Annotated in this window: 22 protein-coding genes, 1 tRNA gene and 1 pseudogene (1 of these 24 only partly in view); 12 read left to right on the top strand and 12 right to left on the bottom strand. The window is 25.7% G+C overall.

Going from position 1 to position 57,671, the window contains the following annotated elements; all coding sequences use genetic code 11:
• Positions 1-102: the end of a UDP-2,3-diacylglucosamine diphosphatase gene (gene lpxH, locus GFV14_RS01320; protein WP_457914542.1), read on the top strand. Its footprint begins 621 nt before the window's first position; 102 of the gene's 723 nt are visible here — the last part of the coding sequence; its start codon lies off the left edge, out of view; its stop codon occupies positions 100-102.
• Between the two features lie 2,164 nt (positions 103-2,266).
• Here lpxH and GFV14_RS01315 read toward each other — a convergent pair.
• Positions 2,267-2,343, bottom strand: a tRNA-Arg gene (locus tag GFV14_RS01315).
• 185 nt (positions 2,344-2,528) lie between these two features.
• Here GFV14_RS01315 and folD point away from each other — a divergent pair.
• The 5 genes from folD to GFV14_RS01290 all read left to right on the top strand — a co-directional run bounded on the left by folD (position 2,529) and on the right by GFV14_RS01290 (position 9,675).
• Positions 2,529-3,395: a bifunctional methylenetetrahydrofolate dehydrogenase/methenyltetrahydrofolate cyclohydrolase FolD gene (gene folD / locus GFV14_RS01310; RefSeq protein WP_457914541.1), complete on the top strand. Its 867-nt coding sequence runs from the start codon at positions 2,529-2,531 to the stop codon at positions 3,393-3,395.
• A gap of 3,069 nt (positions 3,396-6,464) precedes the next feature.
• Entirely contained in the window at positions 6,465-7,109 is a 645-nt protein-coding gene (gene udk, locus GFV14_RS01305) for a uridine kinase (protein ID WP_457914540.1), read from the top strand.
• A gap of 58 nt (positions 7,110-7,167) precedes the next feature.
• On the top strand, positions 7,168-7,749 hold the full coding sequence (dcd, locus tag GFV14_RS01300; RefSeq protein WP_457914539.1) for a dCTP deaminase: 582 nt from the start codon (positions 7,168-7,170) through the stop codon (positions 7,747-7,749).
• A gap of 296 nt (positions 7,750-8,045) precedes the next feature.
• Complete coding sequence (locus GFV14_RS01295; RefSeq protein ID WP_457914538.1) at positions 8,046-8,198, top strand: hypothetical protein; 153 nt, start codon at positions 8,046-8,048, stop codon at positions 8,196-8,198.
• A 1,246-nt stretch (positions 8,199-9,444) separates the two neighbouring features.
• Positions 9,445-9,675 carry a hypothetical protein gene (locus GFV14_RS01290; RefSeq protein ID WP_457914537.1) on the top strand — a complete coding sequence of 77 codons (231 nt, stop codon included), beginning with the start codon at positions 9,445-9,447 and terminating at the stop codon, positions 9,673-9,675.
• A 243-nt stretch (positions 9,676-9,918) separates the two neighbouring features.
• On the opposite strand, the gene GFV14_RS01285 is transcribed toward GFV14_RS01290, so the two are convergent.
• On the bottom strand, positions 9,919-11,487 hold the full coding sequence (locus tag GFV14_RS01285) for a TerC family protein (protein WP_457914536.1): 1,569 nt from the start codon (positions 11,485-11,487) through the stop codon (positions 9,919-9,921).
• 246 nt (positions 11,488-11,733) lie between these two features.
• Between GFV14_RS01285 and gndA the strand changes: the two genes are divergently transcribed.
• From gndA to GFV14_RS01265, 4 genes are all read left to right on the top strand, one after another.
• Positions 11,734-13,140 (top strand): NADP-dependent phosphogluconate dehydrogenase, encoded by a 1,407-nt coding sequence (gndA, locus tag GFV14_RS01280; RefSeq protein ID WP_457914535.1) that lies wholly within the window; start codon positions 11,734-11,736, stop codon positions 13,138-13,140.
• A gap of 2,202 nt (positions 13,141-15,342) precedes the next feature.
• Entirely contained in the window at positions 15,343-16,266 is a 924-nt protein-coding gene (gene glyQ / locus GFV14_RS01275; protein WP_457914534.1) for a glycine--tRNA ligase subunit alpha, read from the top strand.
• Positions 16,263-18,335: a glycine--tRNA ligase subunit beta gene (glyS, locus tag GFV14_RS01270; RefSeq protein WP_457914667.1), complete on the top strand. Its 2,073-nt coding sequence runs from the start codon at positions 16,263-16,265 to the stop codon at positions 18,333-18,335. The genes glyQ and glyS overlap by 4 nt, the downstream gene beginning before the upstream one ends.
• Positions 18,336-22,817: 4,482 nt before the next feature.
• Positions 22,818-23,147, top strand: coding sequence for a TusE/DsrC/DsvC family sulfur relay protein (locus GFV14_RS01265; RefSeq protein WP_457914533.1), 330 nt, complete (start codon positions 22,818-22,820; stop codon positions 23,145-23,147).
• A gap of 7,030 nt (positions 23,148-30,177) precedes the next feature.
• Here the strand turns inward: GFV14_RS01265 and nlpD are convergent.
• The 10 genes and pseudogenes from nlpD to apt all read right to left on the bottom strand — a co-directional run bounded on the left by nlpD (position 30,178) and on the right by apt (position 51,268).
• The gene (gene nlpD, locus GFV14_RS01260) at positions 30,178-31,257 is read right to left on the bottom strand and encodes a murein hydrolase activator NlpD (RefSeq protein ID WP_457914532.1); all 1,080 of its coding nucleotides are present in this window, start codon (positions 31,255-31,257) and stop codon (positions 30,178-30,180) included.
• 4,056 nt (positions 31,258-35,313) lie between these two features.
• Entirely contained in the window at positions 35,314-35,814 is a 501-nt protein-coding gene (gene ispF, locus GFV14_RS01255) for a 2-C-methyl-D-erythritol 2,4-cyclodiphosphate synthase (protein WP_457914531.1), read from the bottom strand.
• Between the two features lie 11 nt (positions 35,815-35,825).
• Positions 35,826-36,548, bottom strand: coding sequence for a 2-C-methyl-D-erythritol 4-phosphate cytidylyltransferase (gene ispD / locus GFV14_RS01250; RefSeq protein WP_457914530.1), 723 nt, complete (start codon positions 36,546-36,548; stop codon positions 35,826-35,828).
• A gap of 209 nt (positions 36,549-36,757) precedes the next feature.
• On the bottom strand, positions 36,758-37,045 hold the full coding sequence (gene ftsB, locus GFV14_RS01245) for a cell division protein FtsB (RefSeq protein WP_457914529.1): 288 nt from the start codon (positions 37,043-37,045) through the stop codon (positions 36,758-36,760).
• A gap of 5,454 nt (positions 37,046-42,499) precedes the next feature.
• Positions 42,500-43,471: a ferrochelatase gene (gene hemH / locus GFV14_RS01240; protein ID WP_457914666.1), complete on the bottom strand. Its 972-nt coding sequence runs from the start codon at positions 43,469-43,471 to the stop codon at positions 42,500-42,502.
• Between the two features lie 118 nt (positions 43,472-43,589).
• Complete coding sequence (adk, locus tag GFV14_RS01235) at positions 43,590-44,243, bottom strand: adenylate kinase (protein ID WP_457914528.1); 654 nt, start codon at positions 44,241-44,243, stop codon at positions 43,590-43,592.
• A gap of 176 nt (positions 44,244-44,419) precedes the next feature.
• Positions 44,420-46,294, bottom strand: a complete 1,875-nt coding sequence (gene htpG, locus GFV14_RS01230; protein WP_457914527.1) for a molecular chaperone HtpG — start codon at positions 46,292-46,294, stop codon at positions 44,420-44,422.
• Positions 46,295-48,310: 2,016 nt separating this feature from the next.
• A complete protein-coding gene (locus tag GFV14_RS01225; RefSeq protein WP_457914526.1) occupies positions 48,311-48,640 on the bottom strand; it encodes a YbaB/EbfC family nucleoid-associated protein in 330 nt (109 codons plus the stop codon).
• A 54-nt stretch (positions 48,641-48,694) separates the two neighbouring features.
• Positions 48,695-50,622: pseudogene (dnaX, locus tag GFV14_RS01220) on the bottom strand (DNA polymerase III subunit gamma/tau).
• 94 nt (positions 50,623-50,716) lie between these two features.
• Positions 50,717-51,268: an adenine phosphoribosyltransferase gene (apt, locus tag GFV14_RS01215; protein ID WP_457914525.1), complete on the bottom strand. Its 552-nt coding sequence runs from the start codon at positions 51,266-51,268 to the stop codon at positions 50,717-50,719.
• A gap of 139 nt (positions 51,269-51,407) precedes the next feature.
• Here apt and priC point away from each other — a divergent pair, with 139 nt between their 5' ends.
• Both priC and zapA read left to right on the top strand, forming a co-directional pair.
• Complete coding sequence (gene priC, locus GFV14_RS01210) at positions 51,408-51,956, top strand: primosomal replication protein PriC (RefSeq protein ID WP_457914524.1); 549 nt, start codon at positions 51,408-51,410, stop codon at positions 51,954-51,956.
• Positions 51,957-57,308: 5,352 nt separating this feature from the next.
• On the top strand, positions 57,309-57,638 hold the full coding sequence (gene zapA / locus GFV14_RS01205; protein ID WP_457914523.1) for a cell division protein ZapA: 330 nt from the start codon (positions 57,309-57,311) through the stop codon (positions 57,636-57,638).
• Positions 57,639-57,671: the final 33 nt, after the last annotated feature.

Genomic DNA, 57,671 nt, shown 5'->3' with positions numbered 1-57,671 from the left:
AATCAACGTTATTACCGCGGTGTTTTAGGTGCATGGGATCGTGAAGGTTCTGCATTTATAATTAATGAACAAGGTATACAGCTCATTCTTTTCCCTTTCTAACCTTCATAAGTCCAAACAGTCAACTTAAAGGTTTTATCGTTGCTATTTTATTAACTGCTGAATATGTTCTATGTTCTTTATTTTATAATTATCTCAAGATCTGTTGTCTTTTATCTTTTATCTTTTATCTTTTATCTTTTCTATCTTATAGTCATATTGTATTAATGAGATAAAGTATAATACATAACACTCTAAACATCTTGTTAATCTGTGGCAATAACACTATTATCATGTATTCTCAAAGTGACTCACTAATTGCAGAAAATATAATAGATAGTATTCTTAATTTACCAAGTTTTGTTCACGTTAACAATCTTTTAGTAGACATACACTAGACAAACTATTTATGCTTCGGAGTAAGTTCAAGATAATAATTTAACATAATAATTTAAAGTACTATCAATATAACTAAATTGCTAGGAATATTAGCCAAACAACTGAATCTTATTTAGTGTTTTCTATAAGAAAACGAGATAAGATATATTAGATTAAAAATCTCTAGACAGATTTTCAAAATCTTATAATAATTTTCTAGTTTTTCTATATTCAAAAATTAATAATTTAAAATAATATTTAAATATAACATGCATGTATCTTCCCTCTCTTAATTAATATTCCTAGAATACAGTATATACTATCCAAAATTTTTTGGAAGTTATGTAATCTCTATCTACTAATAAATTCTTCAGAGATATAAATTATATGTTATACAAATCAGCCATTATTCAGCCATATTATTTATCAATAATATTGTGAATCTAATATTAGATTTTATAGCATAGATATGGAATGTTGGAATGTCTACCGCACGATATATTTTCATACCGGCAAACTGTTTGCTCTCATTATAATATTTGTAGGAAGTATATTTATCTGAATCAATATTTTCGCATTTATGATAATAAAACGAGTATTATTATACTGACTTCTTTTAATATGCATCTCTCGCTAATATTTTTAAAATTTTCTCTAAAAAGTATCGCGCTCTTTCTAATAATTTTTATTTTTAAATTTACAATAGTAATACAAAACACTAATTTCTAGAAAAATAATTACAAAGTATATTTTACTAAAAAACCAATTTAAGAATGTATAATAGTCTAAAAACTACTTCATGCACTTCAACTCTCCACAGCGTATACTTTAGCTTCTGAGTAATAATTATTTAATATATTAAAATCCCTCTTCACTGATGTCAATACTATTAAATTACATGATTACGATTAAATAAATCAAAATAATCATATTGAAAAATGTTTTATTCAATTCACGTTACCGAACGAAATATCTTTTCAAAACTAAATTAGATGCATGTAATACTCGCTTTATCTTACGACAAAACTTATTATCGTTATAGAGTTATTCTTTAAGAATTAACATTCTATTATCATTAAACTTAATATTTTTATAATTTTTATCTTGAAATTTTCAGAAATTTTTAAACAGTTTCAAACATTACCACGAAAAGAGAAAAATTCCACTACATGAAATAAAAACACAATACTTACAATCGTTCATTGCTAGTTTAATATTTTTAATATTACAATATATACAGTTAAATACACGATCATTATTTCTTCAATTTAGAATCTCTACACTATATCTGAAGATGAATTCTCTATTAACTATGATTATAAAAATATTTAACAGCGCTGTAGTTACAAACATCACGATTTTTATAAAAAAATATACGAGATATACCGATCATCTGGTATTCTTTTAAAGATTTTAATAAATTTTGTAATACAATGAAATAATAATGATTTGTATTGAGCCATTAGATTATTAATATGAATTCATGAAATTTAGCTTTTATGTTTGCTATAATGATGCAATATAGATAATAAAACTGGTGATTTTAAACTTTTAAAGTTTATCTATTAAATTTTCTATGATTAACATAAAAAATAAGCATAGATTATAAAATACATTGATAAATAAAAAAGTGACTCACCTAATTAATATGAAAAAATTGATTAACACTGTACAAAATATACATAAAATATTATCATTTTTCAATACTATAAAATTAAAAGTAAGATATTTTCTTGCTTCATCTAGTAATGTTTACAAGTTTTAAGATAAAAAAAAGAAAATAACTGTTAATAATATAACCTATTAGTTAAAATTTGTTTTTTATTTTATTATAAGTTATTAATTTTAATGGCGCGCCCTACAGGATTTGAACCTGTGACCTACGGCTTAGAAGGCCGTTGCTCTATCCAGCTAAGCTAAGGACGCATTATAAAATCCTAGATCTAATCAAATGGATAGAGGAAATTATACATTTGATAAATATTGAGTCAATATCTATTCTTTACTCAACTATTTATCTTCTAATTTATATAATAGATAGAACTGACATTAACAATTAGCTCTGACTAAATAGAAACATCATTAGATCTCATATATGGATTAAATTACAGATGTTAGCAAAAATAATCGATGGGAAAGCTATTGCGAAGATAATTCGTAATGAAGTTTACAAAAAGGTACAACAACGTCTTGAACGAGGTAAGCGCCCTCCCGGTCTCGCCGTTATTTTAATTGGTACAAACCCTGCATCTCAAATTTATATCAGTAGTAAACGTAGTGCATGTGAAGAAGTCGGTTTAATTTCGTACTCTTATGATTTACCTAACACAGCAAGCGAAACTCTACTGTTAGAAACTATCGATAATTTAAACCACAACGCTAAAATTGATGGTATTTTAGTACAACTACCATTACCTGCTAATATTGATACAATTAAAGTTATTGAACGCATTCATCCAGATAAAGATGTTGATGGTTTTCATCCCTATAACATAGGTCGTTTATGCCAACGTGCACCATACTTACGGCCTTGCACACCAAAAGGAATTGTCACGCTCCTCGAGCGATATAACATTAACACTTATGGTCTTAATGCTGTAATTATTGGTGCTTCAAATATTGTTGGTCGCCCAATGAGTTTGGAATTATTACTAATAGGCTGTACAATTACCGTTACTCACCGTTTCACAAAAACACTTGAAGAACATGTTCGTAATGCAGATTTGTTAGTTGTTGCAGTAGGTAAACCAAATTTTATTCCTGGTGAATGGATCAAACCAGGAGCTATTGTAATTGACGTGGGTATTAACCGCCTAAAAAATGGTCAAGTGACAGGTGATGTCAACTTTGATGATGCATCAAAACGTGCTTCTTGGATTACCCCTGTTCCCGGTGGAGTTGGGCCAATGACAGTAGCAACACTTATTCAAAATACTTTACAAGCATGTGAAGAATATCACGATTCTTCATATAATTAGAAATAATAATAATATTCAGAAATAATTAGAAAAATCGATATTCCAGAACAACGATTACCGATGTTTTAATGCAAGTGAATGACATAGTTAAAACTCAGATATTTTGCAAAATTTCTGTAAGAAAAATAATCTTACATAATCAAAAAAACCACTTAAAATCCAAGTATACATAATACAGATAAGTTAAATTAATATTAACTTATCTGTATTGCTTATGTATAGTTAAGTTATATCTCTACAAAAAATAATTAAAGTGGTTTCTATTTTTTAATAAAAATTATTGGAAAATCTATCATCTGTGATGAATAAAGATTATTCTTTATTAAATATTTTTCAAGATCATTATTCGTAATAAATTTTTATACGCAACGTATCTATTATTATTAAATTACAATAATGTTAATAATATATTTATTTTAGTTTATTGATCCAGCTTGGTAGTTGTTATTGTGAAAAACACTAGAAAATTTGAAAAAGAAGAAATAATCAAAATACACATAATCAAATCGCAATTAAATATTATTTTTTGAAGAGTAAATAATAAGATGCAGAATAATTTAGTTATCTTAAATTTTTTATCTTATCATTTTAAAATAAGCAAGTTTAGTGAATTGTTATATAAATAATTTAGTAAAGTTATCGTATCTATTACAAAAGTAAGTCTATATAGAATAATCTATGAAATATTATCTTAAAATACTTTAACACTTTAAATGCACGTCTTTAATGTTTTTTCACCTGTTATCACACTTAATTTTAGTTATATAATGATTTGTGTATTGCTTACTAATTTAGTATCTACTTTTCAATCTAGTGTTTAATCAATCTCTTGTACGCTATTGAATAAAAAATATATACGGTTAAGAGACAGGTTCATAGTATTATGATAACATTTCTATTTAAATACTATGTGTATTTAACAAATATCTTTGATAATTTTTGTAATCTGATTACAATTCTAAATATTATTTATCAGTATATTCTTTAAATCACTATTAGTAAATGATTTATCTCATTCCTCACTGAGACAATAATCATATACACTCTCTATGTTAAATTAACATATAGAAATATATTTTTTTTATTTTAGTAAGAAAAGAATAGGATTTTCATGATAAAACACATGAAAAATTTTTAGATACATGCATTATCAAAAAGCGCAAACTTTATTTTTTAAAAGAACTTAAAAATTCTATTAAAGTACATTATAAAAATATTTCTTTTTATTTAAATCAATATTTTACAAAATGATAACTTATAGTGTCATTTCAATATATAAATGTATACTAAAATAATTTTTTTCTAAGTAAAGTATTCAGTATCCTTTCTGCCTAATAGACAGAAAATAAATATTAAACAGATAAACAAAAAACATGTTTATACTCTCTCTCATAAAATGTTAATGTTAATTAATATTTTTCTAAAAACTAATATAAGTTTTAATAAAATAAAGTATGTAAATATATATTATAAAATAGCGTTTTATTACATTACATGATCTTAACAATTACACTGACGCGCATTAGATAGACATCATATAAGATATTTTACCTATATAAACTATTACTTACTAAGTATAATACATACATATCAAGAACAGATATTGAGACTACATGAAATAATCTATAATATCAATATATTAGTTATTTTTATATAACACTACAGGATAAACTGTAAGATATACTGAGATATCTAGTATCATACTATCATTTTTTACCTTTATATAGTATTTTATGGATTGTATCTTTGTTTTTAATGTTCTACACAAAAATAATTACAAATATGATCTTTTTCTAAATCACTACTCTAGTTTTAATCTCATCAAAAAAATTTTCATGTTTAGTATACTAATAGTAGATTTATTGATGACAGTTTCTCTCTCTAAATATTAAAATATTAATATAAGTTGCACTGACTTTTAATATTACCAGGCAGTATCTCTCAATAAAATAATTTTCAAAAAACTACAGCAATTTATAAAATATTTTATTATAGACACTTTTATATGTTCTTATAAACAATATGAATTCTAAAGTATTGTAATCTTTCTAAATTAATATACATCTTTGTAGACTGTTATTATTACGATAATATATATTAAACAATAACTTGTAAAAAAACTTTGGATAGTCTCCTGTCTCATTAATTATTAAATATTTTCAGAAATATAGATATTTAATCTACTATAATGAGGTATGATGTATCAATAACTAAAAATGTTCAATCAAGAAAGAAATGTAAACTTTTTTAACCTGCAATATTAGATTTAAATTTTATTGTTATTAGAATCTGATGATATATGTTAAAATTTTAGAAGATTTAATTTTTAAGATCATGAATAATTTTATTGTAAGTTTTATCTTTCTTAAAACAACACACAGAAACGCTCAATACAACTTTACAAAAAAATAAAAAAGAAAATTATTTTATTAATACTAAATTTTATTTTATATTACATAATATATATGTTTTTACTTTTATCTATCAAGTTACGCAAGCATGCTCTAAAATATCTGACTGATATTAATCAATTTAATTAACACAAAAACAACTGAGGAATATTAATGGAATGTAAAATATCTAACAAGCACACAACGAATAAACATTATGATTAGAGTGCATATCATCACATAATAATGCATTCTATATATCTTTAATAAAAATACTTCCATATTTTAATACACCTCACTGTTAAAAAAATGTTATGATTTTTAAATTACAGAAAAATCCTAATCAAGTATTTTAAAAGTGAGTAATTAAGTTATTTAAGATTTGCATTATTATATTTTATTATGATGCTACTTATTAATAATTTTAATAATTAATATTTTTTCTGATTTTTTTAAAACTAAAATCTTTTGCTATGAGATTTTATAATTACTCCCACCATAAAATTATGCTATATATTAGCATACTTTGATTTTTCATGTAGTTAAAATTTTTAACTGTAGTGATCAAGAGTGCTCTATAAGCTTCGTAATAAGCTTAAATTTTATTGCTAATATGCATTTTTAATTATTTAATATATATGCTTTTATATCAAGATTTATTTAACTAGGTGAAGTTTTTATGATTAACATAACGTGTAACTGTACCATTGTAGGTATATCAGGAGCTTCAGCATCTGGGAAAAGCCTTATCGCAAGCACTTTATATCAAGAATTAAAAGAAAAAGTTGGTGATCATAATATCGGTATCATACCAGAAGATTGTTATTACAAAGATCAAATAGATATTCCGATGACAGAGCGTTTAAAAGTTAATTACGACCACCCGAATTCCATGGACCATGGGCTACTTTACCAACATCTGAAAGCATTAAAAAACAAAGAACCTGTAGAAATTCCTCAGTATGACTACGTCACTCACACTCGAAAAAAAAAGACTATTCATGTTAATCCTAAAAAAGTCATTATTATTGAAGGTATTTTATTGTTAACAGATAAAAGACTTCGTGAAGCAATGGATTTTTCGATTTTTGTCGACACGCCACTTGATATTTGTTTGATACGAAGAATCAAACGTGATGTAAATGAAAGAGGTAGAACATTAGGCTCTGTTATCGAGCAATATGATGCCACTGTTCGTCCAATGTTTTTACAGTTTATTGAACCATCCAAGCAGTACGCTGATATTGTTGTTCCTCGTGGAGGGAAAAACCGTGTTGCTATTGACATTTTAAAAGCAAAAATCAGAGAATTTTGCCAAGAATAACGCTAATTTAAATTATATTTTATAGAAATAACAAATTTATAAAAAAAGAGAGATAAGTATGCGTCTTTGTGACCGCGATATTATTCAATGGCTGGACCGAGATAAGTTAGTGATTAATCCGCGGCCACCAGTTCAGCAAATTAATGGAGCCACAGTAGATCTGCGTTTAGGAAACGAATTTCGAGTGTTTCATGGACACACAGCTCCTTTTGTAGACTTAAGTGGCCAAAAAAATGAAATTAATGCAGCATTAAAGAAAATAATGAGTGATGCAATCATTCTCAATAAAGATGAATCTTTTTTTCTTCACCCAGGAGAATTAGCACTCGCAGTTACACTGGAGTCTATTACTTTACCTGATAATCTCGTGGGTTGGTTAGATGGTCGCTCATCATTAGCAAGATTAGGACTCATGGTTCATGTCACAGCACATCGCATTGATCCCGGTTGGTGCGGGAAACTCGTGTTAGAGTTTTATAATTCAGGTAAACTACCTTTAGCACTGCGACCAGGAATGGTAATTGGTGCGTTAAGTTTTGAGTTACTATCTGGTAGTGCAGATCGTCCATATAATAATCGACAAAATGCTAAATATCAAAATCAACAAGGAGCAGTAGGTAGCCTTATCAGCGAAGATTAAAAAATTAGTGAACGATAAGTATTACGTACGTTATCTGTAATAATACATTACTTGCAAAAGTAATAATCTCACAAATACAAAAAGAGGTATATTGTGAGCTGTAGTGTAGTTTATAATGTACATAATTAAAGAAGCGAAAAATGAAACGATTTCTGACAACACTAATCATTTTGCTAATTATAATCATAGCGGGATTCACAGCCTTAGTGATCCTGATCAATCCTAACAACTTTAAATAATATCTTGTAGAAACGGTAGAAATAAAGAGCGGTAATCATCTGGAATTTAAAGAGGAGATGCATTGGCACGTCTGGCCAATATTAAGTATAATCACTGGCTTTATCTCTATTACAGCTCCCGATGTTAATCAACCTGTTTTAAGTGCTAAAAATATACGACTTGACGTTAAATTTTTTCCACTATTTTCCTATCATTTATTTATTGAATAAGTTGTTTTAGATGATACAGTGATTCGGCATACACCAGAAAGTAAATTTAAAATGAATTATCATACATCGATTATGCCCACGGTAATCAATTCCATTCAGATGATATAAAAAATCAATGGTTATTAGATATAAATAAAATTGAAGTCTTAAATAGTTTAGTGATTTGGAAAACTAAATATTACACATACAATCTACGCAATATGAAACTTTCATTAAAAAAATAACAATCAAAACATTATAGTACAATTGAGTAGTCACTTAACCAAACATCAACAAGAGCTTAATTTTAATATACGAGCAGATATTAACCTTTCAAATCTATCACAACAGTTAGTAGGAAAATATCTCAGTGTGATTACACGCTAACAAGTGTTAATTTGCCTAAAAGTGGTATATCAAGCATGCTTAGCAGTAAGTTTATTTATACTAAGCAGATGAATTTACTAGAAACGGTAGTATACTACTTAATAAAATACTAGTTGTAAATGTTACATTATCCTTCAAAATACTTAATCTCAATAAATTTTTGTACGAATCTAAATTAACAAGAACAGTCATGACCGAAGAAGAATGTGTGCACTCTACACCTATTAAAGTAAAACTAGCAACTGTTGGCAAAAAAAGTTCAAAAATATAATTTATCTAATCTAAAATTATTGACAGAAAATATTCATTTAAATATCGATAATCTGATCTATCAAGATGTTTCCGTTAGAATATAAGTATTTTTGCTTAAAATCAACCTCCTTTATTAACAATTTCTCAATTCAAAAGAGAAGTTTTTGGTGGAAAATTCTCATTACCATTAACGATAAATTTTAGTGAGATTCCTGTTCAAGTAATAGCGAAACCTGATATTCAAAATATTAATCTGACACAATTATTAAATACTGATAATATGTCTGAAAAACTCAGTGGAATTTTGACAATGAGGGCTACTTCATCAGGTCCTGGTTATGATACAGCATGTATTAAAAAGTTTTTAGCAAGGTCCTACTAATTTTAAACTGAAAATATATATTTAGCAAGTTTAAATATTCCATTACTTATTTAATCTTATATTCCAGATGTTACTAATAAAATTAATTCTCCATTTAACACAGAAAACTATACTACAGTTCCATTATTAACTGTTAATGGATGGCTAAATAAAGGTATAATTAATATTAAATCTATTCAAGCAACTTCTGACCTGATTTTTGTTACAGGGCAAGGCTTATGTAATATTTGTACGAAAACGTTAAATATGAATTTATATCTGAAAGTAAAGACAGGATGGTCTAGTAAAGACTCAATTGTTTTTCACAAACTGCAAGCTATGACGATCTCTTTACATATTTATGGTAATTGGAATACTCTTAAATATCAATTAAATATTCAAAAAATTTTCTATAATGAATTAGAAATTCAAGCTCAAGAAATATTACGCAAGTTATTAAAAAAAAAGAAAATAATCAAAACTTATATACTTAACTAAATCTAATATAATTGTTTATTATTTAATAATAATTTGTGTATGTTTTATAGTGTTATTTCATAATTCAAAGTTTATTATTTTAATTAAAATATTATAGTTATGTAATTTGTTTAAAATTTTACAAAAAAAATCAAATTCATCTAAAAATTCTTTTTTATATTTTAATAAAATAATTTACTTAACACAAAATAAAAAATTTTCGAAAAAATACATACAAGCATTATATTACGATATTCATGGAACTTACTCTATTTCATATAAATTTTTTGGTGGAATAATGAGCACTTTACTAATGCGATGACTATTGACTTCCAATGGCTCGAAGATACAACCATTAACTTGGACTTGTTCACCAACTTCAGGAACACGTTGAAGGTGTTCCATTAAAAGACCTGCAATGGTTTCATACTCGCGTTTGTTATCAAGATCCATAGGGACAAATAAAATTAAATCTTCTAAGGGCATAAAACCATTAGCGACCCAAGTGCCATTATCTCTCTTATGAATATCGTGACGTGAATCATTTTCTTCTTCACTAACAGGTAAGTTACCTGCAATAGTTTCCATGACATCAGTTAATGTCACAATACCTTCGACAGAACCAAATTCATCAACAACAAAAGCAAAATGCGTATGTGCTTTTCGGAATTGCTCAAGTGCTTTTAAGAGTGACAGCCCTTCAGGAAAGATTAGCGGCTGTCTAATAAGTGTACGTAAATTTATTGGTATACCATTTAACTGTTGTTTAACTAATTCAAGAATGTGTACAACTCCAATAGGCTCATTACTGCTTTTTTCATCAATCACTACAAATCGTGAATGAGGATTTTTCTCCATCTTCTTTAATAAATTACTTGCTGATTGATTAATATCTAAATAGTCTATATCATGACGTGATGTCATAATACTTTCGACGTTACGTTGAGCCATTCCCAATACTCTAGCAATCATTTGTCTTTCTTGCGAATTAAAAACCGATTGATTATCAGCAATTAAGCTTGATGTGTGAACATCTAGTTCTGCACGTTCATGCTTGCCACTTAAAATACGCAAAACTACTTCTGCAGTACGTTCACGTAATGGCCGCGTTCCTTTAAGAAATTGACGACGATTGAATTGTGCAAACTGGTTTAAGACTTCAATGATAATTGAAAAGCCAATGGCTGCATATAAATAACCTTTTGGTATCGTGTAACCAAAACCTTCAGCAACTAAGCTAAATCCAATCATTAGCAAGAAGCTTAGACATAAAATAACAATAGTGGGGTGCTGATTCACAAAACTTGTCAGTGGTTTACTTCCCCATATCATAAGTAACATGGCAATAGTGACTGCAGCTACCATTAAGCCAATATGGTCAACCATTCCTAATGCAGTAATCACTGAATCAAGAGAAAATATTGCATCAAGAACTATAATTTGCGCAACAACTGCCCAAAAATTTGATGTATTTTGTTGAGTACTATTATCCTCATCACCCCCTTCTAGTCGTTCATTTAATTCTATTGTAGCTTTAAATAAAAGAAATATTCCCCCGATAAATATGATAAGATCTCGAATGCTAAATAGATGCTCAAATACAGTAATCAGTGGCTTGGTGAGGGTCATAAGCCAAGAAAGACTAAATAGCAATATTATTCGCATAAATAGAGCAAACATTAGACCAGTAACACGAGCTTTATCACGCAACTTTTTTGGAAGTTTATCTGCCAAAATAGCAATAAAGACAAGATTATCAATACCAAGAACAATTTCTAGAACAACAAGTGTAGCAAGCCCTGCCCACATCGAAGGATCAATGATCCATTCCATACAATTTATTTTACCTTCTGCTATGACAGTATATACTGCCTAGTCAATAATGTAGTTTATTTTTATAAATTTCAATAAGAATTCGCGAATGTGTATTAAAAGAATAATCTATGATTTATATTACGTTTGTACTATTGATTACAATAATGACTACCAAGGAATACACACCTGAGTTAACATGTAATTTTATTTAAATAACTTTCAGAAAATTAACAGCTGACTTTTCATAAATAGATAGGAGTTTTTATGTCAAAACAACAGATTGGTGTTATCGGTATGGCAGTTATGGGACGTAACCTTGCACTAAATATTGAAAGTCATGGTTATTCTGTTTTTATATACAACCGTTCACCAGAAAAAACAGATGCAGTAATTGCTGAACATCCAGGAAAAAAATTAATTCCTCACTATACAATCGAAACCTTAATAAACTCTTTAGAACAACCACGTTGTATCCTGTTAATGATTAAAGCAGGTGAAGCTACAGATAAAACAATAGCGACGTTAACTCCATATTTGAATAAAGGTGATATTATAATTGATGGTGGAAATGCGTTATATACAGATACTATCCGTCGTAATCATAAGCTTTCAGAGCAAGGTTTAAATTTTATTGGCGCAGGAATTTCTGGTGGAGAAGAAGGTGCATTAAAAGGACCGTCTATTATGCCTGGAGGGCAAAAAAAAGCTTATGAATTAGTAGCTCCAATGTTGAAAGAAATTGCTGCCAAAGCTAAAGGTGAGCCATGTGTGACGTATATTGGTACAGATGGTGCCGGTCATTATGTGAAAATGGTGCATAATGGTATCGAATACGGTGATATGCAATTAATTGCAGAAGCTTATTCATTATTAAAAAGTTCTCTTAATCTCAATAATGAAGAACTTTCTAACATTTTTTCTGATTGGAATAATGGCGAGCTGAATAGCTACTTAATTAAAATTACAGCAAACATTTTTAAGAAAAAAGATAATGAAAATAAATATCTTATTGATATGATTCTTGATAAAGCAGAAAATAAAGGAACGGGTAATTGGACTAGCCAAAGCGCTTTAAACTTAGGGATTCCTGTCACACTAATCACTGAATCTGTTTTTTCTCGTTATATCTCTTTTTTAAAAAATCAACGTATTGCTGCATCTAAAGTATTAACTGGTCCAATTTTAAAAATAGTTCAAGATAATAAAAAAGAGTTTATAGAAAAAATTCGTCGAGCACTTTACCTAAGCAAAATTATATCTTACGCACAAGGCTTTCAACAATTAAAAGCCGCTTCAGAGAAATATAAATGGGATCTTCAGTATAATAAGATTGCACAAATATTTCGAGAAGGTTGTATTATTCGTGCGCAATTTCTACAAAAAATTACTGATTCCTATAATGATAACACTAAGCTTGCTAACTTGCTACTAGCTCCATACTTTAAAAAAATTGCTGCTGAGTACCAACAAGCACTACGCGATATTATTTGCTATGCTATACAAAATGGTATTCCAACACCAACATTTTCTGCAGCGATTTCTTATTATGATAGTTATCGTACTGCAGTATTGCCTGCAAACTTGATTCAAGCACAGCGTGACTACTTTGGTGCTCACACCTATAAACGTATTGATAAAGAAGGAATCTTCCATACTGAATGGATAGAATAATATATTAAATCAATAAGTTATATTTTAGGAAGCTGATTATTTAGCTTCCTAATTGTATCTTATTAAGTTTAAATTCAAAATTATTCAATAATTATATCACAACCATTCTCAATAGATGTAAAGGAATACAAATATATTGCAATATTATGAAACACGCACTTCATTTTTATTAAAACATAGTAAGTGATAATCACCTCATTGATTATTATCTTTAGTGCTTTCTTGTCTTTAATTGCAGTGCATCGCATTATATTATATAGGACATATTATATACTCCACAAAACTAAGAATAAGTTCAAACCTTTTCTACCAATAAAAACTCTAACTCAAGTTACTATTTCATTGTTAAATTAATCAATACCTCAAGCGAAAGAAATTATGGAACATCATTAATTGATTAGTATATTGCATATTTCCTGCATCATAAACATACAATGTATATTGTACTAAAACACTAAAATAAGTCTTCGCATACTGCTATATTTTCATGTTTGAAATATTCTTGCTAATCTAATATAGGTTAAACACCCTAATAATTAAAAATGCACATTCAAAATATAAAATTAATCTCATTTTTCTATAAAAACAACATAAAATATAATATACACTCCTCCAGGAGGATACAATTTATATTAACTAACGACTCTTAGCTTAAATTTTACTCCTAAAAATTATTTTATATATCTTCAAAAAATCAATGTATTTTTTAAAATAATATATTATAATTATTTTTGAAAAAGATAAACTGTAATTTTTAACGCAATATGTTATTTTATTTGTAAAACCTTATATTTATTATCATGATTTTTTCATGTTCCATATCTGTATTCTTAACACTTTACCTTATGCATATTTAACAAAGTTCTTTAGCTCGTCTAATTAAACTTGATTACACCCTTCAACACTATTTTTTAAAAATCTTCTCCATCTAAATTGGATGGATGCTTGATAATCTTGTGCTATAGTTATTACATAATAATATAATATTTTGTCAAAAAAATTAATAAAAAATATATTCGTCTATCCCATTAGCAATAATTTATCAAAAATATACCTTATATATTATTTTTTAAAAAATATATTTTATATTCTAAAAAATAGTAGTGTAATATATTAAAATATTTATTAACTAATATTATTATAGTTTTATTTCTAATAAAATAAATTAAAATAATAATATTTTAATACAATTCTCAATTATTTTAATTAACTTATAATAAAATATAAAATATATACTTTGCAACAATGATTCTCTTGCTATAATTGTAAAAAAGTTAGTATATGATAATAATATGTTATTTATTTTATGTTTAATCTATGTAAACATGCAATCAAATAATAATATTCTTATGATAGTCATAAGTTTTCTCCATTACTTCTAATTTATTATCTAACAACGATTAATAAAATGTTAATTAATTATTTAAATCATTATATATAAAGCATAAAAATAATTATACTTATACACTTCAAATATTCATTTAGTTTTCCTAACCAACAATTTTAAAGTTTCACATTATATAAAATTGATACAACTTTTCTATTATTTAGAAAATTAATTAATCGTTCATTCAACTGTAAATTTAGACACAGACATTTTTGAAATTGTCATTATTTTAAAGTAATTTATACCTTAGTAATAATGAAATAAACTTTAGTCTCAGTCTCATCACATATCATACATTGACTTTTCATGAAAGCAGAGTTAATGCTTATTGTGTTAATTAAAGCTAGTTTTTTCTTAAATAGAATTAAATTATTATAGAGATCTTTGAATTAACTAATGCATCATCCTGTAAAATACATTATCTTACATAATTCAAGATGATTTAACAAATATTTTACCTGTTACAATTATAAGAAAAAATACATTTTTAAATATTGATAAATCAACTAAGGGTAAGTAGATCATAATGTAATTAGTGCTATCTTTAAATTTTAAACATACATCATATTTTAAATCGTTTTTTATTGACGTCTGTTCAAATATTTCACTTATAATTTTGTGTATACTCTCTGATATAAATTACACTATCTGCTTAAATATAATGTCAAATAATTATTTTAATAAATAGCAATAATTAAAATTTTTTTATTTATAGTATAGATTAATATAAATTGATAATACCTATCTTACAATTAAAGAGTATTATTAATATACTTTTATTACATTACATTTTATGTATCATATATAAATCTAACATGAAAAAAATTGATATTAAAACCTTCCAAGGTTTGATTTTAACACTACAGAATTATTGGGCGGACCAAGGTTGTACTATTGTTCAACCACTCGATATGGAAGTCGGTGCAGGAACAGCTCACTATATAACTCATTTACGTGCACTAGGGCCTGAACCTATCGCTGCAGCTTATCTTCAGCCTTGTCGTAGGCCTACTGATGGTCGTTATGGTGAAAATCCAAACCGTCTTCAACATTACTACCAATTTCAAGTCATTATTAAACCTTCACCGGAAAATATTCAAGAACTCTATTTAAAATCTTTGAAAGAATTAGAAATTAATCTCACTATTCATGATATCCGATTTGTTGAAGACAACTGGGAAAACCCAACATTAGGTGCTTCAGGCCTTGGTTGGGAAGTTTGGCTAAATGGTATGGAAGTAACTCAATTTACTTATTTCCAACAAATCGGTGGACTTGAATGTAAACCAGTCACCAGCGAAATTACATATGGACTGGAGCGCCTATCAATGTATATACAAAAAGTAGATAGTGTTTATGATCTTCTTTGGTGTAATAGTCTGTTTGGCCATATCACTTATGGTGATATTCACCTTCAAAATGAAATCGAACAATCTGCTTACAACTTTAAATATGCTAATATAAATTTTTTATTCAAGTGTTTTGACGAGTATGAAAGCGAATCGCGATATTTGTTGTCATTAGAAACACCACTACCGCTACCTGCATATGAACGTATACTAAAAGCAGGGCATATTTTTAATTTACTAGATGCTCGTAAGGCTATATCTATAACTGAACGTCAACGTTATATTTTACGTATCCGAACTCTAAGTAAAAAAGTTGCTGAAGTTTATTATGCTTCTCGTAAGGCACTCGGATTCCCTTTATGTTTCAAAAACTCAAGAAAGCTATTATGACTCAACAAACTTTCCTAGTAGAAATAGGTACAGAAGAGTTGCCACCAAAATCTCTTCGTATATTAACTCAATCATTTACTGAAAACTTTACCACTGAACTTGATAACGCAGATATTTCTCATGGTGAAATTAGCTGGTTTGCAACTCCTCGCCGTTTAGCTTTAAAAGTTGCTGATTTATCAACATTTCAGCCAGATCATGAAATTAAAAAACTCGGTCCTACTATTTTGGCAGCTTTTGGTCCTGATGGTCAACCAACAAAAGCAGCTGTAAGCTGGGCACGTAGTGTTGGTATTACTATTGATAAAGCCAAACATTTTAGAACTGATAAAGGTATATGCTTTCTGTGTCATCACGAAAAAATTAAAGGACGAGCTGTTAGTGAACTCCTACTTGAGATGGTAAGACGTTCACTAGTGAAGTTACCGATTCCTAAATTAATGCGATGGGGTGATAAAAATATTTACTTTGTACGACCTGTGCATACAATAATATTATTACTAGACAAAAATGTTATTGAAGGTACTGTTTTAGGGATGAAGAGTGGACGCACTATTCGTGGGCATCGCTTTATGGGTGAACCTGAATTCATACTTGAGAATGCCGATCAGTATCCTACTATTCTCTATAAGCGCGGGAAAGTAATTGCAAATTATGAAGAACGTAAAGCAATTATTAAAAAAGAAATAGAAAAATCGGCACTTTCTTTAGGTGGTAAAGCAGATATAACCAATACATTACTTGAAGAAGTGACTTCATTAGTTGAATGGCCAGTTGTTCTCAGTGCTAAATTTGAAAAAAAATTCTTAGCAGTGCCTGCTGAAGCACTAGTATATACTATGAAAAAAGATCAAAAATATTTTCCTGTTTATGATAAATCTAATAATTTAATGTCAGATTTCATCTTTGTAGCAAACACTGAGTCTTCAGATCCACAACAGATTATTACTGGTAATGAAAAAGTTATTCGTTCTCGTTTTTCCGATGCAGAATTCTTCTTTAAGACTGATTGTAAACAAAAATTAGAAGATAACTTACCACGTCTAGAAACTGTTCTATTCCAACAAAAATTAGGTACTCTACGTGATAAAACTGATCGTTTAGAAGCATTATCAGGCTGGTTTGCGAGTAAAATTGGAGCCAATGTCATCTATGCAAAACGTGCAGGTCTACTAGCAAAATGTGATTTAGTAAGCAATATGGTATTCGAATTTCCTGACACGCAAGGCGTGATGGGCATGTATTATGCTCGTCATGATAATGAATCAGAAGATGTTGCGTTAGCACTAAAAGAACAATATCAACCGCGTTTTTCTGGGGATGATTTGCCTTCAACAAAGGTTTCTGCTGCACTTGCTTTAGCTGAAAAAATGGATACTTTAGTAGGTATGTTTGGTATTGGACAGTATCCTACAGGAAATAAAGACCCATTTGCATTACGTCGTATCGCATTAGGTGTTTTGCGTATTATTATTCAGCATCACTATCAGCTTAATCTGATAGAAATAACAGAAGAAGCAGTACGTCTCTATGATTACAAGCTAACTAAGAAGAATATTGTAAATAATGTTGTTGACTTTATGTTAAGTCGTTTTCGTTCGTGGTATCAAGAAATAGGTTATAGTACAGACACTATTCAAGCAGTATTAGCATGTCGACCAACTTCGCCGACTGATTGTGATGCACGCATTAAGGCATTAACTCATTTTCGTACTTTGAAAAACGCAGAAGCATTATCTACTGCAAATAAGCGCGTTTCAAATATTTTGAAAAAATCACATGAAACATTGAAAAATAAAGTATTGGTGTCTGCTTTAAAAGTACCAGAAGAAATTATACTGGCTACACATCTCTTTACATTACAAGAAAAACTTCAGCCAATGTTTTCAGAAGGTAAATATCAAGATGCTTTAATTGAGCTCGCTTCGCTACATGAAGTACTTGATGCGTTTTTCATTAACATTATAGTTATGGATCAAAATCAAACAGTGCGCATTAATCGTTTAACTCTTCTTAATCAACTACGTGAATTATTCTTGAAAATTGCAGATCTCTCTTTATTGCAATAAATTAAAAGTACTAAACTATTTTTATTCAGTACAAAATACACTAATAAAAAATCAGTAAAAATGTATTTCTTGCTATTTTTTAGAAAAAATTGAATTAGTAACACAATTAATTTATAAGTACTTCATAGAAAGTATAAATAATTTTCCTACAATATTTTACATTAATTATACATATCTAGCAGCATCGTTCTTTACCATTACTCAAACATTCACATGTTATAATGTGATTTATTTTTATCGGAGTAATATTAAAGATTTTCTTACTAAGAATTGAATAATTTTTGATAAGCATTATAAATATTTTTAGGTTCAAGATATTCAAATATTATTTTTAATTAAATCTGACTATTAACTTTATTTAAGTTTTTTATTAGAGCTTACTATTAACAATAAGTATTGTATTAATTATTCACATGATACTTGAGACATTAATCGACAACCTCATGTTTAATTGTCTATATTTAAAAATTTATAATAAAGAGATATTAATTAAAAAGATATTCATGATATCAATTTTTATGTAAAGAGTTTATTTTTATCATGAACGTTTCCAACAAAATAGAATCTTGTTATTTTATAATATCAAATGATTTAGATCACTATTCACTTTTTATTTACTCTACAGCTTATTATTCATGATATTTTCAAAAAAAATAATTGTTAAAGTATTTAACTTTCAATCTTCAAGTATAAATAAACACCTAATTCAGAAAAATTTATCTAAATATATAAATAGCTTATACACTAACATAGCGTTATGAATAATTACTATTTATTTTAAATAAAATCAGCATAAAAACTTTGATCACTGTTTAGTAATACTTCACACTTTATCTTGAATAAAAGTTCATATAATTAATTGAGTAATAATTAAAATTTTATTGCATTAATTATTTTCAATCTTCTACATGTACATTCTCACTGTATAACTTAACATTATATATTGTCTAACATACATTCAATTACTTGTAAATACTAAACTGTATTTTTCTTATATCTATAAATCTTTAATCATTTTTAAACATAAATATCCTTTAAAATTTTTACTGTCTTGATACATATCAAAACATCATAAATCAAACATCAATAAATACAGTAAGAAAACAATCATATAATTATAAGAATACACATTGACTTTACTGAGGTGTAAATTTTAATTCAAGCTATAGTATTAATTATATTATAAATTATCATAAGATCTAGTAAAAATATTAATAATTTTAATACATACCTTTATGAAACACCAATAAAACAGATTAGTAATTTTTTATTTTGTTCAAAACTATATGTAAATTAGTTACTTCTGGCGCTAGCTAAAAAAAATGAACAAGATTACATTAAATCAAATAATACTCCTATTATTTACACAAAAATAGTACATTTTTTATGCAGTATAGCGATGTATTTACAATACAATTTCTAGAATCTATCGTTAGTCATTGACAATATTGCATCACTACAACTAAAAACTAGATACATGTGCTTAACAATAGATTTACTAAATTAAGCTTAATTTATCTTATATAATTCAGTTCTCAATAAAATGCATTTTAAGATACTGTTGAATTATCACTTTATTATCGTTGATTTTGAAAAGAACTATTTAATAATCTTACCTAACAAATTATACTATTATATTAATAAATCGTAAGTAAATAAGTTTTGATCAAATTGTATATTAAGCATAAGTACATTAATTTGACTTGAACCCCATTGCTTGGCGATCTTAAGATGCAAATAATCAAGAGAAATAAAATATTACTTTTAATGTAATTAAACAACCAAAAACTTAATATTAACTTTTAGCTCATCAGCTGAATTGTAATGCATATATTTATTGTATCGCGCTAAATAAATAAGTTTTAAGAAAACCTACGCTAAAACTAAATAATACAACACTCTTTATCTTTAACTTCAAGTTAATACTATCAAATATTTTAAACTCTTTTATAAAACTCTTTCATGCAATATCTAAAGATATATGTTAAATATACTTAAATATGACTGACTAATATGATTATGAATCATATTAATATATTATCAAACTGTAATATAATTTACAATAACCAATTGAAAATTAAGATTACAAGTTATCATCACATATAATATTATTTCAGTACTATGCAAGCATAAACTTCTCAGTAAAAACTGCACAATGCAAAAATAACTAGACATGATCATAAACAAGCCTAATTTGTCTAGAAGACTTTGATACTACAGTCACTGTAAATTACATAAGTATATTTATGCTTTTAGATCAAGTTCACTTAAAAACATAGAAATACTATATTGTACTGTAGTATATGAGCTAATGCACAATGAGAATTAAGAAGACAAAGTCAAATAACTTTAGAGTAAATCAAATACTATTTCTCCTAATATCTTTTATCGTCATGAATAAAACTACTGTAACATTTTAAATAATAAAATATTGTATAAAGTCAATTTTATGTATCAATATATTACGATTATCAACTTTTTAATGAATTCACAGATTACAATATTTTATGTTTATGACGTAAGAAAGGTGGTTATCAAATTCATGTTAAAAATTCATGAAATCTTAATAGGCTATACTAAAAAAAAGATGAAATACTCAGAAACATCCTTAATTATATTAAAAATGACACTATCTTAAGCATAAAACCCACATCTTAATAAAAACAATTGATAACAATTAAAATAATAAAACTTTTAGGTACAATTACATGAAGTCCATGATCGTTGCTGAAAATAAACCGTCAATATTTCTGACAAATACTTGAGTAAAGAGTTGAACCATTTTCTCAATCAAAATAACTTCACATAAGTTATTTATGATATTGACTCTCAGAACAGTATAAAAAATATTACTAAATTTAGTATAATCACTAAGAATAAAAAAATAAAATTTTAATAATGTTTATAAAATATATATTTAACAATAATATTAAAATTTTTTATTATGAACTGCCATAAAAAGAATATTCAAATTGACTATGTGCTTTTAATATTTATTCATCATACTTTCGAAAAAATACCGAATAATGTACGAAATAATCTGATGACATAGAATACAGATCAGATCTATTTTGGTAAGTTGTAACTAAAAATTACCTATATCTTTACTTTCGAAAATTCACTAACATCTCATAGAGATAAGTTTATGTTATAATCAGCACGATTTAAAAACATATCGAGTGTCTTATGAAAACATGATGATTTTATTTATTCTCTTAAAATTAAAACAATCTATAATAATAGCATCAGTTAATAACTATATTATACATGAAATTTTTGTTTTTTTTGGAAATTAACACTATCATTGATCTTCAAGATATGAATATATATCACGCATATTGTGCATTGCTATGATATCCTAACAACTCTGTATGCGAAATATATTTATTAGTGATATTTTAGAAATTCTAGAATCTATTATTATGTCACACTTTGAAAAAAGTATTCAAAAATAGTACTCACTTTATTAGCATAGGCGTGTAAAATATAATTTTTAAGATTTATAACAAGTACGACTCAGAATATCAGAATAAATTGCATTATCATTGATTCGAAAAGTATTAATGAATCACGAGAATTGCACTCGCAAAACAATGATTCCAGTCAATATATTCTAGAATCAAAAAAATATTACATTAAATATTTTTAGTGTTTCTTCTCTGAAATTACAATAAATAATAGACAAACTTATACATAAGAAAAGCATCTGAATAGCTTTAAAGTATATAGAATCACTAGCATGCTTAAATATAGAAAAAGATAGTAATTATATCAGTAAAAATATTTTAAATAGTATAAATCGTATGTGAGCTAAAATTACCGAGATAATGACACATAATACAATATATATTTTTAGTATTCACTTACAAGAATAGATGTCTTCTCAAGCTTGCATAACAATTATCTAGTACAGCATACTTTAAAAATATAAAAACTATTAGCAATAAAAAATAACCATTTTTAGTTTATCAATTAAATATTTAGTATCTTATTTCATATAAAACTATATAAACTTTATGCTATAAAAATCTCAAATAAAAAAATATAAACAAATATCATTACTAATATTACTATTACCTACTTGACAAATCTTCATGCAAAATTCACAATGATGAATCACTATAATGATAAGTGTTTATTCATTGTTTCAATAAAAGTGTTGTAATCTTGATAATATAAAATTTAAAATATTCTGTGTAGAGTAAAAATCGAAAATTTTTAAAAATATTTTATTAATAAAGAAATATTATACAGTTAAGCTATTTCAGATAAACAAAATACAGATTTACTGCTATCAAAGTAGATCTAATCTTAAGGTTACATAAACATTATAAGAAAGTATAAATATATATATAAAAAACGTATTCTGCAGTCACTTGACTCCTAATTGTAAGAAAGAGCACTATAAATATCTATCATAGATAGCTTCATTGATTGCCTAATTCTTTGTTAAATTTAAATTTTATTTTAGATGTAGTGACTATGTTATTTTTTAATGATAAAGAAATTAAGACTGATTCTCAAGGCTACCTCATCAATAGCCATCAATGGCACGAAGATCTTGTTCCCCTCCTTGCAAAGGAAGAAAATATTATTCTAACAAATGAACATCTAGAAATTATTTATTTTGTTCGTTCTTTTTATCAAACGTTCAATACATCACCTACTATTCGCATGCTTGTAAAAGGGGTTTTAGATCAGTTTGGAGATAACAAAGGAAATAGTCGATACTTATACCGGTTATTCCCTACAGGTCCTGCAAAACAAGCGGCAAAACTTGCTGGATTACCAAAACCAGTAAAATGTATTTAATATATTAAATAATAAATCAATAATAAACAAAAAATCTACTACGTGCTTTATTTATATATTATACTAATATAATTGTATCTTTAATAGCTTAGCATAATCACTAATAATACTAATTATTTATATAACTACCTATCAATGTAATCTGATTAAATTCTTTATAGAAAAATGTTTCTATTTAATAAGCTATTTATTAATATTCATTCAAAACATATTATTCCGTAGTGAGTTCTCAGAATTTATTCAATTTTTCTATATAAGAGCAAGAAATTAAGTGCTCAATTGACAAACTTGAGGTAGCCACTTAACTACTTTTCATGTTTTTGTATTTTAAAGTATGCATACTAGATAATCGCTATGTAAGTACGATAAAAAAATCTATTTTTGTTAATGCAGACTGAAAATATACATTTTATTATATTCTACTATCTCAATGATTGTAACTCGAATACGATCTATACCATTTAAAAATATTTTTATTTATAGAATTGCTATCCATATACTATATTATTAGTATCTTAATAATTGTTATATACTTTAAAGCTATTAAAGTACCTTTCTATATATAATCTTGTCCAATATTTATTGAAAGTACAGAAAAGATACACTTCAAATATTGATATAATATTTTTTTGATTCTAAAATATTTTGACCGGAATTATTGTTTTTCGAGTGAAATCCTCGTGATTCATTAATACTTTTTAAATCAATGATAATGCAATTTATTCTGATATTCTGAGTCGTACTTGTTATAAATCTTAAAAATTATATTTCATACGCCATACTAATAAAGTGAGCACTGTTTTTGAATACTTTATTTCAAAGTGTGACATAATAATAGATTGTAGAATTTCTAAAATATCACTAATAAATATATCTCGCGCACAGAATTGTTAGGATATCATAGCAATGCACAACATGCGTGATATACATTAACATCGCGAAGAACAGTGATGATCTGAATTTCTAAAAAACAAAACATTCATGTATAATATAGTTATTAACTGACATTATTTTTATATATTCTGATTTTAACAAAATAAATAAAAAATTATCATATTTTTATAAGACACTCAAGATAGTCTTCGCTCGTCGTAATTATAACGTAAACTTATTTCTATGACATATTAATGAATTCTTAAAAGTAATATTCATAAAATATGTCTAGTTATAACTGACTCAACTAAATCTCATTTACATGCTATATCGTTAGATCGTTCAGCATATTATTCAATAACCGAAGCGTGTGAATGGCTCTCATAATAATGTTATAGGCTTTGCTATTAATTTCATTTCTTAGTTTTAGTGTAATATATGTATTTAGTAAACTTGATCTATCTACTTAAAGCAGGCTAACAATAAAATACGGTTAATAGAAAAGCCTATAACATTATCATGAGAGCCATTCACACGCTTCGGTTATAAAAAAGACAATCGATAAATAACTAAACGAGATACTACAGTAGGTAGATTAAATATCATCACTTTGATATCTAAAAGATAGATAATTGTTTATAAATTTATAGCAAGAATGGTTTGCATAACATGATAATAGTAACTTACTGTATCAAGCGTATAGAACAATACATGATAAGTATTGTTATCTTATGAAATATTGTTATATCTTTTCCCTTCAAATAAAATCAGAGCCTACCTTAATATATTATTGCATTTTAATACTTTCAAATTCACTTAGCTAACTCCACAGGAAATACTTTTAATCAAAAAAATGAGCCGAATGGAAAATCTTTTTCCAAAAAAAAACTGTTGTGAAACACCGTGTTACTAACTACTTTTTAATATTAATTAAAAATAGCATGTTATAACTGCATAATATTTGAAAAGTTACATTATCTATAATTAAAAGATATAAATCCTGTCTATACTCTATACCACTAAATAACAATACTAAAAACGTTCGCTGATTTCATGAGTGTTCAAGAAATTCGTATATATAATTTACATTATAAAATAATTTATTAATATCTTATATTTCTTTACATGTATCGCACATGCGTTAAAATATTTTATTAAAATAAGTAATGCTGTTTATGTGAAATAAAATATTCATCTGCATGGCTAAGTTTGATTTTAGATAAATGAGAATGCATGAGTTCATTATATATAATCTTTTATGTCTACCTTCTTTTTTTTGAATATATAATATATTTCTTAGTATTATTTTATCTTGTTTCACACGGTTTTTATTTGTCACTTAACCTAAAACATTTAGTAATTTTTATTCATAATAATTAAACCTATTAATTAATTTTGTCTACAAAATTAATTGCTTTAAATAAGATTTATTTTTTATATCATAATATTACTTTGAAAAAAATCAGTTCTATTTCCTACTATGAATACCAATAATAGATAATTTTTATCTGAAAATTATATAAAACTAAAGGCTTGAATAAGTTCATTCTAAACACTTTATATTATTTATACATAAATAATACGAAACGTATTGATACCTATTATTATTTTAATGTCTAACGGAAGTATACTATTTTAAGATCTGTAGGGTATCAATATCATTAAGAAATAGTAAAATTTAAAGAAAACGATAAATCAAAGAAATAAATATTATAACGCTATAACTCAAAAATAACTGTAAAAATTTAATATACCTATAATACAAAAAATTTAATAATTAAAATATAATATTCAGAAGATACTTTATTTTATTATATAATTAATTTTATGAGTTTTTCTTAATTATACTAAATGCTCTTAATTATTAATTTATGCCTTTGTAAAACAAAAGAAATAATAAGTTAATGTTATATTAATATCATATCTTTCATATTTTTTGCTAAACTCTTTAGTAAAATTAATATAATTTAAACAATTTATAGAAACTTACAAATAATCACCTAACACTACAAATAAAAAATTTTATAAAATACGGAAACGTTTATATTCTTATATCAGGCACTATTGCTAATAAAGCATGATAAAATGAATAATAGAATATTTCACTCTCTATTGTATATCAAAAGTATAAATCTACATTTTGTCATTATAAACCTATCTTTCTAAATGCTTTTATTATAAATGAACAAAAAATAAGTACTATCAGTACACCTACAACACATTCGTCCCATTCAAATTACTTTGTCCTAAAACTTTTAAAAACATCTATTAAATCAAACACAGTCAAGATTTTACCGACGGATCTTTATAGAAATTTAAATTTTAAATAAAAATTCAGTTTTTAATGTGATACTAAAAGCTTCGTTAACTTTAGTTCAGAAAAAATAAAGCAAATATTATGATTAACAGATTTTCTACTACAAGATATACAAACAACATTTTCTATACTGCAACAACAAATATTCTTACATACTTTATTAAAATAAACAAATAACATAATACTCAATGAAAAAACTTATCGTCACTTACAGATAACTCAAAATTTATTTATTGAAATAAACAATACGCTCTTGTTAACTTTGAATCAATCGGTCAGTGCAATAATAAGTTATATATTCAGCATTAACTACGTAATTTCATTCGTTATCTGACCGCTCCCTTTCAAACACTAAAAACAATCACTGTATTACAAGAATGTAGATTTACATTACAATAATTATTAGACTCAACGCACAACTTAAATGAAATATTAACTTATCTAGATCATGCTCTACTAACCTATGAGAACATACTTATATATAGCGTAATATTACAATATTCTTTAATTCTTAATGAAATTAAAATTGAATATTGAAAAATTTATAAACACATATCATATTATTTTATAAAATAAAAAATTTATTTACACATCATACTATTAAAACTTTTCTGCTATGAAATCATAATAATGATTATTGTTTTAGACTATAATACTAAGATAAATAAATAACAAGTACTTGATGATAAAACAGAATACTGTCTCAATGAGACTAACAGTTACCCAAAAAAACACTGAGAATCAATACAATATCACATATAGTTATTTTTATTCAAATTAGTCCATGATCACAGTACTATAGTTTTAATTCATTATATAAATTAAAAAAATGCACATACTTTACACATAAAATTATTTTATAATAAATAATTGTTGAACTATTACCGTATTTAGCTAATTAAAAAACTAGTATAAAAATTTGAGCTGAGTTAGATGTATTCAACAATCTTACAAAACGCACTGGGATATTACGTCACACCTATACTCAAAATTAAAAGATTAGTCGTATATAATTAACACAAGACGTACTATTTTTAAGAAAATATAAAAATTCAACATTGATTTCTAATCCTTTGTAGTGTTACACGGCATAGATGACTAGTTATTGTTATTTAAAGATAATCAGAAAAATAAATATATACATTAAAGAACTTTATCTTAAGTTAACATGAGCTCTATTAAATACATTTATGTACGTTAATATCTCAAACAATTTAATGCAGGTTTTGTAATTTTTATTACAGAGATAACTGAAGTAATTAACATCTAACACAACGATACTAAATCTCAGTTAGTATTAAAAAATTAAATTAATCAAAGGGTAATATTAATTTATGATTATCTCTTACGTATTTGGCTTACGCTGAAAATATAATAAATTGTATTAAATCTATAATATTATTTTCTAGTCATGACTGTAAATTAACATGACGCTTAAAAAAGAAAAGTTAACATTTACAATAAATTAAATTTATAGATAATGTAACTAAAAAGTGCTTAGAAAGAGAAAGTAATGAACTTGCATCGTACTTTTCTAAGAGTTAATAATCCATAAAATCTTCTTAGAAAAGAAAATTTTACTTTACTAAAAATGTTAAATATAATGAATTTGAATACTTTAATTTCTTAATCAATACTAGATTGTTTATATTTTTCAAAAAGAAGAATTAGAATAAGTAATGCTATGAATTACGACTTATGATTAAGATCTATAAAATAATTTATATACTATATACATAATTAATAGAAATATTAAATAAAATAGTATATTAAAAAATTTTTTATTTACAATTGTAATCTTTAACGTAAATCTTACAAATCATACAATACTCTATTTAAATTCACACATATTCAATTGAAACAACAAAAATAACTACATTATTAATGTAATATTAATTGTAATTATACTTATTATAACAATTATTTTAAAATAAAATTTTTCAAATAAAGTATTGCTAACCAGATATCATTATCCATGACACTCATAACAGGTCTTGATATCTTTTTATAGTTATCCCGTATTCAGTAAAATCTTACTAAATAACCTAATATTAGTTAAACAAAAAATACTTTAAAAAAAGTCATATTAAAATATGTAATTTATTACATTAAACTTTTTTAAAAATAGATCTTAGCATGTAATATATAAAGTACAAATATATTATACTTTTGTATAATCACCATGAGCTAACTCATACTTTATGCATAAAAATTATTTTATACTATTTAATGATCTCAAAGTTTTTTACTAACATCTCTTTAGAAACTGTAATTATATGAAGTTAAACTTAAATGTTTACCATTAAATGTAAATTTTGTACTAACAATATTTTATTAGTATGAGAGTCGTTTTATAAATTATATTTATATTTTATACTTTACACATTGATAACTACAAATTAATATTGACATTTAAAACTATTTGTAATATCAACTCTAAAAATTTTCATTTTTGAACACTGTATCTATTAAAGATTACCAATATTCCTGACGATGATTTTCCAAAGTGAAAAGTGCAATATACAATACATTAACTTAGACCAATATTTATCAGCATGTTCATTTTACCAAATACTTTATTTTTAATACATAAAAAGTGCATAAACATACTTGAAATAAATATATTTCAATATATATCGATAAATAAAAATAAAAATGTAACATTTTAAAATATATTAAAATTAATTTTATTACTAAATCTTTTTTTATTTCAGTACAATATATGTAATATTTATATATAAAACATTATAAATAAAATTTCAGAGAAAATTATCAAAAAGAATTTACCGCCTAATTATTTAAAATCATTATATCTTTATTCATTTTTTATAAATATAGTGACATTAATTAAACCTGAGAGAATTTTTTTAAAAATTAACATTTTGTAATCGATATTAAATTATATTTGTCATAAAAAAACTTTAACAGCCATTATTTACAATGATGTTACATGAATTACAATACACTTATTTAAAATGAAATATCTTACACTTTTAATTAAAAATTTTAACATATTAAAATTATAATTCTCACAAGAAATTTATATCATATAAAATATCTTTTAATTTTCATTTATTTATATACATATGATTTCACCTTTTAGAATTTAAGATAATATTTAACAGATTTTCTTAAAAACTCAGTTTGATAACTAATATACAAGTCTGAATATAATATACTCGCTTGTGATTGAATTCAAACAATTATATTACTATATTTTATTAAACTAATAACTTTAATTACAATCTCTAAGAGAGATTATTTCTTATCAATCAATACTTCAAAAAAAAATTTCTAAATCAACTATAATAAATACATCAATAAATATGCGATAGTTGTTTGAGACAAACATTGAATGAATGTCTTCACTAAATTATATAACTATTCAGAAAATTTTCAGTATTAGATGTATAATCTAGATTATTCACTAAATACTTACGTAAGTTAATAATAAATATTAAAATTTGTGAAAATATACATATAGCAACAGATAGTATGAGTCTCGGTTATAATAGTAAATGCAATCATTAAAACATATTTACTGTAATACATTCATAGACTTATATTACTATATTACTTAATACTACCATGAAACAATTTTTCTGAATGACTAGGAGTGTATAGTGTACATTATACTAAAATAAATTTAAACAATATTCAGAATAAATTCATATCATTATTTAATTTAAAAATCTTACTCCCTTATTTAAACTAGAGTTCATTAAAAGTATTATATACCTTACTTTATCTAAAGTATTATATAATTCATAATTTTTAGCGAATCTTCACTTATTAGCGATACTGTTATTCTTGGCAATAAGTATAAAATATCAAAATATCCTACCCGTTATGTCGTTTCGGTAAGTACAGTAAGGGGTTCACTGATTTTCCTTTATAACGAATTTCAAAATGTAGCTTAATTAAACTTGAACCTGTTTTACCCATAGTGGCTATTTTTTGTCCACCATTAACCCTCTGTTGATCATGCACAAGTAAAGTATCATTATGTGCATACGCACTTAAATAATCATTATTATGTTTTATAATTACAAGATTTCCATATCCACGCAATGCATTTCCTGCATACACAACCTTTCCTGGAGCAGAAGCAAATATAGACTGGCCTCGTAAACCAGAAAGATCAAAACCTTTATTCCCACCTTGAGAATTAGAAAAACTTTCTATTATTTTTCCTTGAGCTGGCCAACACCATTTGATTGATGAGCTATTTTTTCTGTGTTGTACTTTATTAGAAATTGTAGAATCTATCTGCTTTCTTGTCATCTTAGCAGACTGCGTTATAGGGTTTTTATTATTTATTAAAATTTTAACTGAATTGTGCCCTATTAAATTTTGAGTATATTTATTAGTTTTTCGAAGATCAACTAAGCGCTGATTACTATTCAATGAATTTAATATCAATTCTTTTCTAGATATTTTATTTTTATTATCAATATGTAATATTTGCCCGACATGTAATCTATAAGGTTCAGAGAGCTTGTTATTAGATGCTAACTCACGGAAATTATTGCCAGTGATATAAGCAATATAGAATAAAGTATCACCATGTTTTACGGTGTAAGTGGTTCTATGATAACTTGCTTTAGGAATTCTATCATAATCACGGTGATAGATAATACGATTTCGCTTAGTTGAATCTATAGTTATCGAACTATGAATAGAGGATTTTGAGTTTGATAACGTACTAAGTGGAGAAGCCAATGGAACAGTCCTTGTGTTAGAAATAAGTGTTGCTCTTTTTTTAACTATATGTTGGTTTATAGGAATTCCTTGACTTTCATATACACTTGAAATTGTAGCTACTCTATAATATGGAGTCGAACAAGCAGACAAGAATGGATTATTAAATAAAAAGATCACCGCCCATCGAATTCTGATTATTAGGCTGATAATTTTCATACCTCTTCTTCCTCTAAAGACAGATTCAGGACATCATAAATACAGTCATATGAAATATAATCATTTAAAATTATGGCTTAATGGCAGTCTAACTGAATTTATATTAGTTTAGTAAATATCATGTTTAATCTTCGCTACTTTATAATTAACTGATCTAGAACTAAAAATAACAATATGAACTCTGTTTAAGCTGACCTTAATAAGCTAAAACAATGAATTTCATCACAATATTACTGTGTAACAAGAAACACTATATTATAATATTTTTAATATTGCGTTAATAACTAAAAGAAAAATTTTCATACTAAAAGCTAGAATTTTAATATAATCATTCAATCTATTTTAATGTTGTTTATATATCAATTTTATAATAAAATATAATTATCAATGCCAGAAATCACACAAGTAAGCTTGTGCTATTATCAGATAGACGCTTTTATTATTTTAATAATATTATAATAATATTATTAATAATAATCCAAGTAAGCTTCACATTAAATAAATTGTCAACAATTGTATTGACATTAATGCAACCAAGATAAGAGTAACATTAAACCAAATAATACAAACATGTTAGAATGAACATAAATGCTTTTTTTAAACATACAATTATTAAAATTAATTAATTTTTATAATGTCATTTAATTGATATAAATATTTTAGATCATCAAATTATTATTTTTATTTTACAAAATAAAATTCTGAAAACAGTTCTATTATCTAGTTAATGTTCTTATTATCTAGAATACAAGTTAATTTCAAGCTATTGTAAATCAATAGAGTACGTCTTAAGTCTTGAAATATGACATATGAAATATCTCTATACTTTATTTATAATGGATATTATACTATTTTATTATGATACTGACTTAAGATTAAAGAACATTTAATTATTATACACTCCATTTTAATATATAAAGTTATATTAAATACAAAATATACTTTATTATCTTAAATATTAAAATAACCGAGATAATACAATATAAAAATAAAGAGTATATACTCATTTTACTAATTTTTAGTTTATATTTATCAGTAAGAAGTGTAATATTCTAAACGCACTGTTTCCCACAGATTTTATAAATCTTCAAATTATAACTTATGTAAAATCTTTTTATATAATAAAAACAAATAAATCTTTAAGAGATTAAGACAGTGTGTTAACAAATCTTACAGATTTTACATTACACAATCTAGATAATTACTATTAGTATTATAATACATACTGCCTGAAAATTTTTTTGACTCATACAATTATAAATTACATAAGCACTCTTAATGTAGATTAGTGATTTTTATTTAAACTAAAAACTATCTTAGCATGTGTTGATTTTTTAAAATTTCTTATCTTGACTAACATTAAATAATTTTAACTATTAATATCTGCAACGATACATCTTTAATTTTAAGATTTTCCTTACTCGTATTATGGATTTTGACAAATCTTATCTATATTTTAAACACTTTACTTATTAAATTTCACAAAATTTATATTAACGTTTCAAACAACACAAACATGAATTTTAGAAACTATGTTATAGTGCCACTTTATAAAATTGAACTTGATTCCTAATAATTTTTATTTCCAATATTTAGCATAATATAATCACTCTCTAAGACAATTATTGGGTAACTACACATCCTATGTGTTATCTGTTTTTAGAAAATATACAATGGTGTAAAAACACTTAATATATATTTACTAGTTTCAGTGTATATCTTTCCCAAGAACATTCACTCATTATTAATTTATTAAAGTATTTTACACTAAAATCAGTGTCTATAAAATTTATATACTATCAAAATATCTAGCAGAATAATCTTTAAAAAATATTTTGAATAAACATTTATGCTTCAAATAACATAAAGAAAAATCTATTAATGAGTTTTACTAAATTTAAGTTAAATCTCCTAAAATAAATGATAAAAAATAAACTTTTTATAACATTGGAGTAATAATTACCTTTTTATCAGGTAATTAACTTTAGTACCTGTTCTTTATTTTTAATAGATGAAATAAATTTCTATTATCTTTCAATTTCTAACAGAATTGTTTAGAAACCTTGGTGGATAAAAGCTGTCAACTATAATAATGTTAAAAGATTTTGAGGCTACCGTTTTAAATAGCTATTACTATGAGGTGTTAAAACAATATGTAAATTAATTTCTTTTAAACGACGCTTTATCGACTACGAGAAACTTTTCACTCTTAAAACTGAAGCATGTGATAAACTTAATACGTTAACACTGCTATTTCATAATTAGATTTTGTCCAAATTGCAAAAATTTAATCTTGATATCTTATTAAAATGAGATTTCTCTTTTGCACAAAAATCTAAAACTAAGAAACAATTTACCCAAAACCTATAAATACAATAAATATTTGCATAAGCTTTATAAGAAAATTCTTTATCTAAAAAATATTCTCGCGGAACTTGCGATAGAGTATTTAACAAACACACATTTTACATTCTATATTAATGTAATTGCACTAAAATCTCTTTTATAAGCATAGTTATTATTTTAGTTTTCTATAAATTTTCTTAATTTTTCTTGAATTCATTTATGTATTTTATACTATATTAAAATAATTTAAAATCGTGTAAGTAAAAAATACATTGAATTTTTTTAAAAAAATCAATATCTAATCTTACATTACAGAGCTATTAATAAATTTAAGCTCATGCAACACTTTACTGTTAGAATTTTTAAAATAGTAAATTTTTAATACAAGATTTAAAATATTATAAAAGTCACCTTAATATTTTTATTGTCTTCATACTTCATCTAGTAGATTGACATTCAATATACTGCATTGCACACAATAAATTATTCTTTTTAGCACAACTAACATTTTATGATTTACCTTCTTACAGCATGAAACTATATATTTCATCTAGTGATGGTATCATAAAAAAATCAAAATACAATACTTCCAGAACCATAAAAAACTTCAAGTAAATTTCATCATTTCTAAAATTAAAACAGTACCAATATACTAAAACATAATAATATCCAGCCTTAAAAAGCTGCTATATTTATAAAATATAAATATATATTTTGTTTCTGCTCTATACTAATAATTTTTATTTTAAGAACTTACATGTTGAATGATCGATGTTATTTCAACATGTCTGTTGACTGAATTAAATTACATTTCGCTCAATAATTTATTACTAAAAATTTTTAGATTTTACAATAATAAAGTATTCCAAGGCTGAAGCTAGTGTAATATTTATTATAAAATTCTAGAGGAGTTATGATATGATAAATAAATAATTTTAAAAACTTTTACATTGTTAAGATTTTTAATTAGTATAACTTAATAAATGTATTAGTAATATTTAAGTTATGTTATAACACACAAAGTTGTACAGTCTTAATAACTGTTTGTTGTTAAAAATAAATAAGATTCTATTAACTTATTTGATTATAACAATACTACAAAATACCACTATGAATCATATGACTTATAATACACTCAGTTGTTATATGACTTCAAATAACATCTTGCACCATTCTGAAGTGAAATCTAGATTTATTAAGTTTTCGAACGTAAACTTCATGATTCTGCCTAACAGAATATTTATATTAAATTTTAATTTTTATCAGTGCAGTGTTAATTACTAATCAATTTCATATACTTTATACAGTTAATAAATCTATGAAGACATTATATATATTTCGGTATAAAACATATCGCTTTTTCATAGAAATCAATTTTTTACTTCGTGCATACATATGTTTTTTGATATAATTATTATTTTATGCTAAATAAGTTAGAATAACTTTAACATTAAATATTTCTTAATTAGTAATCTGCAAGAATGATTGTTTTATTATAGTACAATAATTCTTCAACCTAAATAATTTAAGAAAATCTCTATATCTAAAAAGTTTATTAACTACTTTAATAATAAAAACGTACTATACTTATCTTTTATACAAATCATTACACACCGCATTTACTATTAATTTTAAATTTTATATCTTTTATGATAAAATTTTCTAGAAGATTTTGTATTTTTATATAGAACTAATTCACTATTATACACATTATGTATCTTTATAACTTTCATGACTATTATCTTGAAGTAGAAAAACAACTGCCATGCAAGCTATGCCTTCTTTACGCCCAATAAAACCCAATTTCTCAGTTGTTGTTGCTTTTACATTAATAGCATCTACATAACATTTAAAATCTTCTGAAAGATTAACTCGAATTTTCGGAATATAAGATGATACTTTCGGCAATTGAGTTATAATCGTAATATCAAGATTACTAATACAATAACCTTTTCTACGCACGTGATAATATGCCTCTCTTAACAATAATCGACTATCAGCATCTTTATAGGCAGAATCCGTATCAGGAAATAACTTACCAATATCACCAAGGGCTGCAGCACCTAAAATAGCATCAGTCACTGCATGTAATACAACGTCACCATCAGAGTGAGAAAGTAATCCCATTTCATTAAAAATAGGCACCCCACCAATGATTAATAGTTTTTTTCCACCAAATTTATGTACATCAAAACCATGTCCAATCCTCATGATTTATTCCTTTATTTCATTCGAGAAAGATAAAATTCTGCCAGTGCTAAATCCTCTGGTAAAGTTACTTTTAAATTATCTAAACGAGCGGGAACTAATGTAGGTTGATAACCGCAAAACTCAAGCGCAGAGGCTTCATCTGTAATAATAGTTTTGTCTTTTAATGCATAAGTTAAACAATCCCACAACAACATTAAAGGAAAAAATTGCGGTGTTAATGCATACCATAAAGACTCACGTTGAACTGTGTAATCAATCACATTAGTTTTATATAATCTACGTTTGATCGTGTCTCTTACCGGAGCTGCAAGGATACCACCACAGCAATTTGTTGTTGCTAATTGAATCAGCTTATTTAAATCATCTTGATATAAGCAAGGACGTACCGCATCATGGACTAAGACCCATTTCTCTTCCATTCCTTTGTATTGAAATAAAAAATTTAAACCTGCTAGTACAGAATCCGCCCTTTCTCTTCCTCCATTGATCGTAACAATACGGAGATTTTTTGCAATATTCAGTTGAAAAAAAAAGTCATCTGTAGGACTTAACACAACAACAACCAACGCTACTTTAGGGTTTAATAGTAATGCCTCAATACTATACTCAATTATAGTTTTTCCTAAAATTTGCAAATACTGCTTTGGGCAATATGCATGCATACGACTGCCAACGCCTGCTGCAGCAACTATTGCTACAACTTGTTGATGAGTATTACTGCTTAAATGATTCATTATTTTGCATCTTGTATAAAGCTGAGTAAGTTAATAACTATATATTATCTATACTTGTAATTGCTTTGAATTGATATAAAATTAGTTATTTAAATTAAAAAGTGTATATGCACTTTTTTTGACTATGATATATGATATTAGATAAAGCTACTAATATTATTAAAAGTGTAATATCTTAAAATATATCTTATTAATGATAAATTAATAGATTATGTTTTCTTACTATTTCCTTTAACTATTCTATAAAAAGACTCGCCAGGTTTTACCATGCCCAACTCATTACGGATATGTTCTTCAATAGCCTCTTGACCATTATTTAAATCATTAATTTTAGAAAATAACTTCTCATTACGTACTTTTAAACGCGCATTAACAATTTCTTGTGCAGAAATATCATTATTTACACAAATATATTCATATATACCATTTTTACCTAACCATAAAGAGTATTGCATCCAAGCTAACACTCCGATTAATAGAATTGTTAATTTTCCCATTTTACCTCTGACATAAGTAGTGTGATTATCCCATCACTAAGGCAATAGATTACTTCTTGTAATAAAGATAGAAAATAAGTATAATTATAATTTCTATAGCATATGAATTTTATTTATACTTATACCGTATATTTCACTAAGTATCAGTATTCATTATTATATAATGAATTTTATTATTTACACTTAAAATAATTCAAATATTTATAATATATTAAATATATATAATTTATAAATATGTTTAAATACATAAAAACATCTGTTTTAATTTATTTGCGGATTTTAGAATATACTTTATATACTAATAATTAGAAAATAGATGATTGTAGTATTAAAATTTTCAAAATTATTTTGAAACATCTGCATTTATACTAAAAAATAATAAATATTGATATATAAAATAAAGATACATATTTAAAGTATTTTGACATTCTATTATATTCAATACCATTTTCAGGAAACTAAGAAAAATAATTATAGCTGGTATATTAAAACATAGAATGATTATCTCTCTTGATGGTAATGATTGAGTTAAACACTTCAATTTTAGTAGACACCATCCGAAAATACTTTTCTGCTATAACAACAATCTGAGAATAGTAACGACTTTTATGTATATAAATAATTTTATGCAGGCTATAATAATTTTACGTGTTACTGTGATATCTCTAAGATAAATAGATATTAATGCAATTATATAAGATAATAATAAATTCTCTACCACAATGTATTTTAAATTCTGACAATTATTTTATCAAAGTCATAATATTTTATAAGCGGTATCCATAACTTTTGTGCTGGAGACATTAATAGTTACAAAAAGTATGTGAACATTTTAGTTACTACTAACGCTAACTACTCATACTTTTTTGTAACATACAAAACTTTGTGTGTATCATTTTCTTTCTGATAATTTAAGATACTAATATATAGTATTTTTCTAGATCAATCTCTAACAAAAATCACCTACTAAAAACCAATTTTACAAATATACAATAAATAGTACATACAACATCTCATATCTATGTAATTCTTAGAAAGATTTGCATTTTAATCCAGTAAGTAATCACACTTTATTTTTCAAACGATTCATTAACTGGTAAAACTATTGTAAACTGTTTAATTTTGATAAGATATTATAGAAGTATTACATTTTAAAAATTTTAAATATTTTTTAAGCGATGTTCGTGTAAGTACATCCAATGCTAAATGTTTAAAATGTAAAGTGAATATTTTATTACTCATTCCCTTAAAATTTTTATACCATTTCACTAACCATGAATAAATTCAATATTAATCAATATACTTATTATGATTTAGAACATACTTAAATAATAAGTGGTTTTTATAAAAAATTCCATAATATAGATTATATATCATCATCAATTTGATTTTATTTGTAATTTTTTATTTCAATTATAAAAACTCTACAAGAAAATATCGGCTCATCAAAAGTTTGCAGTTATTCTGACTCACTACTCAACACAATTTAAATAAATACAATCCTACGATGATCGCAGGATAACAATGAACATTTATTTTTTTCCACACATTTTTTGTAAAATTTATTTTATCATTCTTATAACCTGTTATTATAAATGCTAATTTTATATAATAAAGTTTATCATATCAGATGATAATGTAGTTATTATATTCAAAATGAAAACTCAAGAAAAAAGTTATAATTGAATATAATATATTATACTTAATCTTGAGCCAAGAATCAAGATAACAAAATATTATTATTTGATTATAAGTAAATTTATAACTAAAAAAATTCACTATAAAATTATAAAAAAATACCTCCAATATTTCTAAAATGAGATATTCAGAACAACTATTTAGATCTAAAACTTTATATGGTTAAGATTATTTATAAATATATTTATCGTTATATAATTAATATAAAATAACGATTAATGATTCTATCTGTTGTCAAATCATTCAAGATTTTTGCTAGAACAATAGATATATTAAAAATGTTTACAATTTAGTTGGTAGCGTATATTATTACACATAATATTTAAGCATTAAAAAATAGTAAATGATCATACAATATACTTTTGACTGTTCATCTTAAAAACTAATAAGTTATTAAGTTTTGTATTGAATTTTCTTTGTATGACTTTTCAACTGCGTAATTTTTTATAATCCAAAAGTAGATTGATATGATGTTCTAGAAATTAACAAACTTCTCATTAAATATAAATGCAATATCAACTAATGGCTTCAGTCAATACTGAGTGCTATATCAGCTAACTAATCATATTATTAACCAAATCTAATCTTGTGATTCCAGAGAATCAGAGCATGATTCTATTTTTATTACAATCGTTTTTGCGAAGATAACAAAAGTGATATTAAGGTTGAATATAATTTACTCAAAATTTTATCAGTAAACTAGAAAATTCATGATCATAATAATTTAACGGAACACTGTAGAAATATTAATTTTTTGATTGTTAGTAAATAAAATATCCCTTTTAAAAATATTATTATTCATACTTTAACTAACTATTATTAACACATATAACTAATTTTAAGTTAGTTTTGAAAATAGTTGATGAATTTATCTAAACAACGTCATTGAGTGACATACTGGCTGCTTTACTTTTAAGCATGATAAATGTAGACAATTCAGTAATAAGGATACTAAATTGTCATAATCTTTATCTGCATCCTATACTTAAATTTTTCTTTTCTAACTTAATACTACATTATGTTTAAAAATTACTCAAAATTTTTTTACATGAGAGTTTATTAGTTATGACTTCTTGACTGTTAGTACATTTTTGACTTGCACATGCCATATATTTCACTTACATGATCAACGTTAGAATGTTATAACTTACTTAACTTTAACTCACTAAAGAATTATTTAATTATCTATAATTAATAGACGTAAATAACCTGTATAACGTAAATAATCATCTATAAATAAAGAAAAAATGAACTGAAAATTTATCAGCGTAATACGGATAGATATAGAATAGCTTTTCTGCTTTAGATCATGTATTCAAAATACGTTGCCTTAATCTATATGTGAAGATAAGTAATTTCATTCATAAATATAATGTATTAATTTTATACTAATCTTTTTTACTTCTCTATATAACTCAAATTAATTTCATATATCGCAACTAAGCTGAATATTTTATAGTTTAAGCTATTTAAATTAATTAATGTAATCAATAGTATACAATATACTTTACATGTAACCACAGCTAAAAACTTACAAGAAACGTAGATATTATTCTTAAAGATAACATTAGGTATGTGAATATAAGGAAATATTTCTTGAAGGTTTTATATTTTTGTTAGTAACAATAAAATATTTTATACACTCATAAAGTATCAAGCTATTTTAGAAATAATTGTTAATATTTCTAAGTTTTTATATGAGAATAAATATAGTGAATAATCGCAATAATTAAAATAAAGTATATTAAAAAATTTATTTTTAATATATCTTTAAAGACTAAAAAAAAGATTTTATAGATTTCAAATGACATGAAAAGCACGAATTTAATTAAATGATTTTATTATTCAGATTTAGTAAGTATGGTTTTCAAGGATTATTTTACTGCTCTCAGATAACACTAAGATTGAAAAGATTAATTTTTTTACTAAAATTTAATACTAATTTTATACTATTCTTTGTTTTATTTAAGTATTAGATACTTATTTTAAGAAATAATATGCTTAATAAAACTAAAATAATATTACTTTTACTTATTTAACATCCTTCGAAAAATATTTTATCTTTTTCATAAAAACTATAGCACATATTATAACATACAATAAAAATTATAAACATTAAAAGTGTCAATGCATATTAACTATCACATTTTTTAGTTTTTAAAAACTAATAAATTTATTAATAATTAACATTGAGTCCGAAAAATATCTCATACAGTTAAAATAATAGTAATATAAATAACTTAATTTTAGTAAGTATAAGATATGTTATATACTCTATTATTTTAGTCGATAATAATAAAATAACAATGTTATTATCACAAAATAAATTTATTATAAACAGATCGAAAATATTTAAAAAAATAATAAATTTACTTTCTCTATACAATAAAAATAAAGAAAATCATCATTCATTTATGTTCACATAGAAAATGAATTCAGTAGTTTTCAATTATTCACGCAAGAAATCTGTATGAAAGTCAACCAATAGTCCATATTATAAATTATATTTAATCAAATAATAATTTTAAAAGTCATTATTTTGAAAAATTATAAGAATTGATTTTTTTAGAGCATATGAAGTTATAAAAGTTTTGTTTTAATAATGAAAATCATTTAACTATGGTATAATTTTAAACATAAAAAATGACACTACTCACTAATTATTGTTAGTATAATATTAAAATTTTTATTATTTCTAATATTGTTTAAACATCAATATACTATATTTTTCTCTAAGAAAAATAAATACTGTACTTTAAATTTAATGGAGTAATTAAGTAGAGTTTATTAGCAATTATTATATTTATTGTCAATACCAATAATATAAAATTTATAGTCTAATTCTTATCTGTCAAATTTGCATAGAATACAGCATCATATTTCTAAAATTAATAAAATAATGCTTTAATTTACTATCAATTAAGTACTGTTGCAATAAATAAAACGGATAGTATATCAAAATATACTCAAGACTTTAGTAATTTTATTCTGATCCTGTGAACTAAATCAAGATATTAATTAATAAACACAAAGCAAGATCATTAACTCATATCTACCATCTAGTTATCAAATATTTATTTTAACTTAAATTTTCTACTTTACTTTGATTTCATCTTTATTGAGAAAATATTTAGTTATTTTTTAAAAGCTTTAATTGTTATCAAATGCAGATAAATAAAAAAATACATTTTTGGATGTAGTAGAATATGTACAGCAATCAATAGTAAAATAATATTTTAAGTATACTATTTTCTTTTTCGAGCACTCCTGTATATCAATATTATCGGATATGATATCTAGATACTACCAACTGAGCACCTAACGCTTTATTTGCGGAATAAGTCCGCTTAGAATAGTATTAATCATACTGTGTATTTCCAATATATTTGTTTTTAGTAACTTTGGAGTAATAATAATCCAGCAATATACTATAAATTTGCTGTAGTAATAATTTTACATTTTTATTAATCATGTTTATCTATTCTTTTAAGTGCATTAATGTTTTAATTACTTAAAGTTTGAGCGAAATAATGATAGCTGAACTTTTCCTACTACTTCGCACTTGAATATCATAAGAATCGTAATGATAAATATATATAATAATAAATTATTGAGTTTTAATAAATAATACAATATAAAAATATTACATAAATATTGTTTTTGTTAATCTCATTTTCGGAACTGATTTTTAATTTTTTAGTAATTGTCAGAATTCGTCATACATATATTTCAATTACTTATGATATTCTTTTCAATTTAATCAATTGAAATGATTCGTTTTAAGATTAATCTAAATAAATTAATATTGTCATCACTATCATTTAGTGCTGGAATATAATGATAAAATTCACCACCATTATTTTTAAAATAATATCGATTTTGTTGATTAATTTCTTCTAACGTTTCTAAACAATCTGCAGAAAATCCTGGACAGATAACTTGTATAGATTTTACACCTTGAGAAGGTAACGTTTGTATTATTTTATTTGTATAAGGTGATAACCAGGCCTCACAAGTAAACCTAGATTGATAAGTCATTAATACACGTTCTTTAGGAAAGTTCAGTGCTGTTTTAAGTAATAAAGTGGTTTTTTCACATTCTTGCGCATAAATATCTCCAGAATCAATATAACGTTTAGGAATACCATGAAAAGAAAGTATTAATCGATCTGGCTCACCATATTCAGAAAAACTTTTTTTAATTGAATTCACTAACCCCTGAATATAAGCTGGATGTGCTGCATAACTACGAATAAAGTGCAAAGAAGGTATTGTTCGTATTTTCCGAAAAATAGAAAAAATACTATCATACACCGCACCAGTTGTTGTAGATGAGTATTGAGGATATAAAGGAAGCACAATTAACTCTGTAATACCTTGATTGATCAGTTTCTCTATTGCATGTTTTAATAACGGCGCACCATACGTCATTCCAATTTCTATTGGAATTTCAGGAAACCATTCAGAAAGACGATTTTTTTGACGTAAAACATAAATTAATAATGGCGAACCTTCTTGCATCCAAATTGATTGATATAATTTTGCAATTTTTGATGAGCGATACGGTAAAATCACACCGTATAAAATAGGTTTCCAAATAATACGAAAAACATCAATGACACGAGAATCACTTAAGAACTCAGCAAGATAACGCTTAGTTGCAGAGGTTGTTGGAGCCTCTGGTGTTCCTAAATTAACCAATAAAATACCATATTTGTTTTCTAACACCATCAATATTCCATTGTTAATCATTACATCTGATTTTATATTGCAATATACTAACGTTATTATTTACTTATATAATAAAAACATAAAACAACGTTTAAAGTTACTTTTTAAAATCTACTTATTCGTGTTCACTCAGAATCTTTATTAATACTTTATTAAGTTCTGTCACTTTAGACGTTCCGTCAAATTTAAAGTATTGAGTATTTCCAGCATTCGCTTCTTCCTGGTAATAATCAACTAAAGGTGCGGTTAAATTATAATATTCTAATATGCGTTTAAACACGATCTCTTTTTTGTCATCTTTACGAATAGTTAACTCTTCACCGGTAATGTCATCTTTGTTATTAACTTTTGGCGGGTTAAAAATAATATGATAAATTCGTCCTGATGAAGTATGAACACGACGACCGATAATACGTTCAAGAATAATATTATTAGGAACATTAAATTCTAAAACAAAATCAATATTAATTTTTTCGTCCTTCATTGCATGTGCTTGAGGAATTGTGCGCGGAAAACCATCTAACAAGAAACCATTATGACAATCATCTTGTTTAATACGCTCTTTAATTAATGCAATCACTAATTCATCTGTTATTAATTCACCTCTATCCATTACCTCTTTTGCTTGTAAGCCTAGTTCACTACTGGCTTTCACAGCCGAACGCAACATATCACCAGTTGAAATTTGCGGGATCTTAAATTTATCTACAATAAATTTAGCTTGAGTTCCTTTACCAGAACCTGGAGCTCCGAGCAGAATAATACGCATTATTTTTAGACCTCTTGCTTCTTTAGGCTTTTGTAATTTAAAAACAACTTGCCATATTATAAATATGATATATTACTTTAAAAACATACAAAATTTTTAAACTTAATTTTTATAAACATAACATTATAACAATGAATTACAAATATTTTATTCAAAATTAAAAACAACTCAATCAATTACTTAAGCAATAATTCATTGAGTTTACGAATGAATAAATTAATATCTTCCAGAGTACCACGCTCCGCTAATAGCGCTTGATCTAATAAGATATTAATCCAATCTTCAAAGAGTGCCTCATTGTCAACTTGCAGTACTTTTTTAACTAATGGATGTGAGGGGTTTAGCTCAAAGTTATATTTTACCGCTGGTGTAGATTGACCCGCCGCAGTAAATAATTTTTCCATTTGCGTGCTAATTTCATCAGAATTAGTCGTGACAATAGCTGGAGTGGAAGTTAAGCGATGAGTAAGTGTAACTTTTTTTACACGTTCACCTAATAATATTTTTACACGATTAATAAAAGGTTGAAGCTGTTTTTCTTTTTCTTTCTGGTCAGCTTTATTTTCATCTATAAGTGCATCAAGTGATTTATCTGCTTTACTCACCGATTGAAACTGTTTACCATTAAACGCAAATAAATAATTCATCATCCATTCATCGATACGATCAGATAATAGTAGTACTTCACTCCCTATTTTACGGAATAATTCGAGATGAGGACTGCTTTGTGCTGCTGCATAACTATCAGCAGTGATAAAGTAAATTTTATCTTGACCTGTAATCATCCGACTCACATACTCTTCTAGAGAAACATTTTGTATACTAGTGTTATTGTGCGTCGATGCAAAACGCAATAATTTAGCGATAACTTGACTATTCGCGCTATCTTCCGCAGGACCTTCTTTCATCACTAAACCAAATTTCTGCCAAAAAGATTGATATTTTTCAGCATCAGATTTCGCTAATTTTTCTAACATTTTGAGCACACGTTGTGTTAATGCACTACGTAAACTAGAAATTAATGAGCTATTTTGTAAAATTTCACGTGATATATTAAGTGGCAAATCATTTGAATCTAATACACCACGTACAAACCGTAGGTAATTCGGTATAAACTGCCCAGTATCATCCATAATAAAAACACGCTGAACATATAATTTTAAACCATGTCGTTGTTCGCGATTCCACAGATCAAAAGGTACTTGTGAAGGAATATATAGTAAAGTAGTATATTCTTGCTTACCTTCAACACGATTATGAGCCCATATCAAAGGATTTTCATAATCATGAGAAATATGTTTATAAAACTCAATGTATTCTTCATCTAGAATTGTAGATTTCTTGCGCATCCATAATGCTTTTGCTTGGTTAATTACTTCCCATGTTACCGTACCATCTTCTTTATTTTTATTTTCAATTTCAATAGGTAGTACAATATGATCAGAGTATTTATTAATTATTGAGCGTAAACGGTCATTATCTAAAAATTCACTTTCATCAGCTTTAAGATGTAAGACAATTTCAGTACCACGCTCAATTTTTTCTATATCAGCGACTGTATACTCGCCTTCTCCAGATGACTCCCAAAAAACACCTTTATCTACTGAAGCCCCTGCCGCTCTACTCTGGACGGTCACTGTATTTGCAACAATAAATGCAGAGTAAAAACCTACGCCAAATTGACCAATGATTTGAGTATTTTTTTGTTGATCACTACCCAAGGAACTTAAAAAGGTTTTTGTTCCTGATTTTGCAATCGTCCCTAAATTATCAATAACTTCATCACGACTCATACCAATTCCGTTATCAGAAATTGTTAACGTTTTATTCTCTGTATCCACTTTAATGCGAATGCGTAATTCACTATTATTTTCATAAAGTTCTGGTTTAGAGAGTGCGTAAAAACGCAATTTATCAGCTGCGTCAGATGCATTTGAAATAAGCTCACGCAAAAAAATTTCTTTATTTGAGTAAAGAGAGTGAACCATTAATTGCAGTAATTGTTTAACTTCTGATTGAAATCCGCGAGTTTCCTGTTTATTCATACTCATTGTATAACCTCTATATAATCGGTTTTAGGTAGTTTTCACTTATCAATGCAATTCACATTGGGGCAAAAAGTAACAATTCAACTATTTAAAGAAAAAAGCCTTTACATAGACCAAACGACATATGTTAATTAAAATAATAATTATTACATAATTACATACGATAGTGCATTGTTTATACTTTTTTAATTAAAAGACAAAACTACATGAAAAACTTGTACAATAGGTAATTCGCAAATTAAAGTATACCAAAATGCATGCATAAATACGTAGAAGTATTTGACCTAAATAGATTAATAAAATAATAACGTTTAAAATAAAAAGAATTAATAATCAAAAATTTATTGACTAGAAAATAGACGGAATATTGTATACTAGAACAGATTGAATCTGATAGATTCCTACAATATATTTAAAAGTATATAAATTTGTATTTAAGTTACTTCGCATCAGTCTAAATGTTTTCATCCCATAATATTTTATTATGGCTTATATTGCCATAGCATAGTTTTCTTTAACAAATTAATAACATCATCATGATAATAAAACTACTCAATCAAGCATGGCATTTTACTATCTCAGTATTGCCATAAAACTTTATTAATAAAACCCTTAATAGCGCAATAGTCTTAATTACATATGAGACTTCACTTAACTACAATACTTTACACTATAATTAGTAAATATTTTAAAAATTAGAAAGTGATCAACTTCATAAAATAGTAAATGCAATCGTTAAAAAAATCTTAAATTATTGATATTTATGTCAATATAATTTATAGAATATTACTATAGAACAATCATCAAAAGTATACTCATAGATATTCATTATTTATGTTAGCGACTTAATAATTTACATAAAATATATTTGGAGGATTAATCTACTAAGATTAATATTTAAATTTTATAGCAATATTATCAGTATAATAAATTTTTTAAATCTGTTATTTTTAAAATCATGCAAGTACAATACCTCTTTTCTATTTTTTTAGAGATTTCATATAGTATTTAAAATTTACCTAAAAATAACACAAGTATACTAAAGTAACGTCACAGGCTCAAACAAACATTACCAACTTACATCATTCATAATTGTTTTAATTCTGATTATTCAGATGATATTCAGTGATATAATTAATCACTATTTCAATTATAATATTTACTCAGATTTCGCATAAGATTTGTTATATGAATACTAAGTTAGTTTTAATAAATAAACGCATTAACACCATCTTGAATCAAACAACTTAAAATATTGATAGAAAATATCACGAGACGCAATAATGATCATTTTCATTTGCATAATACTCAAGCTCTTTATCTAATTTAAACACATCTTCTATATATTAACTATTGAATAATTAATATGCATGATAATAATTATTTTGTGTTTTCTATGAGGATTCAATCTATATATCGCAGTTAATCACTCTAAAGTATTTGAGTAGAATCATCAAATATACTTGCTACTCATAGAGTATTCTTACGCACTGCTAAAATTTAATTCAAAAGAAAAAATGATCCATTAATCCATATTTCACACACGCTTACTAAATATTATTTAACTTAGTTTACACGTAATAGTTACGTTAGAAATTAACGTTATATTACTCATGATTTCTAAAACTATTTTTTATTAAAAATAGTACGAAATTATTATCTACAACAATCATTAATATTTAAATAACGATAAAACTATTTCATGCAAAATAATACTATAAAATTATTCTATGTATCTAAGATACTAGATCTCACTAATACTTTTAGTCAAATGAATTAGACTACTTTCTAACAATACAGAATCTTAAAAGGATTATGTATATCTTTCTCTATACATAAGACCAAGCTTTGAAAACAATTTGTTTATAACATCTTATAAGTAAAATAAATAAAAACGATACATTACTACAGTATACCAATACTAAAATAAACGAACATTCATGCACCACACTAATTACAACTTAGCACGAAAAGGCATTTATATCTATTATTTCCACCTTCATTGGTGGAAAATTTGCATTAAGATGGAATTTTAAAGCCTGGTGGAAACTGCATGCCCTTTGAAACGCCAACCATTTTTTCTTTTTGAATTTCTTCAATACGACGAGCTGCATCATTAAAAGCAGCTGCAATTAAATCTTCTAACATATCTTTATCATCTTCCAGAAGACTTGAATCAATTTTAACACGGCGACAGTTATATGAACCATTAACTGTAACTTTTACCAAACCAGCACCAGACTCACCTGTTGCCTCTAGATTAGCAATTTCTTCTTGAACTTTTTGCATTGTTTTTTGCATTTTTTGAGCTTGCTGCATCATGTTACCCAAACTATTCTTACTAAACATAATTATATCTCACAACTAAGACTACAGATAGGATTATTCATAAAAACTGTAGCATTAAATAGGACGAATACTTTCTTCATACAACTGTGCATCAAACATTAAGCGCAATTTTTGAATTGTTTTATCCGCAATTACAGACTCACGAGCTTGTTCTAATTTTTCTTTATAAATCATTTGTCGCCACTCAACCGGTGTTTTTATTTTCGCATCATTATCTTCAATAATTTTTAATGTAAGTTGGTAGCCATAGCGTTGACTTAATGCATTTTGTAAAGCTTCATGTGCTGTACTTTTATTAAGATAACGTTGAGCAGGACGTAAATGAAGAAGAATTTGCAACTTATCTATCTTTTCTATATATGAGTTTAATGCTAATTGTTCAGCTAATTTCGTAAGATTTAATTCTGCTATTTCAGCTGACCAACTATCTCGTTTACGACCTTCCTCAATAATCTTCACTGTTAACTCAGGGAATTTCTCATATTCTAACACCTCTTTAACTTCTATTGACGTTATGGTAGATTTTTTTAGTTCAGCATTCACAAATTGTGAATACTCTTGGTATGAATTAGTTTTTTTAGATTGTTTATGTTCAGAAGAAAGATTTCTAGCACTTTTTTGACACTGAGTAGTGACTGCAGATAGTTGATCGACTGCTAACATTCCTGATATAGACTGTGCATCTATAACTGGTTTATTTTTTTTTTTAAAGAATCTTCACTTTTTGAAAATCTTAAAGACTCTCTTGCTTTTAGTAGCTGCAAAGTAGGACTGTCTTCTAAAACTATCGTTCTCTCTGGCATTCGTGGTAAGACTGATTCTGCAGGTTCAACATCGGCAACTGGCTTCTTAGGTTGAATATCGACTGTTTCATCTGTAATATCTTCTATAATATTCTTGGGATGAAATGCCAATGCACGTAATAGAGTCATTTCAACTCCCATACGACATGTCGGTGCATAAAGAAGCTCTTTACGACCAACTAAACACGTTTGATACAATAACTGCAGGTCATCTGGAGAAATAATTTTCGCAATATCCTTGAGCCTATCATTTATTGATGACGCATTTATTTCTTTAATGTGAGGTAACAACTGAATCATTGCAATACGATGTAACAATGATAATATTTCAATCAGAAAATTTTCCCAATGCACACCAAGATTTGCTGCGTTTTCAACTTCTGACATTACAGTAAGACTATCTTCTCGAACAAGTGCCTCTATGATCGCTAAAGGTTGTGTTTTATCTAATGTACCCAACATTTGTCTAACCACATCATCCGTTACTTTTCCTTGCCCCATAGCTATAGCTTGCTCAGTTAAACTTAACGCATCACGTAAACTACCCTCCGCAGCAGATGATATGAGCTCCCGAGCACAACTATCATGTTCAATTTTTTCAACATTTAGAATATACTCAAGTTGTTTACTGATTTGAAGTATATTTAACAACTTTAAATGAAAATGCAAACAACGTGATAAAATCGTTACTGGTAACTTTTGCGGATCCGTAGTTGCAAGAATAAATTTCACATGCTCTGGTGGCTCTTCAAGAGTTTTTAACAATGCATTAAAGCTGTACCGTGATAACATATGCACTTCATCAATTAAATAAACTTTAAAACGACCTTTAGAAGAAGCGTATTGAACATTGTCTAATACTTCTCGAGTATCTTCTACTTTAGTGCGTGAAGCAGCATCAATTTCAATCAAATCAATAAATCGTCCTTGTTCAATTTCTTGACAATTGACACATGTTCCGCAAGGTGTTTCCGTAATCCCTATCTCACAATTAAGGCCTTTAGAAAATAAACGAGCAATTGTTGTTTTTCCAACACCACGCGTACCCGAAAAAAGATAGGCATGATGAAGTCTCTGATGTTTCAGACTATTGGAAAGTGCAGTCAAAATATGTGTTTGACCGACGACATCTAAAAATTTTTGAGGACGCCACTTACGAGCAAGTACTTGATAACTCATACGTATGTATTTTTTTTAAAAATGATAACCATATTTTCTACCATAAAATTAAATTCTAATACTGCATCTATTATGAAAACAATAGACAATAAGATTATTTTTTAGGAAATTTAACTAAACTAAATGAATTAATTCCTTCTGATTCCAGACGTTCCACTCCACCTAAATAAGGCAAACTCACCACAAAAGCAGCATGAACAATATTCGCACCAAGTTGTTTAATCAGTTTTACTGTCGCCTCAACAGTACCTCCAGTTGCTAACAGGTCATCAATTACTAATACTTTGTCTTCTGGTTGAATGCTATCTTTATGAATTTCAAGAGTATCTTGTCCATATTCTAAGTTATATGTTATACTTAACACTTCTCGCGGTAATTTTCCTTGTTTACGAACCGTCACAAAACCAAGGCCTAAACAAAAAGCTACTGGTGCAGCAAAGAGAAAACCACGAGCCTCAGTACCTACAATTCTAGTAAACTTTCTTGCCTGACAATACTCAACTAATAAATCAATACTCGCTTGATAAGCAAATGGGTTATTTAAAAGTGTTGTAATATCACGATATAGTATTCCTTGTTTTGGGTAATTAGGGATAGAAGTAATGTTTTCTTGAATTAACTGTAGTTTTTTCTCTCTAACAATCATAATATATACCAATTATAATAAACATAAAATATAATCTATTTAAGATTTTATAGAAATACAATAAGAAGCTATCAATTCATAATATTTTTTGTTTATTAATATTAACATATTTATGATATATCACTTTCATTGAGACAAAATGAAAATTCAGGCTCTTTTAGATATGATAAAAACGCAAATTCATATTTTGCAAACTCGTATTAAACCTATCGCAGATCAAAAATTTTCACATTCTCGTTTTGACATGCAGTTATTTCGCCATAAATCAACACATTTAAGTAACTGTCAAAAAGAGTTGCAAAATTTGTATAACCAACTTCGCCATAGCGTATTGCTTAACCATATAGAACAAGTAAACTTTTTAACTGAAAAAATTTCATATCAAATTCAAGCGCTATCACGGGAGCTATCTACACAATCACTACGTAACAAAGAAAGCGCTTTCTTAGAGAAGAAAGAAGACGGTGATTTGTATAAACGTCTTGCTCTATGCCAAAACTATGAACGTCGTTTACTCAATATGTTTAATGAAAAAGAATTATATATAAATACACTAACTAATCATAAAAAACGGTATCAATGCAAAAAAGATCTTGTTACTTTGGCGGGCCGCTTATATCGTTGTCGTCAATCTTTGATACGCATTGAAAAATTAATAGAATATCAACACAACCAATTATTGGAATAAATAATACATGAGTATGCGTAAAATTTTCTATTACACACTCTGTAGACACATAAATATCTATGAGTTTTATTTTTTTAAAATTTTATACATTTAAATTTATATTACATTACAAAATTTTAGATCGCCCGATAACTATCTGAGAAAGTAAACTACAAACAACCTATCTACTCAATCATCAACTTTAGTGTCATTTTTAATTGTTTATTCTCTTTAGAATCAGATTATATTCTTATACTTCATCAACCTTTTTAAATTGTAAAAATTAAACTTTAGCAAACAATAGGCAAAATTGAAATGTTTCAAGGTACAATCTATCAATAATACTCTTCACTTAATTACTTATTTTAACTTGTATTCCTCATTTAAAAATATAAAATCACAGTTGATAATTGAATGCACTTGTATTGTAATTAACAAAATTAACACTCAAACTCAGTTAATAATTACATTTATTATTAAATGTTATAAAGCTTAGCATTATCTATTTTCCTTGATCTCAATTTTAAATGTAGTCAAAACAAAAAATTATTTATTCTTAATTAAAGAATCAAATAAATAATTGATATATTATGATTTGTGTCATAAAGATATTATTTAATATAATTATTACTTAAAAGAAACCATCATAATTATAAAAAATGTATATATTTTACTCATATCAGCGCTCAACCATTTCATAATCCCTCACTCAAATGAGTTTAATTTCTATATTCTAAAACAAGACATTGTTCAGATAATTATTCAGTATGTACTTCAATGAGTTATTAAATACATATTAAATGATATAATAGTAATTAATGTTATTTTCAAATATTTGATAATAAAATCGTAAAGATTAGTGCTCGCGATATCTTTCCTGACTAATAAAAAATGATCTCTTTTTATCAACGTCAAAGAAGAGAAAATGTCTTTCAATCACATTACAGTGGACACTTACTGAAATACTGCTAACATTAATAACTCATCTCAAAAATTACTTACACAAATAGTTAATAAATTAATCAAAATTTTCGCTAATATTAATCATTTAATTTTCATTAACAATTGATACATTAATCAAGTAACAGCTAAAAAGTTATTTATTATTTTATGTATCAATGGTAAGAACGTAAACGTTAAATGCATACACTAAGAGGTCTATTCAATATAACTTTGACAGTTATTTCTTTAACATTTCATAACATATTTTAAAGTAACATCATAAAAATTCTAAAACTTAACTCTTGAAATTACATGGAACGTATTAATTAAATTTATTTTTCTATTTTTATAATTCAATAAAGTAGATAATATAAAATACCTGAAAATATTTGACTTCTATTACTCTGTTCAGAAATGTCACTAATATGTTTTTTGAATATAAGTGTTTTTATTTAAGCTAAGAGCTGCAAAAATGTTCCCTCTATCCTTAATATTACCTTATAATTGCTATCATTAAATAAACTAAACCTTGAGTTACCATTCTAATATATTCTAGTCATACTAAAAACTTTTATCTGTATCATATACTGTGTAAATGATAGCTATGTACTTTGTTTTATTAGTACTTTCATCAACGCTTACGATAGTAGTCTTGAAACGCTCCGACAATACTAAAATAATCTTTTAATAATTAAATATCTAACGTACGTTTAAACTAATTCCACTCTGATTTTTAATCAGTCCTCTTGATAAAAGTATAACACAATAACACATAATACTTTTTCTAATAAAATTTTTATAAACAAAGTTTTATTGGAAAGTTACTTCAACAAAATATAATAAATAAATAAAACATCTCAGACGCATTAAATTTCCGGGATGTATGGTATGAGCTTTAAGTAACAATAATTCAATTTTTTGAAATGTTTCTCTCATTAATATCAATCATGCAATATTCTTTAATTTTAAATACATCAATAAAAATAATTATATTTTACGAAAATTAAATATAGTTTCTTACTTTATGCTGGTTGAAGTACATAAATATTAAATAAAAATTATTTATTTCATTGAAATGATATAAACAATCAAACACGAATACATTCTCACGAAGAATATAACATTGCATAAATATCGATATCGTCTAACATTTTGTAAATAAAAATACAAAACGCACGTAATAATTAACTAATAACCTAAAAACTTAAATTAAAATTAATTAAATCATATACTACATTTAAGATGTATAATTGTAACTACTACTACAATCCATCAGTAATTCAACAATTTATTTCAATTATAATAAAATAAATAGTATAATATTAAAGAAAATTATTTAAACTGTTATGATTTAATAAAATCTTTATCTAAACATTATAATTTAAAATATTAGCAATGCTTTATTATTACAGTAATTTCACTAAACTATAAAGCTTGTTATTTGTATTTCACTATATCTTCTAATTATATACTTTAAATAATTCAAGCTGTATATTTGGTAAAAATGATCCTTCAAATTTAAATAATACCGAGTAAACTTAACAGTTAGAAATTTATAGAATGAAAATTATAGTAGAATTTACATCTATTACGCCAAATACTGCATTTCAGAAAAATCCTATTTCATATATAGCCATCATACCCTCACACCATCTTAATATATAATTTTGTGCTCAATAAGAGTAAATTACCCTTATTGAGCACAAAAACATGATCAACATTAAAAAAACACTTAAACAGCGCTAGCAAAATTTGAAAGATAAAAGTGGTGAAACTAATACAAAAAATTTATTTTATTATTGCATTAAACGTATATCACGAATTAATATAAAAACAAAATATATGATTATCTATATAACATAAAAAAGAAAATACAAATCCTAACAATGACTTTAGAGAGAATATTAAACGATCAGATGAAAATTACTAAAAGACAAGTTATGCTCATTTAATGAACTTGATTGTATAGTAGATAATCATATCAAAAATAAACAAAAACAAAGTTAGTTTTGACATCTAGATTAATACTATATAAGATATAAATAACAACAAATTCTCAAACAGTAGTTTCTAAAGTGTTTGTAAGTACATAATTAATTGTACTAATATTTTCAATAAATAAATGTAATAATTATGTTCACATTCATAACTATTTCACTTAATTATTATAATAAACTATTTTTAATTTTATGAAATATAATGATTAATTTAATTAAATTTACATACACGATCACATCATCCACCAAATAATACAATGGAATGTAACAATCAATAAACGTTTGCATTACATATAGATATACAATAAATAAAAACTGTGTTGTTTCTGATAAAAGTAATAAATGATTAAAGCCTGTATCTAAGTACAGCTCATAGTAACTATCAGCAAGTACTATATATGTTTTTATATAATTTACTTAAATATAATAATTTATCTTCATCAAAGTTGTAATAAACATTATTTTTAGTACATTTTAAATTAGTAAACTCTATGCGAGACAACTAATCAGCAATATGATAAAAATTAAAAAACCTAATGTGAAAATAGATCAATACATCAGTCCTGATTAAACAAATTCTACATGAATAAGTTTATAGAAGACATTAATGCATTCTATATATCATCTAAATATAATATCTTTTCTATATTTTTATAAACGTTAATTCATGTAATGAGCCTTACTTATATAGGACCATGTCCCTATACTTCAGTGTATTATATCATATAAATTATTATTTTGTATCTTCTGTCGTCATGCACAAAACAGATATTAAAATAATAATAAAGATTGAGAGAGCACGCACGAAAGATTATAATTAAAACAGTGGAGAAAACGATCACTTCTAAGAATGCTATTTCTTATTAGAGACTAGAAAACATAGGTATTTTCGCGAGCTAGTAAAAAGTGAATGTTCTATTCATTGACGTTATTATCAATACTCATTCTATTGTTACTAATCTAAGTTACTAATCTAAACTGTTAATTAAATACATTAAGTTACACATCTCGTCAAAAGTATTGCAAAAAATAAGCAGTTCAGTTTCTAGTTGTGATAGATTCAGTACGTAGATTAACGAGTGCAATTTTTTATCATATTTTTTATGATTTTCAATATTTAAATTTTAATTTTCTCATTTAATATAATAAGTTATCTTAATATCACTCAATGGTTTTTCTGCATGCTCTACATGTTTTTCAGAAAAGCATATGTATGTATAACATTTTTCTTCTTAGTAATGGAGGTGAAACATTATTAACTACTTAACTACTAGTTGCAATAGAATAATTTTAGATTAGTAATATTATTTAAGGAATATTTTAAATATTAACTTTCTTTTCTAAACAATTACATATGTAGATGTACCGAAATAATCAATGTACATGAAGTATTTTACTATTACATATATTCAAGAGTCATTTTAGTCAGATCTACACCTCTCAGAGAGTTTATTAGCAAGCGTATACACATATTACTAAAGAGTAACATCCTAATATTTTATATGATTGAGAAAACAACATATAAATACGACAGACATCTATTATCGCGTGATGTCTTATAAAGATAAATTTTTTAGATAATATTTCTATAACAATACTGGTTCTTAACGTAAGATAAGAAAACGAAAGAAAATTTATCATTGTTAAGCGTCAGATTATCAAAAATATATTAGATAAACTAAAAATATTATGAAGTGATACAGAAATCCAAAAATATTAAAATATTAGTTTTCAGCATCTTAGACTGACATTAATTATCTTGTATTATGTAAAACTAAATAATTTCTCACTCTTATTAATCCAGATCTGCATCATAATAATATATAAGGTAAGTTACCTCTCTCCTCAAAGAGTTTTTGCATTTTTTATACAATATTTCCTTCAATAAAAAATTAAAAAATTTACTATAGTATATTATTTTATGATAGGTATAAAATTATTCGCGCAATAGTAAAACAATAAATCATAATCATAGCACACTATTGTTAACTACATCATATTTCTAGTCTCTACTCACTGTTATCACAACTAGCTCCATAAATTAAGAAAGCTGATAAAACAATATCATTGCAGAGAGAATAATCAAGTGATGTTAAAAAACGGATTACACTTCATAATTTTATGAAGTTTTATACCAAGATCTTAACACGTCATATTAGCTAATAATTCATTATATGTTATAATTATTGTCTAATTTATTAAACCAGTAAAATTTTAATTTGTATTTTAGATATAATTGTTAATTACAAAATCTAAATCAATTGATCTTAATTTACACGATAAATAAAAATATTCAAAAAACATAACAACTAAAGCGACTTATCTGATCCACTGTGTCAGACATAAATTTTCAATTTTACTAGTATAGCAGAATGCTATATTTATTATACCAAACGTTGTATTTATAAAGAAGTCTATTTCCTATGGAGGCATCATGTCCACACAACATATTAATATTCAAATTTTCGGACGCTCATTGAGCGTCAATTGTCCGATAGAGCAAAAAGAATCCCTGTTAGTATCAGCGCAAGCACTTGAACAGCGCCTACAAAATTTAAAAGATAAAAGTGGAGTAGTAAATACTGAGCAGCTTATTTTTATAGCTACACTGAACCTATGTCAGGAATTAATACAAGAAAAGATAAAAATACGTAATTATGCATATAATATGGAAAAAAAAATAAAAATACTGCAACTAAGTCTCGAGAAAACATTACAGGATCAAGTAAAAATTATTAAGAGACAGATTATATCTATTGAATAAATTGACTCAAAAAGCAATTTTTAAAATATGAAT

Source organism: Candidatus Hartigia pinicola (assembly GCA_020541205.1).
GTDB lineage: Bacteria > Pseudomonadota > Gammaproteobacteria > Enterobacterales > Enterobacteriaceae > Hartigia > Hartigia pinicola.
Note: the sequence above shows the minus strand (reverse complement) of the source record. Positions and strands in the feature narration are given on the sequence as shown.

Bases quoted from the DNA above. Each gene is read 5' to 3' on its own strand.
- priC (WP_457914524.1), top strand. From the start codon at position 51,408: ATGAAAATTCAGGCTCTTTTAGATATGATAAAAACGCAAATTCATATT.
- zapA (WP_457914523.1), top strand. From the start codon at position 57,309: ATGTCCACACAACATATTAATATTCAAATTTTCGGACGCTCATTGAGC.
- nlpD (WP_457914532.1), bottom strand. From the start codon at position 31,257: ATGAAAATTATCAGCCTAATAATCAGAATTCGATGGGCGGTGATCTTT.
- htpG (WP_457914527.1), bottom strand. From the start codon at position 46,294: ATGAGTATGAATAAACAGGAAACTCGCGGATTTCAATCAGAAGTTAAA.
- ispF (WP_457914531.1), bottom strand. From the start codon at position 35,814: ATGAGGATTGGACATGGTTTTGATGTACATAAATTTGGTGGAAAAAAA.
- ispD (WP_457914530.1), bottom strand. From the start codon at position 36,548: ATGAATCATTTAAGCAGTAATACTCATCAACAAGTTGTAGCAATAGTT.
- folD (WP_457914541.1), top strand. From the start codon at position 2,529: ATGTTAGCAAAAATAATCGATGGGAAAGCTATTGCGAAGATAATTCGT.
- GFV14_RS01295 (WP_457914538.1), top strand. From the start codon at position 8,046: ATGCATTGGCACGTCTGGCCAATATTAAGTATAATCACTGGCTTTATC.
- gndA (WP_457914535.1), top strand. From the start codon at position 11,734: ATGTCAAAACAACAGATTGGTGTTATCGGTATGGCAGTTATGGGACGT.
- dcd (WP_457914539.1), top strand. From the start codon at position 7,168: ATGCGTCTTTGTGACCGCGATATTATTCAATGGCTGGACCGAGATAAG.
- apt (WP_457914525.1), bottom strand. From the start codon at position 51,268: ATGATTGTTAGAGAGAAAAAACTACAGTTAATTCAAGAAAACATTACT.
- adk (WP_457914528.1), bottom strand. From the start codon at position 44,243: ATGCGTATTATTCTGCTCGGAGCTCCAGGTTCTGGTAAAGGAACTCAA.
- GFV14_RS01290 (WP_457914537.1), top strand. From the start codon at position 9,445: ATGAATTTATATCTGAAAGTAAAGACAGGATGGTCTAGTAAAGACTCA.
- ftsB (WP_457914529.1), bottom strand. From the start codon at position 37,045: ATGGGAAAATTAACAATTCTATTAATCGGAGTGTTAGCTTGGATGCAA.
- GFV14_RS01225 (WP_457914526.1), bottom strand. From the start codon at position 48,640: ATGTTTAGTAAGAATAGTTTGGGTAACATGATGCAGCAAGCTCAAAAA.
- GFV14_RS01285 (WP_457914536.1), bottom strand. From the start codon at position 11,487: ATGGAATGGATCATTGATCCTTCGATGTGGGCAGGGCTTGCTACACTT.
- GFV14_RS01265 (WP_457914533.1), top strand. From the start codon at position 22,818: ATGTTATTTTTTAATGATAAAGAAATTAAGACTGATTCTCAAGGCTAC.
- glyS (WP_457914667.1), top strand. From the start codon at position 16,263: ATGACTCAACAAACTTTCCTAGTAGAAATAGGTACAGAAGAGTTGCCA.
- glyQ (WP_457914534.1), top strand. From the start codon at position 15,343: ATGAAAAAAATTGATATTAAAACCTTCCAAGGTTTGATTTTAACACTA.
- udk (WP_457914540.1), top strand. From the start codon at position 6,465: ATGATTAACATAACGTGTAACTGTACCATTGTAGGTATATCAGGAGCT.